The organism is Caproiciproducens faecalis, assembly GCF_019448085.1.
Classification (GTDB): domain Bacteria; phylum Bacillota; class Clostridia; order Oscillospirales; family Acutalibacteraceae; genus Caproiciproducens; species Caproiciproducens faecalis.
Genome location: NZ_JAGFNZ010000004.1, coordinates 115,344 through 173,014, shown reverse-complemented (window position 1 = coordinate 173,014; position 57,671 = coordinate 115,344). Strand labels below are relative to the sequence as shown.

The following is a 57,671-nucleotide window of genomic DNA, read 5'->3' as shown; positions in this document are numbered from 1 at the left end:
GATCTTTTTTTTTCTTTCCTTTTTCACTTATACCACGTACCCTTCTAAAGTGCTTTTCTGGAGTGCTTTTCGCTACAACTCAAGCACGAAAAGTAACGCATTCTCACACACGACCACAATCAAAGAATGCTTTCCCCTGCTATGTATATCGACAGTGTTCCGCAAAATTTAATCATTTTAGACAAATATTTTCACTAAAGATATTATTTATTTAATCTTTGGATAATCAATCTGGCAATAGAAGAACACGGCACCTGTTTTTCAACCGCGCCGATTTCAAACGCCACCATTGGCATTCCGTAGACAACAGAGGACTGTTTGTCCTGCCCAATGGTAAAAGCGCCCTTTTGCCGCAGTTCCAAAAGTCCGTTGGCTCCGTCCCTGCCCATACCGGTCAGAATAATTCCCATGGCGTCTTTGCCGGCCGTCCTTGCCACGGAACGGAACAAAACATCCACCGACGGACAATGCCCACTGACCTTTTCTCCGGCGGCACATTTCACATAATATCCCTTAAAATCCTTTTCAAGGGTCATATGTTTGTCCCCGGCGGCAACCAACGCCTGTCCCTGCACCACACGGTCACCGTCCGCGGCCTCCTGAACCGTGAATTTGCAGATTTTATTGAGCCTGTCCGCATACATTTTCGTGAAACCCGCGGGCATATGCTGTACCACCAGGATGCCAGGAATGTCGGCGGGAAGCTGCTGCAAAATTTCGGCAGTCGCCTCTGTGCCGCCCGTAGAAGCGCCAATAGCGATAATATGCTCGGACGATTCCTTCCCCGACAGAACAAGCGGAAGGGAGGCAATTGCGGCAATGGACGGCTTGTTTTTTTTCACTTTTGCAGAAGAAGCAATCTTGATCTTCACACACAATTCCTGACAGAAAATTGAAAAATCGTTGCTGTCACGCAGATTCGGCTTCAGTACAAAGTCAACCGCGCCAGCGCTTAAAGCTTCAAAAATCCCAATATTCAGCGAGCTGACCAGAACCACCGGCACCGGGTAGTCCGGAATCAGCTTTTTTAAAAAGTCTGTCCCCCGCATACCCGGCATTTCCACGTCCATGGTAACCACGTCCGGGGACAACTCTTTTATTTTTTTCTCTGCATCGATCACATTGGCCGCGCTTCCGACAATTTCGATTGTCGCGTCGCTCAGGAGTGCTTTTTGCAGCGCTGTTCTGAAAAAGAGAGAATCATCCACAATGAGAACCCTGATTCTGTGATTCATCGGCATATCATGATAATCCTTTCTGATAGACTGACGGTTCAACATATAAGAATTTTGAGGTATCTCTCTGTACTGTTTCGGAATGTCCAATAAACAGATAACCGCCCGGCTTCAACACCTCATAAAACTTGTTTATCAGCGCGTTTTTAGTCGGCTGGTCAAAGTAAATCATGACATTTCTGCAAAAAATCAAGTCAAACTGCTGCCGAAAGGAGAACGGTTCCATAAGGTTCAGCCGCTTAAAAAAGACTTGATTCCTGACTTCTTCCTTTAATTCAAAAAGGTTTTCTCCCCTATTGATAAAATACCTTTGTTCCCATACCTTTGGAATATCCTTAAGAGATTCCGCGCCGTACAGTCCGTGCGTAGCCGCTTCCATGGCCTTCAGCGAAATATCCGTCGCAAGAATTCTAAAATCCCAGCTTGTCCTTTTCAGTCCGAAGTAGTCCATCATGGTCATGATGGCGGTATAAGCTTCTTCTCCGGAAGAACACCCTGCGCTCCAGATGCGGATGTCCCTGCGGCTGTTAATCTTTTCCTGTCTGGGCAGTATCGTGTTTTTCAGGAACTCAAAATGTGCGGGTTCCCTATAAAAATAAGTGTGATTTGTTGTCAGCTTATTGAGCATTGCAGTAATTTCATCGGATTTGTTTTGTTTGACAAGCTCGAAATAATCCGTAAAACTCTTGAATCCTTTTTCAACTAAAACGGTCTGCATTCTGGACTCAATCAGCTGTCTTTTATTTGTAAGATTAATACCGTAATTACTCTTTATGTAGGTTACGATATCCATGAATTCTTTATCGGTCAAACGTATCATCGTTTTCCTCCGCGAATTTTGTATCTGCTGCGTCAGTTATTGTTGTAGAGGTTGAGAATATCCAGAATCAGACTGATGCTGCCGTCACCCAGAATGGCACAGCCGGTGATTCCGGTTTCCTTTACGTTGTATTGGTTGAGATACATTGGAAGCGATTTTACAACCACCTGCTGTTCACCCAGAAGCGCGTCCGCAAAAAGGCAGTATGCCTTTTCGTGAGTCTCCACCAAAATCACGATTCCGGCGCTGATGTCAGTCGTTTCGGTCTCTATTCCAAAAATCTTGTGCAGCCGGAGAACCGGATAATACTGGTTCCGGACCATAATGATCTCATTCATATCGGTGTCGAAGTGAATACTGGACTGGTCTACCTTGAAAGACTGACGGATATTGTTGATCGGAATGGTAAAAACCGTTTCGCCGACAGAGATTTTCATTCCGTTGACAATCGCGAGTGTCAGTGGAATTTTGAAGAGGATCTTTGTGCCTTTGCCAACTTCACTGATTAAGGAAACGTCGCCGCCGACCTTCTCCACATTCTTTTTCACGACATCCATCCCAACACCTCTGCCGGAAAATTCCGTTACGACCTCATTTGTAGAAAATCCGGGCATCAGAAGGAAATTATAGATTTCTCTTGTTGAATACTCGTTTTCCGGCTTCTTTAAAAGGCCCTGTCTTTTCGCCTTCTGCAGCACGGATTGTTTGTCGATTCCCTTGCCGTCGTCCTGTACCGAAATCAGAATCTCTCCGCCGGTATTCTGTGCGGAAAGCGTAATCGTACCTCTCGGTGATTTGCTTGTTTGCTCGCGTTCCTCTTTGGTTTCGATTCCATGATCCATCGCATTGCGGACCAGATGCATGATCGGGTCGCCGATATTGTCGATAATGGTCTTGTCCACTTCGGTCTCCTCGCCGACCATGACCAGCTGAACGTCCTTATCGAGCTTTTTGCTCATATCGCGCACAATGCGGTTCATTTTCTGGAATACACCGGAAATCGGAACCATTCGGATGGACATGACAATTTCCTGCAGTTCGTCCGTCAGTTTGCGCAGCTGGCGGGAAGCCTTGGTGAAATTGCTGTCCACTCCCGCGCTGCTCTGTGCGGAAGGCACCGTAGTCACCATGGATTCTGTAATAACGATTTCGCCCATCAGATCCATCAGGTTGTCCAGTTTGGAAAGATTGACGTTGATTAGATTTTGCTTCACCGCGCCGTGATTGGCACCCGGAGTTTCCTGTCCGGGACGCGGACTCTCGCCGGCAGAGGTTTTTTCAGCAGATTCTGCTTTAGCCGCATTTTCCGCTTGGTCTAAAACAGTATAATTTTTGGTGTAAACAAAATTTTCAATCACCTTCAGCACACTCGCCAAGCCCTGCTGCTCTTTAAAGGAAATAAGAAAGCCATTTTTGATAATCTCTTCCGCGCTGCCGGGATTGGTGTCAATGTCCTTTGGCAGATAGCGAATGTCCTGATAAATGTCTCTAACGGCGTTGACCAGCATGACAGCGCGAAGATTTTCCATTTCCGTATCTTCGTCAAAAAACACCTTTACCGAATAAGGATAGTCGGGGTCTGCCTTGGCGGAAACGGCAGACGACTGTACCATCTTTGTGAGTTTCTCCGCGGGGACAGGTTGGGTCGGAGCCGCAGGGGTTTGTTCAGCAGTCTGAACGGGAGCCTGGGCCTGTGGCGGAACGTCGCTCTGCTCCGATTCTTTTGACGAAATCTTTTTAAGAAAATCATTAATTTCCTGCTCAAAAGTGCCGATATCTGTTGTGAGCGGTTCGTTATTTTCCACTTTGGATATTTCGTCCTTAATGAAGTCGCTGGAACGGAACATCAGTTCAAAAAGTTCCGCATTGTACTTTTCATCAATTCCGTTTTCGCGTACATAGTAGAACAAATCCTCTGCCTTATGCGAAATCGTCATAAGGCTGTTAAACTGCATCATAGCAGAAGAGCCTTTAATGGTATGCATGATTCTGAAAATTTCATTAATGCTGTCCGTATCGAAAGCATTCGCTTTTTCACAGTTAATCAGAATTTCATCAAGATGCTCAAGCAGGTCGTTTGCTTCAAATAAATAAACTTCCAGCATGGATTCCATATTGTTGTCCATTAATATTTCACCGCCTAATAATACTTTGTATTATATATATCGTAACAAATTTTATAAAATTAACGTCAATTTATATTTTCGAGGTGATTTTATGCCCGATAACCTGAGAATTACGACACCAGTTCCAACAAACGAAAGTATCCCAAAAATTTCTTCACCAAAACATCCGGAATCCATGATTCCGATCGACCCCACCAAGGTGCTTCAGCCGAACACCGACAAGCAGGGAAACCAGAATAGCAATTTTGATCTGCTTCTGAATCGGAATTCCGTTTTCAGCAAATTTCTGGAGCAACTGGGCGGAACCCCCGCACTCTCTCAAACCCTGCAGAAAATTGTATTTGAAACCTTCAGCCGCTCGGAAAATATTCACGATAACAGACCTCTCTCTATGCTGATGAAGCAGTTCTCCGCCGCGATGAAAATGGAGCCGGCGGATATCTTAAAGAATCTCATGTTTCAGGGCAGCAACCACACGAAATTTTCCGGCCCCGTTTTCGATGTTCTGAGGAATCTGATAAATGAATATCCGGACAAAAATCTGGAAAAGCCTCTGGCTGATTTTTTGAAAGCATATGACGGATATTTTTCAACTGCGGAAACCACGTCGGCAATAGCCAAAAACCTGAACACCCTCATTCACCAAATTCCCGGTTCCTTCGGCAGGCAGCTGCAGGCGCTGGCGGATGAACTGATGAGCAGCCAGCCTGTCATCAATCTGGACAGCAACCTCATCCTGCTGAAGGAGAAAATTATTCCTCTGTTAAGCAAATATGTAGCATCCACCAACGATTTTGGCACGGCAAGGGATACCATCACCCTGCTGGTTCATAATATTGCCCGCCTGAACACCAGCTCGCATCAGGAGGTGGTGGACAAACTGACTTCGCTTCTCGACTACTGCAAATACGAATTGAACCTTCCCAATGACAAGATGGATCAGATCAGGGCGATGTTCCTGAAAACCGTCACGGCCGCCGCCCAAAAACCCGAAAACCAGCTTTACGATTCCATGATGAAGGTACTTTCCGAAAATCTGAACCAGTCATCTTCCGGGGTAACCCAGTCACTTTATAAGGATACGGTTCTGTCGCTGCTTCTGGACAACAGTGTCTATATGCCTTTTACCCATCTGCTGCTTCCGGTCAATTTTAACGGCCAGTTCCTGTTCTCTGAAATCTGGATAGAAAAAGACGAGGAAAATGAAAAGCACTCCGCAAAAAGAAGCGCTGTAAGCGGACCGAAACCAGTCCGCCTGTACCTGTCTTTCGATATTAAGGCACTGGGAAATTTTGAAGCGTCCATTGTTTTGACTGAGGGACGGGCCGATGTTCAGATGAGCTGTCCCCCTTCCCTGATGAAAAACAGCCGGGAAATCGGCAGCTGCATTTCCGAAATATTTTCCAGAAACGGCCTGAACATACAGAATCTTGAATTTTTACCGGAAAACAGTCCGGGCATAACAAAACAGATTTTAAGCAGAATCTACGAAAGGAAGAATGTTATCGATGTCTCAGTATGACCGGCCAAACCAAGCCGCAGCCTTACGGTATTCGCAGGACTCCGCCCACAGCGCGCCGGTTGTCGTCGCTTCCGGCTCCGGTTATGTGGCGGAAAAAATCATAGACATTGCTCAGGAAACCGGGGTGCCGGTTTACCATGACGATTCCCTCGCGTCCCTGCTGTCACAGCTGGAAGCGGGAACCGAAGTTCCGCCGGAGCTTTATCAGGCAATTGTAGACATTTATGTATATTTTTTAAACTATGCCGCGGAAAAGAACCCAAAGGAAGCTTCCGCCGTGCAGAACGCTCCCGTATCCCCAGCACAGAAAAGCTGAGAAAAACATATATTTTCTTGTCCGTGATACTAATTATTTTAAAATTAAGCCGATATATATTTATAGGTTTTATTATGTGACTTGATTATTCTGTGCTGACAAAATAATGCCGGAATTGGCAGCACAAAACTATCTTACCGAAACGGCAGCGGTAGAAATGGTGAAATAGTATGGCAGAACAAACAGCATTAAAAAACAGCACATCGGCCAGTGAAAACGATACAACGGAAAAATATCTGACCTTTTTTATTGAAGGGCAGCTGTTCGCAATCCCGAGCAGCCAGGTGGTTGAAATCATCCGTATGCAGCCCATTACTTTTATTCCCAAATTGCCGCCTTATGTCATTGGCGTGATTAATTTGAGAGGGAAAATAGTTCCGTTGTTGGATATAAGGCTGAAATTTAACAAAGACCCGAAGGAATATGACGACCACACCAGCATTATTGTGGCGGAAACCGGTGACTTAAGCATCGGATTTATCGTTGACAGCGTAAATGACGTTACCAATGTTTCTAAAAATCAAATCAGTGACACTCCCAGATTTGCCAGAGACACAACAAATCATTATGTTAAAGGAATTGCCACACTGAACGAGAATGCGGTAATGCTTCTGGATATTGCAAAAATCCTTTCCGAGGGAGAAGAAGTCCAACTCCCCGTTAAGTAATTTTGCCCAATATCTTTTGTTTGGAGGTACTTCCCATGTATCCGCTTTCTGAACATTATCTGCAGTCGCCCTGCGAAGTGAAAACCCTGACAAACGAACTGCTCACAACCGGTGCCATCAGTGAGGTTCTTCAGGCATCTGTAAAAATTCACAACAACTTTGACATCCTACCGATTTTACACTGCAATATGCAGGTGAAACTCAATATTTACAACGAAACCTCAGGCTTTAAAGTGCTGATCGGGAAAGTTTTTCTTTCCACCCCGGAAATGATGCAGATTACAGATTTGCAGGCTCTGGCTGAATTTGAAAAAAGAAGCTTTTTCCGTCTGAAGGTCTCTATCCACACACAGGCGTCTCTGCTTCAGGAGGATTCTGTGTCTGAGGAAGAAGAGCAGCGCTCGTTTGACATTACTGTAACGGATCTGAGCTTGAACGGTTTGTTTATCAGAACAACAGAATATCTGGATCTCGGTCAGTCCTTTATCATTATGCTGAATCTATATGATATGGATATCCCATTTTGCTGTCAGGTACAGCGAGTAAATACGGTCGATGATTTTTATAACGGGTATGGCTGTTCCTTTCTTGACAATTCAACCCGTCAGTTTGATCTGCTGAGTAAATTTATTTTCGAAAAACAGAGGGAACAAATTAAAAACTCTCGTGAGGAAAAAAGCGGGCAGTAGCAGAATTTTACTATATTTTGATAATAGGGTGATAAAAATGGAGAATGAAAAAAATCTGGTATTAACGGACGAAGAAATTGACACTAACGAAATGAAGGGAAAGTATCTGACTTTCTGGACGGATCATCAGCTGTTCGGCGTTCCGATTTCAGACGTCGTTCAGATCATCGGCAAACAGGAAATCACCCCGATTCCCGATTCCCCCAGCTATGCCAAGGGAGTGATTAATCTTCGCGGTGACATCATCCCCGTGATTGATGTCCGCCTGAGATTTAAAAAAGAAGAAGTGGAATACGACGAGCACACCTGCATCATCGTAACAAAAATTGAAGATAACCATATTGGTTTCATCGTGGATTCCGTTGATGAAGTCACAAACATCAACGATGAGAATATTTCACCCGCCCCAAGGATGTCCAAGGACCGTGCCACTGCGTATCTGACCGGGATCGGCAAGGTGGAAAATAAGGTTGTCATGCTCCTGGACACCAGCAAGATCCTGAATGAAGAGGAAATTGAAATTGTAAGCAATGCTGCTAAAGCATAAAAATCAATAAAGGAGAACCATTAAAAAATGCAATTGGACAACATAAAAATTTCTAAGAAACTGATGTTTTCGTTCATTGCGGTAACCGTGCTTTCCGTTGTCTGCAGCGGAGCCGCGGTTTATCTGTACTTAAAATCCACCACTCTTTTCCCCGTGGCAATCGTATTGCTTTTGGTGGCCGTTTTCACATCAATCCTTGTCGGGAAACTCACTTCAGCCAGGATTCGCCGCCCGCTTTTGGAAATAACGCAGGTTGCGGAGCAGATGGCTCAGGGCAATCTGAATGTAGATATTCAGTATGAATCCAAAAATGAAATCGGAAAGCTTGCAAAGGCCTTTTCCGATACCATCTCGGAACTGAAGCAATACATCAGTGAAATTACGGGCGTTTTGGACGAAATGGCAGACGGCAATTTCGACACCCAGATCTCCCATGATTTTCAGGGCGATTTTGCGGAAATTAGAACGGCGCTTGAGAACATTTCCTCCAAACTGAACACCTATATGGTTCAGATTGACCGTTCTGCCGATCAGGTTACCGGCGGTTCCGTACAGGTTGCCAGCGCGGCACAGGCTTTGGCACAGGGCGCTACCGAGCAGGCCAGCTCCATCCAGGAGCTTTCGGCCTCTATCACTGAGATTTCTGAGCAGGTAAATCAGAACGCCGCCAACGCGGCCGAAGCGAACCGGGCCTCTGCCGAAGCGGAAAATAAGATTCAGGGCGTTTCCGATGAAATGAACCGGATGCTGCAGGCAATGAGCGAAATCAGCGAGTCCTCCACCAAAATCAGCAACATCATTAAAACGATTGACGATATTGCACGCCAGACCAACATTCTAGCCTTAAACGCCGCCGTAGAAGCGGCACGCGCGGGTGCTGCCGGAAAAGGCTTCGCGGTTGTTGCCGACGAAGTCAGAAATCTGGCCAGCAAAAGTGCGGACGCTGCCAAAGACACCACGGCTTTGATTGAAAATTCTCTGCTGGCCGTGGAAAAAGGCAAAAAGATTACGGATGCTACCGCCGCAACTCTGAATGATGTTATTCAGGCAACGCTGAAATCAACCAATCTGATTACCAGCATTTCAGAAGCTTCCAACGCACAGGCAACCGCAATCAGCCAGGTTACTCTGGGTGTCGATCAGATTTCCGCCGTTGTTCAGACCAATTCAGCTACCGCGGAACAGAGCGCGGCTGCAAGTGAGGAAATGTCCAGCCACGCAAAGAATCTGAAAAAACTGGTTCATCAGTTCCACGTTAAAAGCGATACAGACAGCGAAGTTCCGGAAACAGACGACGAAGAACCGGTCATGGGTATTGCTGTCGGGCAGGACTTCTCCGCGTCCAAATATTAAGCGTTAAAATTGCTAATGACCAGGGAGGGCATAAGACCTAAGTCTTATGCCCTCCCTTACTTTTCTATTCAATATTAATGATTTTCCACCGTCTTAACATCGCAGATATTTTCAATTACAATATTCTGTACGTCACGCTGCATGCACAGATCCAACAGTACGTCCGGCTGATTGAAAAGACGGATCACCGGTCTGGACGGATTATAGTCGTTCTGTTTGACAATAATGGCAAGCTCACCGTTGCTCAGCCTGACACATGACCCGATCGGATAAGGGGCTACTTTGTTCAGGAACGCCCGGACAATGGCAATATCAAACGAAATACCGCTGGACCCCATAATATATTCAATCGCTTCCGCCGGGGTGGATGGTTTTCTGTATGGCCTGATTGAAGTTAATGCATCGTATACGTCGGCCACGGAAATAATCCTTCCGAATAAAGGAATATCGTCACCGGAAAGTCCGTTGGGGTAACCGGTTCCATCGTACTTTTCATGGTGTGTCAGCACACCGCCGCAAATGGCATTATTAGCCAGATTGTGCTTTAAAAAGAATTCCGCTCCCTTAACGGGATGCTGTTTGACAATACTGAATTCCTCTAAAGTCAGCTTGGCTGGTTTGGCAATAATGGAGATGGGGACCGCCATTTTACCAATATCGTGCAGCAGGGCACAGAGCCCCAAATCATACAAGTCCTGCGTCTTCAATCCTAACTCCAATCCAATGGCAATGGAGAGGATGGAAACGCCAAGAGAATGGTTATATGTATAATCGTCATACATTTTCAGGTTGGCAATACTGATTTTTGCTTCTATGTTGCATCTCAGTGAATTGACCAGCTTTTTGGAAATGTTCATTGTCTGATTGATGCTGCTGACATTGATTTTCTGAGCCACCTGATTGAACATATTATATACCTGATGAATACTGGTAAGAGCTTCCTGCCGCAGTTCCCGCTTCACCGGCTGCCGAAAATGCGTTTGTGTAGCCGAGATTGTTTTTTCTTTTTCCTGATTCGTATGAATATATGCGCCTAGGATATCAAACTCATGCAGCTTCTCAATATATGCCTGTGTTAAAATCTGTCCGCACCGCAACATAATAATTTTCGAAGTGATGCTGTTAAACAGATAAATATCTCTGTCCAAGACCATTCCTGCTTTTAGTTTGTCAATCGGAACAAAAGTCATATTACATATCATCCCCTTTGCATCTGCAAATTCATATCAATTTGCATTATTGTCCTTATAATACCATATTACAATATATATCGTCAAAAGGAATCAGATCATTAAAGATATTTTTTGTTCTTTTGCTAATTTTTTATGCTTTTAATACGATATATAAGACAAAGACGTTGACTAAGAAAGCATTTTCTGTCAGGAGGTAAATTATGATTAGCACAACATCATCCAGTCTTGCATCTTCATTAAATGCAACTTCATCTTCATCGAAACGCCTGAGCGGTCTGGTTTCCGGTCTGGATACGGACACGCTTGTTAAGCAGCTGACCTCAGGCACACAAAGTAAAATTGACAAACAGGGACAGTTAAAGCAAATTGCCCTTTGGAGACAGCAGTCATACCGTGAAGCTACCAAAGCCCTGCAGGAATTTCAGTCAAAATATTTTTCATCGGCTACAAGCAGCTCCAGTATTTTGAATGCGAGTTTCTTTAACTCAACGTCTATCAACAATTCCTCCTCTTTTCTGAATGTAAGCGGAAGTGCAAGTGCCGCTAAAAATATGGTCGTCACCGGTATTTCTCAACTCGCGCAGCAAGCCGGTTTTTCTTCAAAGTACAGAGTATCCAACGATATTATTTCCGGCGCCGTTCAAGAAGTCTGGAGCCCGAGCAATGTGGCCGGAAACAATATTACCGTCAATTATGATGGCAAAGATTATGAAATTGACCTTGCCGGCGATTTCACTTTTCCGGAAAGTACAGACCCTGACGAAAGTCCGGAGGAGTTGAATAAAAGACTTGTCACCAGTGTTACAGATGCTTTAAACTCCAAAATTACTAAGACGGACGGACTTGCAGGCAATGTGATATTTGACGTAACCAGCGATGGAAAAGTCACTTTGACAAAAACGGGTTCTGCAACAGCAGATATTAAAATTACAAGCGGCAGTGACAGTCTTCTCAAAGGTCTCGGTTTAGCGAAAGATACTTCCGGTAGTACCGTAATAAACGGCGGCGACACCAACACCGACAGCTTCTTTAAAAATACGCTGACATCCGGTTCCACTTTGGACGTTACCATTGATGGCAACGCTTATACGCTCAGCATTCCGGCTGATACGGCTATTTCTTCTGATATTACGCTTGGTACAAAAAGCGTACAGACGGTATTGGAGGAAGCAATCCGTTCCAATAGCGATTTAAAGGACAAGCTGAAAGTGACAGTCGGCACCGACGGCGCCGTATCCTTTACCAAAGCGGACGGTACCACGGATGGCTTAAGCATCACCGGAGGAAGCCAGAATCTGCTGCAGGGGCTTGGCCTGAAACAGGGGGACGGTTCCATTACCACCTCCGGTACCTACAGCCGCGAAAAGCTGGTCAGCAGCTATCTGGGAGATTCTCTTTCCGGCTCTACTCTGACCGTCAGTCTGGACGGCGTCGACAAATATATCACCTTTAAGGAAAGCGAAAAAGCGGATTATTCTACTCCTGCCGATTTAGCTACCTATATTCAAAAGGCATTAACGGCATCTTACGGTAAAGTTACTTCCGGAAAAGACGTTAACGGGAATGACATCACCGGTCAGGACAAATTCCAAGTGAAATTTGAAAACGGCCAGCTTTCCTTTAGTACACCCGTTCCTACCTCCGTAATTGCAATTGAATCCAGCGACGCCTCCGGGGTTTTAGGCAAAAACGGTGCATTGGGTATCTACGCCGGTGAAACAAACCGTATCAATACCAACAAATCTCTTGAAGACGTACAGGAAAACCTGAACAGTACAACTCCGCTGGCAGCGTCTTCTGACGGAACCTATGGGATTACGATTAACGACAAAACTTTTACTTTCAAAAACACAGATACGATTGATACAATTCTCAAAACAATCAATAACGACTCACAGGCCAACGTAACCATTTCTTATTCCAATATTAACAACACGTTCAGCGTGACCGCCAAGAACGGCGGCAGCGGCAGCCGTGTGGACATTGCAAATGTCGACGGCGGCAACCTTGCCACTGTGCTTTTTGGAACCGTTCCGCAAAAAGACGGAAATGGGAACTATATTGAAAACGCCAGTGCGTATAGTCTTCAAAAGCCGCAGGATGCAAAAATGACCATCAGCTTTGACGGCAATGCGGCAAACGCCATTGAAATTACCAGAACAGAAAACAAATTCACTCTGGACGGCGTTGACTTCGAACTTCTGTCCAAGACGGACACCACGGTCTCAAGCAGTACCCCGATCAAGTTCTCAGTAAATAACAAAACGGATGACCTGTACACCAAAATCAAGGGCTTTGTCGACGATTACAATGCGATTATTAAATTGGCCAACGATAAGGTCAGTGAGCGCAAAGACACCGATGAAACCTACGATCCCTTAACAGACGCTCAAAGAGAGGAAATGAGCGAGAGTGAAATTACAAACTGGGAAACAAAAGCAAAAAAAGGGTTGTTACAGGGAGACTCCATTCTCAACAACCTGAGTCTGGATTTGCGCGCTTCCATGACGGATCAGGTCGCATCCATGAAAACGGCTCTTTATGAGATTGGTATTGCGACAAAGGCCAATGATTACTCCGCAAACGGGCAGCTGACCATTGATGAAGACAAACTGAAAGCCGCCCTGAACAACGATCCCGATAAAGTTGCTGCGCTGTTTACAAGTGAAGACGGAATTGCGTACCGGATGCAGGACGTTATTAATAAAAATATCAAAACAACCGGCGGAGACGGTATTTTAATCGCAAAGGCCGGTCTTGAAAACAGCACAAAGGTAGATAACAGCACACTGACACAGGCGGTAACCGATTACAATACAAAAATCAAGGAACTGAAAACACTTCTTGCAACACAGCAGGAACAGTATTATGCTAAATTCACCCGCATGGAACAGTACCTCAGCAACATGAATTCTCAAGCCGCCCTGTTCCAAACCAACACTTCGAGCTGACAGATCACAGAAATCTAACCCGCAGGAGGATGAAAAATCATGCCAACCAATCCGATTATGCAGTATAAAGAACAGTCCATCAACACCATGTCCAGAGGCGAACAGCTGGTCACCCTGCTGAATGAAGCGTTAAAGAATCTGCACTATGGTTCGCTGATGCTTAAAGATAAAAACTACGCAACGGCGGAAAAATGCACGGATAAATGCAAAAAGATATTCAGCTATCTTTCCTCCGTATTGGACTGGAATTACGAAATCACCCATGATTTGTATCAGTTATACTACTTCTTTAATCAGGAGATCATCAAGGCGGAAGTCAAGCGTGACGCCGCCGTTCTGGATGAACTGGTTCCTGTGGTGGAACAGATGCGCGACACTTGGGAAGAAGCGGAAAAACTGAGCCATATGAGCAAATAGAAGGCCGGGTTCAGCACCCAGCCCACGCGGAGGACATATGTCTATTGAAACCATCCTTGCCTGCCTGGATCAAAAAGTGATTTTACTTACTCAGATATGGGATTTGACCAAACAAATTGAAATACGCTGCATGCAGGACGATATACAGCTGGACGACTTTTTGGAGCAGCGCGGCATTTTCATTGCACGCGTCAACAAGTGCAACGACCTGATTGACCGTCTAACCAAAGAGCTGCCCGCGGAACAGCAGGAACGCATAACTCAGCTTCTGCAAAGAAAACTGGAAGATGATGACTGCAAAAATAAAGAAGAGCAGCGTATTCTGATGCTTTCCAAAGAATGCAGGGCCATTTTACAGAAAGCATCCGTACTGGATCACTCCGCACGCGCGAAAATCCGGAAGCAATGTGACGATCTTCGGGAAAAAATCAATCAGGAACGCCGAACGGAAGATCACGACGGCATGTTTCAAAATATTAAATAACTTTCGTATAAAAACAAATGCATTCTTTCAAAAATTTGAAAGAATGCATTTGTTTTTCCGCACTCTAGTAAGTTTTGATTCCATTCGAAAATGATTTTACCACCATTCTGCCATCTTCTGTATAGAAATAAACCGTCCGGCCGTAATTCAATCCGGTATCTTCCGCACAGAGTCTAATCTGCAGCCTGTTCAGCGTATTTTTCACTTCTGCAACATTGCGTTGACCGATATTGCCGAAACTGGAATCATCCGCTACTTCGAACATCTTTGCTCCGCCCGCAATTTTGGCTGTGATCCGCCGGCGGTTGCAGCCCAGTTTTTCCATTTGCGAAAGCATCTCAGGGATGCAGGTATCTGCGAAGCGCATAAGATTTTCCTTTGGATTGTTGACCGGGTAGATTGGCAGCATGATATGTCCCAACCCCCCTATTTTCATTACCGGATCATATAAACAGATTCCTACACAGGAACCTAACGCATAAGTCACAAGCGAGTCCGTACTTTTGACAACCTTCATATCCGATATCCCAATGGTAAACGTTTCACTCATAGTTGAATACCCAATTTCTCCATTAATCTGTTCAGGGACTCAATTGAAGGCACCAGCAGCATATTGGCGGTAACGTCGTCTTTTCCGCTTAAAAAATCATCTTCAATAAAAATAATCTTATCGGATACGGAGCCCATTTCAATCGCGGGAACGCTTAGGATGGCACCGACCATATCCACCGTAATGGCAGGCACCGTCGTTTTCAGGTTCATCCCCGAAAGCGTACCAATGGAACCCGTATAGGCTGCTATCATGATATTTCCGATCTCCGAAATAGCTGAAAGCTCCATATCGGTTAGCCGGTCGCAGCTGACCTCTTGAACGCCCAGCAGAGACGTGAGCACGGATTTGGCAAATTCCTGCTCAATAATGAACATCATGATTCCTTCGATGTCTCCGCCGAGCTTTGACAGAATGCCGATAACAACATTTTCCGGGCCGCCAAGCAGATTAGCGGCATCGGTAATATCTAAAATTTTTACAACCGGCGTCGTCATATTTACTTCCGTGTCCAGCATCTTTGACAGGGACGTGGCAGCATTTCCGGCTCCGATATTGCCGATTTCCTTTAAAACATCAATATGCATTTCATTCAGTTGTTCCAGTCTTTGAATAGACATCATAAACTCCCTACCGCCGCACTTCGGCTGTATTCAAAATAAGCATCCAGTATGCGGTTATATTTGGAAGCTTACAAGGAAATCTGTAACAAATCAGGGCAGGTCGGAAGGAAGAACCGGCGCGGAAACGATTCCATCCGGACCTGCGTGGAATTTTGTATTGCTGTAGTCGTTGTTAATATTCATGGTAAATGGGCCGATAACAATTTTGGTTCCGGTATAAATAATACTGGACCCCACAATTTTATAATCGAAAAGCTGGCTTTGCGTTTCCTTTGTTTTCTGAATGTTTGCTTCTATGGCTTTTACCGCTTCATTCAGCTGAATTTTCTTCATAAGCGCAGCCTTCATCATTAAATTCTCTCTTCCGGAATCACTGTGTCCAATCAGATTTGCCTGTGCGGTGATTTCCGTAAACTTCTTCTGAAAAGCTTCCAGCTCATTCTGCGCCTGAATTCGTTTCTGCTCCAGTTTTTCAACGCTGTTTTCATCTTTGCCGACCGTGAGTACGTCGCTGAGCTGTTTGGACTGCAGCGAAACCGATGTGGTTGTGTAAGACGGAGCACCGATATTTTTTACCACGATTCTCTGCCCGGCCTGATAACTGCCGCCAATCAGTGAAGCTTTGCGCCCTTTTAAAACAATGGAACCCCCTGCGGTTGCCGTGCAGTTCATAAGAATATCGGCGTAAATATCATTCTCAGAAATCAGAATGACATTTTCAAAATATTTGCCTATAATGTTGCCGCCCGCTTTTAACGTTCCTTTTCCCATTCCATTCATCCCGTTTGAAATGGAAATATTCCCCTCGGCTTCAATCAGAGCTCCCTCAGCCATTCCGCGAATGGAAATATCTTTTCCCGCCTTAACGGAAAAACCTTCTCTGACGTCCCCCTGAACGACAACAGAGCCAATCGCGTTGATATTTCCGGACGCGCTGTCCACATCACCGCGGACGTAGAAAACTTCGCTTACACTGACCGTCGATTTCGTGTGCTCTATACAGCCGTCCACCCCGGCAGTCAATACAAGGCCGTCCTCTGAAACTACGGTATTGCTTCCCGTCGGCATCGTTGGGAAACGTCCAGCCATAAAGGGTACCACGTTACCAAAAACATCCGTCCCGTCCGTCCCATCCTGCGGCGGCGTAATTTTACAAAGCACATCGTCTTTTTTAACGTTTTTTACAATGCCAAGATCACGAAAATCAACAGTACCGTCGTCTCTTTCTTTTGGCTTAAATTCTACGTTCCTGTCAAAAAAATACTCTAAAAAACCGTCTGTGCCGTCAACAGGGCGTATTCCCTTTGCACAGATCATTTCCGAATAAAATTTTCCTTCACGGCAGAAAAGACTTATTTGTTCTTCACAGATGCCGTATGTAATTCCCTGCTGTGTCAAAGCAGCGCTGACGTCGTCATAGGTGATTTTCTGGCCGGAATATGCCGGCTTGATCCGCAAATATGCCGCCATATTATCTGTGGATACTCTAACATCGAACTGGGGCGGCTGTTCCTCTGGAACCTGGTTCTCCACTAATTGACCTGCTTCGTTCGTACTCCCCGAATTAACTTTCATTCCGTTATAATCAGTCACTGTACTCATTGAATGATCCTCCCCCCAGATTTTGTGTAGGCAACCTACCTCAAAGAATTCACCGTCTGCATAATTTCATCTGAAACCTGTACCATTTTGGAATTAAACTGAAACGCTCTCTGCAGCTCAATCACAGAGGTCATCTGATCGGCAACATCTACCGCAGAGTCCTCCAAATAGCTTTTTTTGATTTCCGGATCGGTTACCGCCGTAGCCGGACCGGAAAGGTCGCTCAACTGAAAGCAGGTGTTCCCCGTTCGAACCAGTCCGTCTTCATTCTTAACGGAGAAGACACCGATAGCCGGAGTATCCTCTTCGCTCTCCATGGCAATCCGGTTTCCCTGAGCGTCCAACACATAGCCGCCGTCCGAAGAAGCCAGATAGCTCCCGTCGTCCTCCACCGAAAGGTGAAAACTGCCGTTGCGCGTATATTTCACTTCACCGTTGGACCGTACCGCAAAATAATTATTGGGATTTACCAAAGCATAGTCAAGGTTACGCCCTGTCTGCTTCGGGCTGCCCTGCGTAAATAAGGTGTCCGTCTTTTCCACCTTGGTGCCGTGCCCGCTTTTCAGCTGGCTGTTCTCGCCCGCCGCCGCGTGAATATTGGTATAAATCAAATCCGCAAAGGAGGCGCTGGAAGGCTTGTAGCCCACCGTAGACACATTGGCAATATTGTTTGCCGTAACGTCAAAGCCGGACTGCAGGTTAATGGCACCTGTTGCCGAAGTATAAAAAGAACTAATCATCGTTCATCAACCCTTTCTATGGCAAATTATATTTTGGCGATATTGGTAACGGCATCTGATAAAACCTGATCGTACATCTTGATTGCCTGTGAACAGTTCTGCAGGTTGCGCTGAGCGGAAAGTGCGTCCGTCATTTCCTCGGCAGCGTTCACATTGGAGCCTTCTATCGTTTTCCACATGATATTCGGATTCTGGACCAATGCCGCGTTATTTCCAGTAAACATACCGTTAGGGGCAATCTGCAGGTTATTGTAATCGTTAAAATTATAAACCGCGATTTTTCCCGCAATGTTCCCGTTCACAGTCAGGTTGCCCTGCGCATCTGCTGTAAACTGATCGGTACCGACCTGAATAGGGCCGTTCTGGCCCAGTACGCGCCCAACATTATCCAGTACCAGGTATCCTTCAGCGTCAACATTAAAGCTGCCGTTACGGGTATAGACGGTGCCGTTAGCCCCCTGCACCGCGAAGAAACCTTCCCCCTGAATGGCGAAATCCAGAGGGCGCTCCGTATTTTTAAGGGTACCCTCGGAATGAATGACATTTGTTTTGTCCGCCGTCGTAATCAGGCTCATAGTGCCGATGGGTGTTTTCTGCGAATCAACCCGGTTAATCACCATACTGCCGAATGTGGAGGCGGTGATTTCTTTTCTCTTATATCCCGGTGTTTCAATGTTGGCTAAATTGTTACTGACGCCGGTCAGGATTCTGCTCTGTGTCAGCATCCCGGACCCTAATGCGTAAAATCCTCTGACCATGGTGCTTTCCCCCTACATTCTATTGATTCAGGTATTCCGCAAGAGATTTTTTCAGCTTTCTCAAAGCGCTTGAGTGAATCTGAGACACTCTGGAATCGCTGATTCCCATCACGCTGGAAATTTCCTTAATTTTCAGCTGCTCCTTATAATACAGAGAAATGACTACCTGCTCTTTTTCATTCAGCAATTCTATATCCTTTGCCAGTACGGCCTGTAACTCCTTTTCCGCCACGACCTGCTCCGGCCCATGAATGGAGTCCCCCGCCTGACTGATCTGAATATTTTCCACGCCCTTTTCATAAATCATTTCTTCAAAGGACATCATGTTGAGCACACAGGTTTCCGTCTGCATTTTTTCATACTCCGGAAGGCCGATTTGCAGATAATCCGCAATTTCCTGATCTGTTGGATTACGTCCCAGTCGGTGACTAAGCGTATTTTCCGCCTCGCTGATATTTTTTGCTATGCGTTTGAGCCTTCTGGGAAAACAATCCTGTTTGCGTATGTAATCAATCATGGCGCCGCGTACTTTAATGGAAGCGTAAGTTTCAAACTTTACCTTTTTCCCTACATCAAACTTCTCTACCGCATCCAGAAGAGCGATCAGCCCTTCATTGACAATATCATCCATATAGTTGAAATACTGGTAGCGACCGACTGTTTTCAACGCTATGCACTTTACGATGTAGCTGTACTGAACAACAAGCCTGTTTCGTACTTCCAAGTTTTTGGTCTGATGGTATTTTGTCCATAATTCCACCGCGCCGATTTGCTCAGGTTCTGTATTTTTCACTGCAGCCGCCCCTCCTTTCAAGCTTGAAATTTACTGAAAACTCTTATTCCAGCGTCACATTGGCAACAGCCTGAATCTGAACATTGGAATTCAGTTCGTTAAACGAAAGAACCACCGCGTTGGGATAAAACTGCTCCAGCATTTTACTGAAATAAATTCTGACCAACGGGGACGTAAGCACAATCGGGATATTGATTGCGTCCTTGACCTTCGTGATACAATCCATCAGCTTGGATACAATTTTCTGTGTGGACTGAGGGTCAAGCGAAAGATAAGTACCCTGATCGTTCTTGCTGATAGAATTGATAATCAGCCTTTCGACCTCGCTGTCCAGCGTAATCACACGGATCTGGCCGCCGTCTGACCATTTGCGGGTTATTGTACGCTTCAGCGCCTGCCGCACATATTCGGTCAAAACCTCAAGGTCACGGACGGTCGAAGCATTGTCCGAAATCGTTTCAAGAATGGTTTCCATGTCCCTGATGGGAACGCCCTCCTTCAGCAGGTTACACAAAACCTTTTGAAGGCCGCCAAAAGAGATTTGGTTTGGAATAACGTCGTCCACAAGGGTGGAACCGGTTTTCTTGATGGTTTCCAGAAGCTGGTTCAGATCCTGTCTGGAGAACAGCTCGTGCGCGTATTTCTTAACGGTTTCGGAAAGGTGCGTTACCACGACGGAAAGTGGGTCAATGACGGTATAGCCGTAAATTTCGGCCATCTCTTTTTTATCTTTCGTAATCCATTTGCTCGGAATCCCATAGGCCGGTTCAATGGTTTCAATTCCGTCAATGGTTCCGGTAAGGTTACCCGGGTCCAGAGCAAGGTAATAATCCACCAGAATTTCGCCGCAGCTGACTTCCTCACCTTTGATCTTAATGACGTACTGATTGGGGTTCAGCATGCCGTTGTCCCTTAAGCGTACGGCCGGAATGACGATTCCCATTTCCATGGCGAATTGTTTGCGAAAGGTGACCAGCCGCTCAATAAAGCTGCTGCCGCTGTTCTCATCGACCAGCGGAATCAGGCTGTAACCGAATTCCATTTCAATCACATCGATTTTCAGCAGGTCGTAGATATTGTCAATATTTTTGAAGTAATCTGTTTCATCCGGCTGCCCCGCTGCTGCGTGAGCCGCTTCGGTTTTCACAGCAACTGCTGCAGCAAGCTCGTTTTTCTTGCGGAGATTGAACCCGGCAAACAGCATCCCGGCCGCAACGATCAGAATCTGCGGAATAGGCATACCGGGAATGAAGCAAAGGCTCACCAGTGTAAAGCCGCTGATAATCATAACGATAGGGTGGGAAAAGAACTGGCGGGATACATCCATGCTCAGGCTGGAATCGGACGCGGCGCGGGTGACAATCATACCGGTTGCGGTGGAAATCAGCAGCGCGGGAAGCTGTGATACAAGGCCGTCACCGACGGTTGCAATGGAATAAATGTTTAGAACATCCTGAAAAGTGCTGCCGCCCTGAACCATACCGATCACGGTACCGGCAATAAAATTGATAAACGTGATAATGATGGAGGCAATCGCGTCGCCCTTAACAAACTTAGTGGCACCATCCATGGCTCCATAAAATTCCGCCTCGCGCTGAATATCCTGCCGGCGCTGCCGCGCTGTGGACTCATCAATCAGCCCGCCACTCAAATCCGCGTCAATGGCCATTTGCTTGCCCGGCATTGCGTCCAGTTTGAACCTTGCGGAAACCTCGGAAACACGCTCTGCGCCTTTGGTAATAACCAGAAAGTTAACAATGACAATGATGAGGAAAATAATGAAACCGACAATGACATTTCCTCTTAATACGAAACTGCCGAAGGTTTCAATCACCTGCCCGGCTTTTCCGGACTGGGTTAAAATCAGCCTGGTCGAAGAAATATTCAGCGCCAGGCGGAACAGTGTGGTAATCAGCAGCATGGACGGAAAGATGGAAAACTGAAGGGCATCTTTCACATACATGGTCATCAGCAAAATCATAACGGAGATAGTTATGTTTATGATAAACATCATATCCAGTAAAAAAGGAGGCAATGGAATGATGATAAATCCGACTATGAGGATGACAAAAATTGCTACGATATTATTCAGGATTCTCAATATCACCTAATCTCCTTTTTCATCGAATATACCCATGCCATAATCTCAGCTAGAATCACATAATATTCCTCCGGTATTTCCCGGTTGACGTCGACTGCTTTATACAAAGCTCTTGCAAGCTGTACGTTTTCCGTCATCGGGATATGGTTTTGTTCTGCAATCTCTATGATTTTCAGCGCAACGTAATCCTGCCCTTTGGCAACTACAATCGGGGCGCTGTTTTTTTCGATATCATATTTAAGCGCAACGGCAAAATGGGTCGGGTTTCTGACAATGACATCCGCTGTCGGCACCTGCTGCATCATTCGCTGCATGGACATTTTGCGCTGCCGCTCTTTGATCTGTCCCTTGATCTGGGGATCGCCTTCCATCTGCTTGTACTCTTCCTTAATTTCCTGCTTGGACATTTTAATATTCCGTTCGTATTCCCACCACTGATACAGATAGTCAAGCGCGGCAATAAAAATGAAAGCAATGGAAAGCTGAATGACGATGTCCATAATGGAATTCAAAATAAACAGTACGGCACTGAAAATATCCTCATACATCAGCTGCGTAAAGTACTTTGCAATCTTCATAAAGGATGCGTACAGGATATAAAAGACAATGGAAATCTTGAGCATGGCCTTGACCAGTTCGGTGATGGAGCGGATGGAAAACATCCGTTTGATTCCCCGAAGAGGGCTCAGCCTGGAAAATTTCATTTTCAGGTTTTCTTTGGATACTTTAAATCTGGTCTGTGCCCCGGTGGCAATCACTCCGACCGCTATGGAGGTAAGCATTATTGGACCCGCCAGCAGAAAAAGAGCAATCATCGTATCTTTTGCAACATCCATTGCAAATTCGGACGATAGTACCGGAACTGTCTTCGTATAGGCTATGTATTTGGAAAGGTAATTGGAAAGGTAATGATACATAAAAGGAAGCACCGTCTTCAACACCATAAAAAGAGACAAGATTGACAATGCGCTGATAACGTCGCTGCTCTGAAAAATATTTCCCTTTTTTCGTTCGTCTTCCCTTTTTTTCGGGGTCGCTTTTTCGGTTTTGCTGCTGTCCGCCATATCATCCCCCCTAAAAACAGATTCGAAGGAAACCGGAAGCTATAATAATGTCTGAAACACCTGATTAATATTATCAAACATCAGCAAAATCAGTTTTTCAAGAAAGGATGCCAGTGGCGGCGCCATCAAAATGATAATCACGAAACCGAGAATTACTTTCAGCTGGATATTAATGACAAACACATCGATCTGAGGGACGGCCCGCATCACCAGACCCACTCCGATTTCGGCAATCAGCTCCGCCGCAAGGACGGGCATCGACATTTTCACCGCGTAAACCAAAATGAGGGAAAACATGCCAGCCAGTTCCCGAAACATTGCCGGTTCAAAAGTGAGGGAACCGTAGGGCACCATTACGCACAGCTTTACGAAAATCTGTATCAGGGTCAAATGGCCGTTGACCGCGAAAAAAATGAGTATAAACATGGTATTGATAAACGATGCGGAAAGCGGCATGGACACATTGCTCTGAGGGTCATAGATCTTCGACATGGAAATACCAATTTGCATGTCCATATTTTCGCCGCTAATCAGCATGATTGACAGAAACAGCTGGATGACATATCCTACCGCATAACCGATCAGCAATTCTTTGAGCAAACTGAAAGACAGAACCAGAAAGGAACTCACCTCTAAAGTCTGCTCCGGTACCAGATGGTACGAAAAAATCGAAAGCATCAGGGTCAATCCGACTTTCAGGATCACCGGAAGATTTTTTCGGCCCAAAATGGGGTTAAACAGAATACAGCCGGACATACGCATGAAAACAAACAGCAGAAGAGTAAAATCATAATTCAATTCCATTTTCCGTTTATGACCACACCTTTCCGCCGTTCTGGAAAAAGAGGCTGCTTAGTTTAACTTTGTTATCATGCTGAATATGTAAACTGTAAAATCATTCATGGTTTCCATCATCCACGGCCCCAGGATCACCAGAATCAAGGCGATGGCCACCAGCTTTGGAACAAAGGTAAGGGTCTGCTCGTGGATCTGCGTAGCTGCCTGAAAAATGGAAACCACCAATCCCAGCGCAACACTGACAATCAGAATGGGCGCCGACAGTTTGAGTGCGGCTACCATTGCGGCCTGTAAAACTTCCGTGACTTGCGATGTTGACATGCCTGCATCCTCCAAAGTTTTATTTAGGCAAGCTACATATTGAAACTGGCCGCCAGCGTCTTGAACAGGAGTCCCCATCCGTCCACAAGTACAAACAGCAACAGCTTAAATGGCAGTGAAATCATTGCCGGAGGAAGCATAATCATGCCCATTGACATCAGCGTACTGGCTACAATCATATCGATAATTAAAAAGGGAATAAAAATCAGGAAGCCGATGGTGAACGCCCGTTTCAGTTCACTGGTCATAAACGCCGGAATGACCACCGTAATGGACAGCTCGTCTACGGACTTGACCCCCTTTGCTTTTGAGAGGTTGATAAACAGGTTTAAATCATCTTTTTTAGTTTGCTTGAGCATAAATTTTTTCATTGGCACGGCGGCCTGATGAAGAAACTGCTCCTGCGTAATCTTTTTTTCTTTATAAGGCTGATACGCCTGCGTATTCACTTCATTTAAAACGGGATTCATAATAAACAGCGACAGAAACAGCGCGATACCGATCAGCACCTGATTGGGCGGAGTTTGCTGCAATCCCAGTGCATTGCGCAGAAAAGACAGCACAATAATAATTCTGGTAAAGCAGGTCGTCATAATCAGGATGGAAGGCGCCAGCGCAAGGATGGTAAACATCTCGATGATTTCAAGAGTGTCCACCCCTTTGCCGTTCACATCAACATTGACGGAAGCGGCGGAAGCCCCGATGGGAAGCAGAAAAATCAGTGCCAGAGAGATTGTAATCACAATTAGAGCCTTTTTCCCGACTTTACTTTTTTTCTTCTCTTTTATCTTCGGCATCTCCAGTTTTGTCGGCTCTTCTGAAAATTGCATCACTCATTTTCACATCCCATCTGCTTTTCAGCGTTGAATTCAGAACATCAAAAAAAGTATCCTTTTGCAGAGAGCCGGAGATGTTCAAATCCGCTTCATCCAGTTCTTTCAGTATCTCAATATTGTTGCTTGCAAACCCTACCAGATAGTACCGCTTACAGACCTCAATGATGACAAGTCCCTTGTCCTGAGTCAAGGCCACCCGTTCCACAATTTTGATATTTCCCGACCGTGAAGCGTTGTTGACCCGATTTGCCATAAATTTGCTGAATACATAACAAAGATAGAGCACAAACACAATCGCAATCAGTGAAAAGAAAAGCGGCAGAATGTCTGAGAAAAAACTAAGCAGCGGTAAAGTGCCGAAAGCAAATTTCAACGCGGTTCCCCCTTTAATCAGCCGTTCCCGGGATTACCCTAAAATACCGTTTACGGTCTTCATAATGCGGTCAGGTTTGAAGGGCTTTACAATAAAGTCTTTTGCGCCCAGCTTTAAAGCTTCGACCACCATTGCTTCCTGCCCCATGGCAGAGCACATAACCACTTTGACGCTGCTGTCAATGTCCTTCAGGTTCTTTAAGGCTTCCAGACCGTCCATAACAGGCATTGTGATATCCATAAGAATCAGATCCGGCTTTTCAGCAGCATACACGGCGAGTGCTTTTTCTCCGTTCTCGGCTTCCACAATCTCTGTATAGCCGTTCTGCTGCAGGGTGTTCTTAATCATCATTCTCATAAAAGCTGCATCGTCCACTAACATAATTTTCTTACTCATTAATGTTCCTCCTAAAATACACCGTACGGCGTTTTGTTTTATCGTATATTTTCTTAATTTTAAATGAGTTTCATGATTTCGTTATTGCTTAAAACTTCTGTTATTCTGACACCATAAAAATCGTCTACAACGACAACATCCCCCTTGGCAATCGGCTTGCCGTTTACAAAGATATCCACCTGAGAGCCGGCCTGCTTGTCAAGCTCTACAATCGTTCCCGCAGAAAAATCGAGGATATCTTTAATGGGTTTCTTGACGCGCCCGATTTCAACAGTAATTTGAAGAGGGACGGACATAATCATGTTCAGGTTGCTGTTTTGGTCGTTGGTAAGGACAGGATCCGTATCATCAAAACTTTGGTAGGAAATTCTGCCGACATTGTAATTCTGCTGTGGCTCCTGCCGAATCACCTGTTCTGGCGCTGTCTGCGCCGGTTCCGGCCTTTTTGCCACAGGCTGGGGGGCTCTGGGGGGCTCTGGCTTCTGAACCGGTGCAGACGGCTGCTGAACAGGCTGTGCCGGCTTTATTTCAGGTGCCGGCGTATTAAAGCTAAAGGATGAGATCAGCTCTTTTGCCAAACTCACCGTCATCAGACTGATGAATTCACTGTTAACCAGATCGCCGATCATCAAATTAAATTTAACTGAAACGACCTTTTCGTCGCTGTTGAAGTACTTACTCTTAAACTGTTCGGAATTGTCAATCTGGAAGGAATTCGGCGGGGAAATGTTGATGGCCATATTGAGAAACTGAGAAAGCGCCGTAGCGGATGCACCCATCATCAGGTTCATTACTTCACAGATTGCACCAATGCTCATTTCGTCCATGACAAATTCCTGGTCGGAGTAATCGGTGTGAAGAAGTAAACCCACAATGACCTTCACATCCGATTCTTTCAGAATCAGAATATTTTTGCCGCTCAGCCCGCTTACATAATTGATCTCCACCGCAACAGCGGGCTCCATAGACTCAAAATGGATCGCACTGGAAGGCTGTATCTCAACATGCGGTGTTGTTATATTGACCCTCTGTTCCAGCATGTCGGAAACAGAAGTTGCGGACGAACCTAAACTGATATTCAGGATTTCCCCTATGGCATCAATATCCATAGGAGAAAAAAGTTCTTCATTGTTCGGCTCCATAGAAATCACCTTTCATCATTTATTGAAGAGATTTGTCTATTTTCACTGCGTATTTTTTCTTTTTGGTTCCTATAACGCCAGTAAACCAGGGCAAATTCTCCACTTCAAGGACAATGGAATCTTTATTTACCTGAGTGTTGAGAGGAATAATATCACCTGCCTGCAGATTCAGCAATTCTCTCAGGCTGATTTCTGTTTTGCCTAATACCGCGCCCACTGTCAGCGAAGAACTTTTCAGCCCATGCATAATGGAATTCTTACGCTGCTCCTCCACCAACGGATCATCTTTTTTAGGGAGCTTAACATACTTGGAATTGAAAAAACGAAATACTTCCTCCAGCGAGGAAGCAGGCAAACATATATTCATATTTCCCTTCAGGTTTTCAATTGTGATCTCGATTGCGATAATCGCAACCGCCTCATCCGGCTGAATCATCTGGATTAATCTGGAATTAGTCTCAATCATGTCCAAGGTGTGGCTCATCTCAATGTAATTGCTCCAGGCGTTATTTAAAAGAGGAGTAACCTGTTTAAACAGATATTCCAGCAGGGATAGTTCAATATCCGTATAATCTCTTTCAATATCGTAGCCCGAACCGTTTCCGCCCAGCATACGGTCCATAATCGAAAAGGATATGGTGCGGGATAATTCGATTAAGATCGGTTTATCGTCTATTTTATTTTCAGCATTGTGCATTCCAAAGATAGCAACCAATATGGAATCACCCAAAGCATTGTTGAATTCCCGGTACTCTTCCTCTTCGACCTGCAAAATTTCCATCTGACAAGCCGACCGGAGCATTCCTCCAAGCTGAAGACTGAACATCCTGGAAAAATTATCGTATACGTTATCCAGAAGCTTCAACTGTTCCCTGGTAAATTTCTTTGGGGACATGAAGTCGTATTCCTTTACCTTGGGAGCCGTTGACTGTTCTTCCATTTGATTAAAATCAACTTGACCGCTCTGCAAATTGCCCAATAGTTCGTCAATCTGCTTCTGTGACAATACTTCTGCCATAAAACCTCCCATTCCCCGCAAATCATGATATACGGAAAAATTAATACTGATATAATCCAATCATTTGCTGCTCACAGCGCTCTTGCTGTTTGACGATTCAATATCCTTATAAACCTGATCCAAAACCGAGCTTGTCTTACCCGATTTGGAAATATAGATTTCTACCCTTCGGTTTTTTGCTCTATTTGCCTCTGTACCGTCATGCGGCACAATCGGCCGATACTCTCCGTAACCCTCTGAAACCATTTTTGCGGGGTCGATTATATTTTTTAACTGAACATAAAGCAAAACATTTTTCGCTCTGTCCGACGACAAAGCACGGTCAAAAGCCTGCGCGGAAGCCGTTGTTGAGTTGCCCGCACGAGCCGTATGCCCGTAAAAACGAATTTCGCCGATCTGATCCGGAATATATTTGATTCCATCACAGACAAAGTTCAGAATTTTTTTCCCATCGTCACGCAAATCAGAACTGTCCCCATTAAAGAAGATACTGTTTTGAAATGTCAGAAAAGTGTAATTGTCACCTTTATGTACCTGAACGGAATCCTGAAGACCCTTTTCCTGAACATAATTATTTAAGTATTTATACAGACTGTCAAAGTCAGTAACTGTAGTGCTCGTGTTTGAATCAGCCGTACTGTCTGTCTCACTCGGAGATGTGCTGTTAGGACTGGTTCCAGCATCAAACATATCGCCGCTGTTTGGATTGGACGGATTTGTTTGTACCGCCTGTTCAATGTTTGCGGTAGCCTGCTTGTTCGTTGAAAAAGCTTTAACGAGTGTCTGCCATTTTGTTGCATCTACGGTAGACATGGCAAACAGTAATACAAAGAAAGTTAAAAGCAATGTGACCATATCTGCGTATGTATCCAGCCAGTTTGGACCGCCTCCGCCTGGATCGGATTTTTTTCTTGCCATTTTCTCACCCCTGCTGGTTTTTTATTCTTCAGATACCGGGCCGCGATCTGAAAACAAAAAATCACTTTTTCTTTCTCTTGGATTTTTTTTCTTCGGAAGCATCCTGAGCAGCGCCCTGACCTTTTCCTCCGGACTCAATTCTCTTGTTCTCACATACATATGCATTCAGTCGCTCTTCAATATGCTTTGGATTATCTCCCGCCTGAATTGCCATAACCCCTTCTACGACGATTTCCTTGCACACCATTTCTTCATCATGGCGCATATGCAGCTTGTGAGCAAGAGGAGTCAATACCAGGTTAGACAGCATAGAACCATAAAATGTGGTAATCAAAGCCGTCGCCATCCCTTGCGCCATTCTGGTTGCTCCGCCCTCGGCATTCATGTCCAGATTCGCCAACATATTGATTAAGCCAATCAGGGTACCGATCATACCGAACGCAGGGCCAAAAGTCGAGAATTTTTCATAGAACAGCCAGCCGTGTGAATGGCGGTCTTCCAACCCGTTCAGCTCATCGTCCAAAATCTCTCTTACTTTCGCAGGATCAATCGCATCTACAATCAGCATGATACTGTTTCTAAGAAACGGATCCTGTTCCTGGTTTGCTTTGTCTTCCAGAGAAAGCAAACCCTTTCTTCTGGCTTCCTGAGCAAAATCCACAATGGTATCAATATACTTTTGTGGATTATACTTATTTCTCTGAACAATGATTTTCATATGTTTTGGGATGTCTTTGAAATAGGTTATCGGAAATGCAATAACAGTGGCGGAAATTGCACCGCCGAAAGTAATCGCCATACTGGGAACATCGATAAAATTTTTGATAGTAGCCCAAACAACACCTGAAGAGGGATCAAAAACAATACCGAAAATAACCAGCCCCAGACCGGCTATTAACCCTACAATACTTGTAAAATCCACATAAACACTTCCTTGCGATAAAATTACGGAGAAAAGAATCTATATGTTAAGCTAATCCGTTAGCTTAATTGCATTTTGATAGATTGAACGATTGTATTGAATGATCTTACTGATGACATCCTCTCTGTACTCAGAGACCAAAAAATATTTCCCGGTAGTTAAAGTGATCTTTGTTTCCGGAATATTTTCAATGGTTTCAATCAAATTTGGGTTTAAAGCAAAAGATACGCCATTTAAGTTGGTAAGATTTATCATTTGTAAATCCCCTTTTTGAACTAACTGACCGTTCATGAAGCCTGTTTACGGCTTCATGAACGGCAGAATGTAAATTTATCGTTTCAGATTAACTAAGTCTTCGAGCATTTCGTCACTTACCGTAATGATTTTTGAGTTTGCCTGAAAGCCTCTTTCCGTAACAATCATCTGTGAAAATTCGTTGGCCAGGTCCACATTGGAGGATTCCAGCGCGCCGGTGACCAATCCGCCAGTAGTCCCGCTGCCCGCAGCATAATACTTAATCGGATAGGTAGTGTTTGCAACGTTGCTGACGGCTTTATAATAGGAACCGCCCTCCTGCGTAAGGCCGGCTGGATTTGGAATGCTAGCTAAGGCAACGGTGCCCAACGTTTCTACAGTCCCATTTTTTTCGCCGGTAATTTTCCCATCGCTGCCAATCGTAATATTTTTATAATCACCATAATCAGCAACTTTAATTGCTTTTAAATCAGCAGTTTTCACACCATCAGTCGGTGGTGTAACGCCTTTATTCCAGCCACAGACGATCTTTTTGTTGCCGTCAACCAAATTTCCGTCTCCGTCGAAACTCAATTGTCCCACGCGGGTATAGAGAAAATCCGTGCCGTCTTGTACAACAAAATAGCCCTCGCCATTGATATAACAGTCACTGGGGTTTCCTGTTGTCGCCATACCGGAACGGGCGGTGTTCACATTCACTGAGGCGGCGGTAGATCCATAACCGATTTGAGTAGGATTTCCTCCTCCTGCGCTGTTTGTCGTACTCGAAGCAGACGATCCAGCAATTGTCTGATAGTAAACATCGCGGTAAATCGTACTGGAGGATTTGAAACCGTATGTGTTAACGTTTGCAATATTATTACCGATGACGTCCATACCGGTCTGGTATGCTTTTAATCCGGCCACCCCGGAAAACAATGATCTCATCATAAGTTTGATCTCTCTCTTTCTGTTGAAACCGCATGAGCTTCTCTGTCAGTCAAAGCTCAATAACTTCCTCAAGAGGTCCAGTTATATAATTACGGCTCCGTCAATATTTGTAAATACGTTTTCGGTCATTTCCCTGCCGCTCATGGTGGTTACCACCGTACTGCTGGGAACATTCACAATAAATGCAGTCTGCCCGTTTAAGATCAAGGCATCTTTAATTCCTTTGGATTTCGCCTTTTCAACGGCACCGTTGATCTGTGAAACGAGCTGCGGGGAAACCGAAATATTTCTGGAATCCATGCGCTGCAAAGCGTGCTTGGAAAAAGTAAGCTGCTGCTGTTCCACAGTTTTGCGGAATAGCTGCCCGAATTCACTGCTGCCCGGATCAGTCGCGCTTGTTTTTGGTGTATTCGTGCTGACAGGGTTAACCGTGTAATTCGGATTGATAAATGAGGAATAGTTCTTTTTAAATTGAATGTCATCCATGACTGTGCTCCTAACTTGTTTTGCCTAACGAAAGGGCTTCAGGTGGATTCTCCGCCTGTTCCCGGAACTTCGGGTTCTGCGGGAGTATCCGGAGGCGTTACAGCACTGGGATTCGCGACTTCCATAACCGACGCTAGATTATATCCCTTGCCGTTAATTATAACTGTATACGGCGAGGACGCAAAATTGATACTGTCAATCACGCCAGTAACTTCCGAATATTTTCCGTTGCTGTCGTAGCTTGCGACCACTACTTTCTTGCCTACAAGGGACGCGCCGTACTGCGTCATACTAAGCTGAGTTAGATCCTGCATTGCCTGCAGAGAAGAAAACTGTGCCAACTGTGCAATGTACTCCGTATTATCCACAGGGTTCATCGGGTCCTGATTCGTAAACTGCGCGGCAAGCAACTGCATGAAATCAACCATGCCCAGAGAAGATCCCGTACTGACTTTTGCGTCTGAAGACTGGTCAGAAGCCGAGTTTGTCTTTGAGGTTTGCGTATCGCCTGTAGAAGCAAGTGCGTAAGAATTAATTTGATTGATAACCAATGACAGCCCTTCTTTCCAACAATTTTTTACATCCTATAAGCGTGTTGCTTTAGCTGCTGCATAACGGTAAGAAAATCGTCGGTGCTGGTATCGCTGTCCTGTAAGCCGACCCGGTGAAGCTGCTGATTGTGCTGCTGCTCTTCCTGTTGCTGTGCCTGATTTTGCTGGTTCTGCTGATTCTGCTGGTACCAGGCTTTTTCCTGCGCCGGTTCCGAAACCTGGATCGGCTGGTTAACGGTTGTTTGCAGAAGAGAGCGGATATCGGAGCTGTTTTCCATCAGCATGCTCTGAGTCTTGGGGTTCGATGCCTGAATAGAAACCGTCAGTACACCGCTTTGCATTGCCAGCTTAACGGATACTTTTCCTAAATCCTTCGGGTAAAGATCCATCTGAAACTCCGGTTTGCCTGCCTTATAGTTTACCAGTATCTGATCCGCAACCTGCTTAAAGGTGGTTTTTGGCGTATCTGACGGCGTATCGGAGATCTTGATAACGACGTTTCCCGTCCGATACAGGTCGGAAAATTGTGCCGTATCCTGACTTTGGGCAGCCGCATCCATATTCACGGTACTTTTCTCGTCGGACAGCGTGGCATCCTCCGGCTGAATCTGCAGTACGGAGGCAGAGGGAATCTTGTCCGTATCCGCAATGGTCAGTACAGGCGGGGCTGTCTGCGGAATATCTGGTTCTTTGGTCTGTACAGAAGTCTGAGCAGTAACCGGTGCTTCCCCCGTATTTGGAACCTGCGCGGGAGGATAAACACTTGAATAGCTGTTTGCTGCCAAAGGTACCGGTTCCGAGGGCTGGCCAACTGCCGTGGCGGTGGCGGGAGTGATTGGTGCTGCTTGTTCGGCTAAAACTTTCTGTGTACCGTCTGCACTCACGGACGAGGCGGCCGCATCTGCCGCAGGCTGTAAAAACGCGTTACCGGGTACAGGGGAAGCCGCTGCCGTTTGAGAAAGATTGTTCGCAGTCAAAAGAGGATTTGAAGTTTCTGCCTGCTGCTGTATTTGAGGTAGAATTGCGGAATCGACCGCAGGCTGTTGAACTAAGGGAACACCCGCAAGCAGATTTGCCGTCGAAACCGCCGTCTGCGCCTGCAAAAGCTCAGCTGCAGCGGACGGACTCTGCCCTGCCAGTAACTGGCTCAAAAGAGAAACGTCAACCAAGCCGAAAAACGGAGTGCTTTCCGTTAAGTCCTGCTTGTCATTCTCTTTTCCTTTACTTAACGGGGCTAAACCTGTTTGGTTCAGGCTCTTTGCGCTCTTTCCAAGGGTAACCGTCTGCAGAAACGTATCAAAGGCGTTCGCGGGATTCTTTGCGCTGGCTGTTTTGGAATTTTGCGGTGCTGAGGAACGTGTGATTTGCTGTATCATTCTTTCACCTCCTTATCAGGGTATTTTATAAATAAAATATTTATAAGCAGTTAAAATGCGGTGCCGCGCGCCTGCCCGACATATTCATCCATTGCGAGTTCTTGGCTTTTCTGTATCTGCTTTAAGTACTCCGTCAACTGCTTGTCCCGCAGCTTTTCCAGCCCGGAAATCTCACTGTTGACGGCTACGATGTCGGCTTTTTTCAGGACAATCATATCCAAAAGCTGTTTTCTCTGATCGATTAACCGCAGAATTTTCTGATTCAAAGTATTGAAATACGTTTTATAAATAAGGATATCCCCGGCATTCAGCCCTTTTTGCAACTCCTCAACCATTTTTCGGTTGGTCGCGGCGAACTGATTGTTCAGTGCATCAATTTCTTTTTCAAATTCAATCAGCTTCATCTGAAGCAAAGCAAGCTCATTCTTCTTGACATCAAGCGTCTGCTGTTTAAAACTAAGTACTTTTTCAAGAGAAAACGTAAACTTTTTCATATTTTACAACTCTTTCATTCTATTCAGGGTTTCTTCAAACGAAAAGCTTTCGTCGGTTCTCTGGCACAAAAAAGCATTGATCGTATCGATTTTTTTAACCGCTTCGTCCAGCTTCGGGTTCATTCCCGGTTTATAAGCGCCGATGGAAATCAGGTCGTAATTCTGATAGTACACGGAAAGAAGATTTCGGATTTTCGCGGCGGCCTGTTTGTGTTCCTCGGTCACGATATCATTCATCAGTCTGGACACGCTTGCGTTTACGTCAATGGCGGGATAATGGTTCTTGTGGGCAAGAGAGCGGGTAAGAACGATGTGTCCGTCGATGATACCCCGGACTGTATCGGAAATCGGTTCATTAGTATCGTCCCCTTCCACCAGAACCGTATAGATTCCGGTAATGGAGCCTTCTTTAAAGTTTCCGCTTCGCTCCAGAAGCTTGGGAAGCTCGGCGTAGATAGAAGGCGTATAGCCCCGGGCAATCGGAGGTTCTCCGGCCGCCAAACCGATTTCTCTTTGCGCCATTGCAAAGCGGGTAAGGGAATCCATCATCAATAAAACATCCTTGCCCTGGTCTTTGAAATACTCCGCGATTGCGGTGGCTACGGTTGCGCATTTTACGCGGTACATGGCCGGCTGGTCTGAAGTGGCAACCACCAGAACGGAACGGGCGAGACCTTCTTTTCCCAAATCCTTCTCAATGAATTCGGTTACTTCCCTTCCCCTTTCTCCGACAAGAGCAATCACATTAACATCTGCTTTGACATTTTTCGCAATCATGCCCATCAAAGTACTCTTACCGACGCCGCTCCCGGCGAAAATTCCCATTCTCTGTCCCTTGCCAATCGTCAGCATCCCGTCGATCGTTTTGATGCCAAAAGTAAGCTGTGTGCTGATCCTGGGCCTTTCCAGAGGGTTGGTGTAAGTGGAATCCACATCGTAATACTGATGAATATCAAATTCGCCCAGACCATCAATCGGTCTGCCGGCCGCGTCAATGGTTCTGCCGATCAGAAAATCCCCGACGGGTACGCGGAGCTTGTTCCCGGTGGAACGAACCAGGCTGCCCGGACCGATGCCCTTGATATCGCCGTATGCCATCAGGAGAATGTTGCTGTTTTTAAACCCGATCACTTCGGCCATGACCGTTTTATCATCATTGGAATTGTTAATGATACAGATGTCACCTACATTTGCTTTCAAGCCGGTGGTTTCTATCATCATCCCGACAATATTTTTGACCTTGCCCATATAGGTAAGCGGATTCAATTTCTGCAAAACATCGTAGGCGTCCTGAAAATCCAACATTTCACGCTCCATTTTTTAGGATTGATCCCGGCGTTTATATTTGAAGTGCCTGTTTAATATTGTTCATCTGCGTATTCATTCCGGCATCAATCTTCCGGTCGGGCATTTCAATAATGCAGTCTCCGTCATTCATATCGGGGGAAACCTCAATTTTGATACTGTCAGAGACATCGCTGAGCGCCTGCACAATGGTTTTGTCCACGTTTTGAAGGAGTGCTTTGGTATTGGGAGAAACGAAAATTCTTACCCATTCCTGATTGCGGTACGCATCCACAGCATTCGTAATAATGGACTGCATCGCCTTTTCATTCATGCTCAGTTCCCGGCGGATCACTTTTTCCGCAATGGAAACGGCCAGTTTTTTGATATCCGCTTCATATTTTCTCAGGATCTCGGCTTTCATAGTCTCTACTGTGTTCAGCATCTGGGAAAGTTCTGCCGCGACAGCCTGATTTTCCTCTTCGGCTTTCTGCAGTCCGGATTGACGGCCTTCCTCATAGCCTTCTTGGTAGCCGAGCTCTTTTCCTTCCCGTTTCCCATCCGCAAAGCCCCTGCCGTAGCCTTCCTCACGGCTTTGCACCAGAACCTGTGCGGCTTCCTGATTCATTTGCTGTGTGGATTCCCGTACCTTGTTCATACTGAAAGTCTGTGCCGCTTCTATAATTTGCTGAGCCTTCTGAAAGGCCTCATTTACGATCTGTCTGTGTTGATCCTCCTGCAGAGATGAATCGGGCGTTTGCGGAATCCCTCCGTTGTTTGCGGGAAAGACACTTCCGTTTTTCACAGCGACATACTGGGAAGCTTTGATAACGTTAGGCAATAACCTCATCCTTTCCGCCCTTGCTGATGACTAACTCGCCTTCGCTTTCAAGACGCCTGATGACACCAACAATACGCTGCTGCGCTTCTTCGACATCTCTGAGTCTGACGTTGTGCGTAAATTCCAGATCGGACTTGATGGTTTCTGTCGTACGGTTGGACATATTCTTGAAGATAACGTCGGAAACTTCCTGATTGGCTCCCTTGAGAGCGAACACCAAATCTTTGGAATCCACTTCGCGCAGAAAACGCTGAATGGACATATCATCCAGAACGGTAATGTCTTCAAAGACGAACATTCTTTTCTTGATTTCTTCACAGAGCTGCGCATCTTTGCGCGCCAATTCATCAAATATATATTTTTCATTGGCACGATCCATATTGTTCATAATATCAGCGATATAATTGACACCGCCAAATTCCATGAAGTCCAGAGACATCAGCGAGGAGAATTTCTTCTCAAGATTATTTTCAACAATCCTTATAATTTCAGGGGAAGTTCGATCCATGGTCGCAATCCGTTCAACGACATCCAGCCGTTTGTCTTTCGACAGATCCGCAATAATCATCGCCGCCTGATCGGCTCTGGCATAGGAAAGAATCAAAGCGATGGTCTGAGGATGCTCGTTCTGAATCATTGCCATCAGATTTTTATAATCTGTTTTACGGATAAATTCAAACGCTTTGGTCCTCAGCGACTTGGTAACGCGTTCCAGAAGGGAGGTCGCTGTCTGAGCGCCGTATGCCTTTTCAAGAACGTTTTTTGCGTACTCCATGCCGCCTTCGGTAATGACCTTCTGTGTCAGACAAACCTGATAAAAATTCTCAAGGATATCTTCAATCTGCTCAGAAGACATATGGGACATTCTTGCAATCTCATAGGTCAGCTGTTCCACTTCGTCTTCTTTAAGATATTTATAGACTTTGGAAGCATTTTCTGCACCCAGGGAGATGATAACAGCGGCGGCTTTCTGCTGTCCATTCATCTGTTGATTAGCCATTCCCTTCGTCCCCTCTCAGCCATGATCGGATCAGCTGGGCAGCGATTTCAGGATTCTGTGAGGAGAAGTCCTGAATTTCTTTGGTTAATGCCTGTTCCTTGGACGCCTTTTCAGCCCGAGCGTCTTCAATCGCCTGCAGTGCAATCTCTGCTGCGTTATTCTTCGGTTGGTCTGTATTATCCAGCCGATCCTTCAGCTCAGAGCTTTCCTCCGGATTCTCTTCCCCTTCCAACTGCGCAAGTTCCAGCATTCTCTTTTTCTTACGCCTGCGTGCCACGACCACAATGATGACGATAACAATCAGCAGAGTAAGCAGCGCCGCTCCTCCAAGAATTAAAATCTGATTGAGCGGAGGCATGGTGGACACGGGGCCGCTGGTCGGCTGATCCCCGCCATTCGGGAAAACACTGTTATACACAGCCACCTTATCGGGTTGGATTGCGGCGGCATAGGCTGCAAGTTTTGCAATGTCCTGCTTCTGGGCGTCACCCATGGTTTCCTTGTTAACGGCAATAGAAATGGTCATATCCTTGACGCTTGCGGCATCCCCTTGGATTTGCTGTTTTACCTGACTAACCAGATATTTATAACTTTCGCTGTCTTTGGTATAAATCGTATCACCGTTCACGGTCACACCCGGATAAGTGGTGGTCTCCGTATTGGATTCGGTGCCTGTCGATCCGCCCGTTTTCTGACCGTTCGATTCCTGTTCCTTTTGTACATTGGATTCATTAATTACGCCCTTATTATCCTGAGATGGATTATAAGTGACAATCTCCTGTACCTTTTTGTCAACATCCATAACGCTTTTTGCAGTTACTTTCACGTTATTTTGACCGAAAACCGGCGTTAAAACTTTCAGAACGTTTTTTTCAATATCGTTTTCAAATTCCTTCTCTATCTGAAGTTTAAACTGTGAGATGTTGACCTGACTGCCTTCGTCCGAACCATTTAATTCGTTGCCGGTTGCTGTATCGATTACCGCAACGTCATCCGTCTTTAAATTTGGTACGCTTTTTGCAACCAGCTGTTTAATGCCGTTTACCTGAGAAGCTTCCAGTGTTTTGCCCGTTGCCAGAGTAACTGTTACGGAAGCGGTGGTCGCCTCTGCATTTTCATCCCACGCATAACCGCTGCTTTCCGGTATACTGATGGTAACATTCGCATTCTTAATGCTATCCAGCGTTTTAATGACTGATTCCAATCGTTGATTCAGCTGGTATTTCTCGATCGTCTTCTTTTCAAAGTCAGTTGACATAATGTCAACATTGTTGGTAAAGAAGTCATAGTTTGGCGCCGTTTTCGGGTACCCCTCATTGGCCAGTTCCATTCTCAGCGCATTTTCTTTATCCTTAGGAACATAAACGGTACCGTTGTCCTCTTTATAACTGATGTTCCGGTCCCGAAGTTCGTTCATGACCTGAACGGCTTCTTCCTGTTCCATGCCCGGATAAAGCACTACATACGGCTGCATATTCAGCAGGATTCCCGCAATGACGGAAATCAGGATAATAGCACCTGCAACGATCAGCACGATTATTTTTTTCTTCTTGGTTAAATTGCCCCAGAATGCAACAATGGGGTCAATATATTTTTTAATCTGTATGTTCATTGTTTAATCCGCAGTCAACCTTTCCCAAATGCTTTGCGTCATACGCTTATTCTCATAATTTCATTGTATGCGTCCAGAGCCTTGTTGCGAAGTTGAACCAGCATCTGCACGGAAAGGGTTGCCTTTGTGGAAGCAATGGCAACATTATGTAAATCATCGGTCTGACCGGTAGTCAGTTTATACAGTTCCTGATTCAGGTCAGCATTGGTCGTTTTTACGTTTTGTACGGCGTCCTGAAAAAGATCCTGAAAAGGAACGCCCGCAGATGTTCCGGAAGAAGATACTTTGCCCGCACCGTCCAGACCGGCAATTGAATTTATTTTCTCAATCGGTGTAATCATCAATTTACGTTACCTCCCCAATTCCAAAGCCTTGACCGCCATCCCTTTTACTGCATTAAAAGCGGTCAGATTTGCGTCGTAAGCTCTGGTAACGGACATCATGTCAAGTGTTTCCTTAATCGGATCCACATTCGGCATCATCACATAGCCCTCTTCGTTGGCATCAGGATTGGTCGGGTCATAAACCGGGGTAAAATCAGTGGGGTCGTCAACAATTGCTGAGACTTTAACGCCCTTTTGTGTTTGATCCGATTCACCCTCATTCATTTTGCCGGCTAGAATCCGGCTAAACGAATTTTGCTCGATTGGTTCGTATTGGACTATCTTTCTGCGGTAGGGTCCCCCGTTTTCCGTTTTTGTCGTAGAAGCGTTTGCAATATTTTCGGAAATAACATCCATGCGAAGCCTGCTCGCAGTTAAAGCAGAACCGCTGATATCCAGCGAATTCAGAAATGCCATATCAATTCCTCCCAATATTTAATTCACTGAATCCGACTTAAGCTTTACCATCCGTAATCGCATATCTCAGACGTGAAAAATAATCTGAAAGCTCACGAAGAGAATAATTGTAGTTGATCTGTGTCCTTGCAAGTTCTATATTCTCTTTTTCCGCATCCACATTATTTCCATCCAGCCGCATTGACTCGTCGTTGGAAACAGTGATTTGCGGAGCGGCATCCCTGATCTGTTCAATCAGAGCGGTACTGTCAGTATTGTCAACCGACATCAGCTGTTTCAGCTGATCTTCAAAGCTGACAGATCTGCTTTTGTACCCCGGAGTTTCAATGTTGGATATATTGTCGGATATCTCACGCTGCCTCATCCACAGGCCATCCAGATCCTTGTTTAATAAGGTTGCCGACACGCTGTTGAACCAATCCAAAAGGCTTCCCTTCTTTCAAAAAGAATATTAGTCACAAAATTAACGGAAAAATGTGCAAAACAAATTTACGATTAAAAATTTGTGACCATCCATACAAACAATATAATTGTTTTAATATCATATATTTTACCTAATTATATATGAAAATTATGACAAAAGTCAACTGAAAATCGCTTAATTCGAAATATTTCGGAGGTACTGTCAAATTTTATTATTATATAAAGCAAACATATAGTTAAGTTATTTACAAATTGGATTAATTGCAGCTAAATATTTGAAAAGAAATGCCGATAATTTGATCTGAGGTGAGTATGATGATTATAAATAATGCTGACCAGAAGTTTGGTTATATATCCGGCCAATATTCTGCCAAACCGCTGAGCAAAGCCGATTTCGACTGCACTGCAGCCGGGCCCGTATTTTCTGATGGCCTGAATAAGGCACTGAGTGCCTCCAAAGTGGATAAAATTGAAATTTCACATGACGCATCGCGTGTTTCAAATAACAGCCAGGTAATTTCAGATACCAAAGAGAAAATTCTGAATGAAATCAATCAGGATAAAGACCAGGAATACATCGACAGGATTAAGCAGCAGCTGAGCGTGAAAAAATACGCCGTCAATCCTGTGGAAATTGCCAAGGCCCTGCTGAAGGAAAGCAACGATTGAACAAAGGACGGGGGATGATTGAATGATTGACAGAAAGCTCGCTGAAAAGCTTCTGCAATTTCTCAGCGAATACCTTGATTTTTATAAAAACTTTCTTCAGATTGAGACTGAAAAATATGACGATCTGTCAAACAGCAAAGTAGAAACAATAGACGCTCACGTTAAGACAGAAGAAGCCTTTATGCTAAAATCCAGAGGTCTGGAAGCGGAAAGAGAAAAACTGGTTTCGCAAACCGGCAATCCGAAAGCTACTTTCCGGCAGCTGATCGACCTGTTCGAACCTTCCCTCCGGCCGAAGGCAAAAGAAATTTTCGACGAGCTGTCCCAGGTGATGCTGAATCTGAAGGAAATCAATCTGCGCTGCAACAATCTGACGGAATTGAAGCTGCACAGAATTCAAACGGATTTGAACAGACTGACCAATCATCCGGAGCTTCAGAAGGTGTATGCATCCAAGCTGGGAGAGGGAGCGGTTCCCCCAAGTATTTTATCTAAAAAGGTTTAAGGAGGCACTCACATGTCGTCAACATTTTCCGGGTTTTATGTTGCCAAAAGCGGTATTCAGGCTGCCCGGGCCAACCTGCAGGTAACCGGTCAGAACATGACGAACGTTAACACCACGGGTTATACAAGACAGCGGGTGGATTCCTACTCGATTGCTCCGGTCGGCAGCGGCATGCGTTACGCATCCGCTGATCTGGAGATCGGCGGGGGAGTAAACTGCAGTGGCGTCAGCCAGATCAGAGACCCCTATCTGGATATACGGTACCGTTCGGAACACGCCAAAACCGGGAAGACCGGCACACAGCTGGATACCCTCAGCGATATTGAAGATATTTTTGATGAATCGACCAAAGACGGGCTCAGCGCCCAGTTTTCAGATTTGGTAACACAGCTGAATTCTCTGGCTTCTTCCCCTTCCGATTTCAATCTTGAGAATATAGTCAAGAACTCGTCTCTGCTTTTGACAAAGGCCTTTAACAACGCTTCTCAGCAGTTGTCAAAGATACGCAGTCAGCAGACCAAGTCTCTTCAGAACGATGCCATTACAAAAGCAAACAATCTTCTGAAAAATATTGCACATCTCAATGAGGAAATTAAAAGCTCCGAGATTTCAGGCACCTCCGCACTGGAACTGACCGATCAGCGCAACACCATGATCGATGAGCTTTCCCAATACGCAAACATCGAAGTTTCTTCCAAAAGTGTGGATGTCGGTTCCGGGCGTTCGGTTTCAGAGCTGCAAATCGACCTTGTATCCGGCGATCAAAAATTCAGCCTTGTATCGAACAATCAGTACAGCCAGTTCAGCATGACAGCGGACGAAGATACCGGTTATGTCACTATGGCTCTGAACGACGGGGACGGAAATGCCGTACAGGCAATGGACGCTGACGGACACGCCGTCACGGATATTGACGGCAACCCGGTTACCCTGACAAACGCGGATCTGACGGAGGGAATGTTCGGCGGATATCTTTCCATGCTCAATGAAAAAGGGGAATTCGATTCCGCCACAGCGGAACGCGGCATCGGTTATTATGAAACCGTTCTGGACAAGCTGGCAAATGATTTTGCAAACACAATGAATACCATCAACAGCACAAACGCAGGCGGTGACAACAAACCCCTGTTCACCACTGCAGACGGCGAAACAACCGGAATCACCGCCGGAAACATCAGCATTGCGGACGCGTGGAATTCAGCCACCAGTTCCTACATAACCGCTACAAAGCAGACATCGACTGGTGTGGACACTTCCAAGCTGGGGGACAATGTCCTGTATATGGTAACCCAGCTTGCCAAAGATAAAACATATACAACGAATGATGACAATGTGGGCGGTACAACGTTGTTTACCACTTCGATAGAATCCTTTGTCTCAGATGTTTCTGTTTCTGTCCTTGCCCTTCAGGTAAAGGATATCACCAGGCAGGACAGCACCTATAATTCCACGCTGAATGAAATCGATACGCAGAGAACGTCCATCTCTGCGGTAGACGTCAACGAAGAGGGAATCAACCTGATTATGTACAATCAGGCACTAACCGCCTCTTCCCGGTTTATGACCACGCTGGACGAAGCGCTGGATACCATCATCAATAAAATGGGCATCGTCGGCAGATAAGCCGCACGCTCTAAAAGGAGGACAGCACCTATGAGAATTACCATGGGCATGGTTATGAAGCAATATAATAACAATCTGAATAATTCCCTCAACGCGCTGAATGAGGCAAGCCTTCGGGAGACGACACTGCGGAAATTCAACAAGGCGTCGGAAGACCCGTTTTCCGCTTCCAAAGCCTTTCTTCTCAGGCGGGAATATCTTAAGAACGACAGTTACCAGAGTGAGCTTTCAGACACTTCCGACCAGCTGTTGACCGCACAGAGCGCGATGACTTCCATCCATAATGTTATAAAGGAAGCGTCTTCCGGCGACTGTATTCAGGCAATTAACGGGACCATGTCGGCTTCCGACCGGACGACCATTGCCACCAAACTCCGCGCGCTTCAGCAAACCATTCTTTCCCCGGCAAACACGCAGTTCGGCGACAAATATGTCTTTAGCGGATCCGCCACCAGCGAACCGCCCTTTACCGTTGGCGCAGACGGCAATCTGCTGTACCGGGGAATCGACGTCAACACCGGAAAAATTGAGGCCGGCTCCACACTGAGCTATAACGGCGCTCAGATCACGCTGGGGGACGCACAGTTCAACGGCTATAAGATTCAGGTAAATACAGCAGATGGCGCTACGCCCTCTGTTTCTGCAGACACCTCTTCGAAAACGCTGACTGTTAATCTGCCAACCGGGGCGAAAAACAGCGACATACTGACGGCGCTGAAGACCGCTCCGAGTTTAACGGCTTCGAATGATTCCACCGTTACCTTTGATCTGTCAAAAGCCGCGATCTCCGGCGACTTGAACTGCCCTGTGGACACAAGCGTTCAGACCGCTACGGCAACGGATACCATTGGGGCGGAGGGTTTAAAGCAGCTTGCTAATGAACAGTCTTATGTCAATATCGGTCTTGGTCTCAGCACGGAAAACGGCAGCACTGACATTAACAGCCAGAGTGTTTTCAATTCCGCCATTCCCGGGATCTCTTTTCTGGGCTATGGTACGGTGGATGGCACCGAAAACGGTGTTTCCAATAACCTTTACACACTTCTGGGCCAGATTGCGGATAAACTGGAGGGCAAAGACGGCTCTACCTTTTCTATGGATGAAATCAAACCGTATCTGGACAATCTCAGCAAACAGGGAGACGCTCTGCTTTCCAAAATAACGGAGAGCGGTACAAAATCCAATTTCCTTACAACCACCCTTACCAATCTTGAATCCATGGGCGATAAGGTAATGGATAAAATTGACAAGACTGAATATGTAGATTTTGAGGATGCCGTTATGGATCAAATCTACCAGCAGTACGCTTACAGTGCGGCTTTGAAAGTGGGCGCTCAGATTCTTCAGCCGACATTCCTTGATTTCATGAAATAGTCAAACGAGCAGTAATCGAGGTGAGTTACAATGGAACAGCTTTTAGATATTGTTAATGTTCCCATTTCCTTTGAAGTAAAAATTCACAATGCCAAGTTGGAAATAGCTAACGACGGTATTTCCCAGCAGGGAATTGTGGATTTTACCGACTTAACCCCTTACACATCAAAGCTGTATTTTGACACACATGAATTCAGAAACAAAGTAAGATCTACCGCTATGAAAAATCACACGGAACTAAGTGCGTACGAAGAGCGGGTACTTGCCGCAATGAGCGGCACCGCAGATCTTGCAAAAAAAGGAAAATCGCTTATGAATGCACAAAACGATACCGGTTCGCTGGGCGCTCTTGCTTTTCAGCATATTCAGCCCACCATACAAAGCACCATTGGAATTCCGTCCAGCCCTGCCGACATAAACTGGGATCCGCAGCAGTTTTCCACGCAGTATGAAACGGACAGGAAAAATTACGACTGGCTGACGAAGAACAAGCCAAAGCTAAAATTCACCCCCGCCAAGGTTGAATTTTTGGTGAAGGAATACGCGCATGTGGAATTCAAATATCTGGGAAAGCCCCAGTACGTTCCGCCGTCGGCAAGCCCGGACTATCAACCGCCGGAGATGGACGTGACCGCATAATTAAAAATTGGAACAGCCCCCTTTGGGAGGCTGTTTTTGCTAACAGATAACTGACAGTACAGGGAGGTTAATTATGGATACGAATCACTCAGAATTGCAGAATACGGAAACAGGCGTTCAGAATATCATTCATTTTGAAGAGGGAATTTTAGGTTTTGAAGACATACGGGAATATCTTCTGTACCATGAGGATGAGAGTGGAATTATTTGGAACCTGCAGGCAGCCCATTGCGACGTTCCATCCTTTGTAGTAGTGGATCCCTACCCCATTGTCAATGATTATCACCCCGTTTTCCCGGAGTCGGAACTTGCCTATTTCGGTGAAGCGGATGCGGAAAACCTCTGTGTTCTGGTCGTGGCGGTCATCAAACCGAATCTGAACGAATCCGTTATAAACCTGAAAGCGCCGATCGTCATCGATGTAAACACCAAAAAAGCAAAGCAGATCATTCTGGACAATACGGAATATCCGATTCGCTACAAACTATTCCGTGACAATAGATAGGAGGAATCTTCTGTGCTTGTAATCAGCCGAAAGGTCTCCGAATCCATTATTATCGGGGACAATATTGAAATTATTATATCAGAAATCAGCGGCGACCGCGCCAAAATCTGCATCAACGCACCAAAGGAAATTCCGATTATCCGCAAAGAGCTTTGGGAAACCCGCGCCATGAACGAAGAAGCCAGTGTGGCACCCCAAAAACAGGCTCTTGACCAGCTGAAAAAACTTTTAAAGTAGAGTTTGGTATATTCCTAAAAAATAAATATAATTTTTTTCGAAAAAGGGCGAAAAATGCTAAACTTTTTCCATTTTATACCGAAATATCAGTTGTAAGCAAAAACTTATAACAGCATATTTTCTTTCTGCTGAGACAGGGCCCGTCAAGGCAGAATCCACTGCACAGCAAAGAACAAGGACGTTCTTTCAAAAAGGCGCGACCGGCATTTTGCCGCGCGTACTAAAACAAAATTCAGGAGGAAAAAATTATGCGTATTCAACACAATATTGCCGCGTTAAACGCGAACAGAATGTTGGCCAATAACAACAATTCCGTTAGCAAGAACCTTGAAAAACTGTCTTCTGGCTACAAAATCAACCGTGCCGGTGACGACGCTGCCGGTCTTGCCATTTCCGAGAAAATGCGCGGCCAGATCCGCGGACTTGACCAGGCTACCAACAACGCCAACGACGGTATCTCTCTTGTACAGACCGCTGAAGGCGCTCTGAACGAGACCGCTTCCATTCTGCAGAGAATGAAAGAGCTGGCAACCCAGTCCTCTAACGGTACTTACCAGAACGACGTTGACCGTGAGAACATCCAGAAGGAAGTTGACTCTCTGAAGAGCGAAATCGACAGAATCGCTACTTCCACTAACTTTAACAAGATCAACCTGTTGGATGGCTCTTTGGATGTCAAAGCCAGCGCTACCGGCACAAATGTTGCTGGTACTAATTTAGAAGCAAATACCGCAGGTGCAGCAAACGGCACAATTGATGTAACCGGTCTTGAAAAGGGTTCCACCGTAAAATTTGTATTTGCAGACGCTACAACAACTGATGCAAAGAATTCTACCGATGGTGCAACTTGGGACGCTAATACAAAAACACTTACCTTTACACTGACACAAAACGACAATGGTGGTACCGTTGGAACGGTCAGATATACCGCTGCTGATTTAAATGACATGATTGCTAAGGCAGGCGGCCCGAAGGATGCTGAAATAGCATTTACTTCCACCGACAAATACATTGAAGCTACCGCAGAGGGTACCGCAGACACTGTGGATGCCGCAATCAGCGACATTATCGTACAGGGCCCAACAAAAGCTACTGTTAGTGGTGCTTTTGGAAATGGCTTCTCCGTTGATGTCAGTGCGGGCTCATTGGGAATTACGAAGCTGACGTTTGCAAGCGGCGCAAACCCGAGCTTTACGGGTGGAGCTACTCCGACATTGACACTCTCCACCTCTAAGGATTACACTGCTTCCGATATTAACGCTCTCTTAAAGGAAAATGGCGTGAAAGGCGTTACCGTTGATTTTGACGGTTCTCAGTCGGCGGCAAATGTCGTAACAGGTCTGGGCGCAGCTGGTGGAATTACCTTAACTGGCGGCACCGGCGGAATCGGCGGTTCTGAACTCGCTCTGCAGATTGGTGCAAGTGCAGCTTCCGACCAGCAGGTTAAGCTCAGCGTTGGCAATATGAGTACTGAAGGTCTTGGGCTTACAACTATCTCTGTGGCCACACAGGATGATGCAAAAGCTGCTATCGAGACGATTTCTGATGCTATCAATCAGGTTTCCGGCACAAGAGCCGACCTTGGCGCACTGCAGAACAGACTTGAGCACACCGTTACTAACCTCGGCGTAACAAGCGAGAACTTAACTTCCGCTGAAAGCCGTATCCGTGACGTTGACATGGCTAAGGAAATGATGGAAATGACCAAGAACAACGTTCTTGCTCAGGCCGCTCAGTCCATGCTTGCTCAGGCAAATACACAGCCACAGAACGTTCTGAAACTCTTACAGTAATTTTTTCCAGCATATTACTTCATTTACAAAGCGCCCACGGACATTGTCCGCGGGCGCTTTTTTGCGTTAATTCTCTTTCCGTTACCCCCGTCAATGAAAAACACAACGATATCGAATCGCATAAAGGTGTTTTGGGGATACTTGGGAGTGCAGGGGGATTTTATGGAGCTTTCCCCGCCGGGAATTCAAAATCCCCCTGCGCGTCCTTTGCCTACTTTCGGACAAGATCGAAAGTAGGGGCCTGCCCGGCCTGAGGGCAAAGCAATGTCTGATAGCAGGCTACCAAAAAGCAAAGAAAAGCCCCCTCTGTGAGGGGGCTGGCAGGCAAGGCTTGACTGGGGGAATCGATTCCCCGCTTCTCAGCTCAGTCCGGCCGCCGCGTTGGGATAGGTGTAATTGTACCGGTTGAACTTCACTGCTTCATAGTCGCCGTAATTGTAAACATTCGCTTCGCCAAGCCGTCTGTAGAACAGTCCGGTGTAGAATTTTCCGCCCGCCTGATTCCAGCGGATGAGGTCCGATCCGAACGCGGAGGCGTTGGTGTAATTGAGGTCATGGGTCAGGGAATCGGAGTTTGATAGATTGATGTAACCGGAATTGACCCAGCCGGTGCTGCCGTCTGAAAGCTGCACTCTGTACCAGCCGTCTTTTGTATTTGCAAAGTTGCACTCCGTAACGAGGAGCGAAGTGCCTGAGATTACGCTGCAGACCTCTCCGCCGCCGATGCTGGGCTGATCCCTGACGATGGTGTCCTTTGTGACGGTTGCGGCAAGCGTTTCACCGGAGAAAAGCGCCGGCGGAACCACCGCATTTTTCATAATCCTTCTGAAATCCATTTCCGCAGTACTGTTGAAATAGCCCGCGCCGACATTATAGGCAAAGCTGATTAAGCAGTCCGCCTGATTCTGATTCATCAGGAAATGATTGTTCTGAATCATCTTGTTCAGTTCGGATGTATAGGAAGAATTATTGATCTTATTGACCAGAAGCGACCAGGCTTCCGTTTCCGTCATATTGTTGTAGAAGACTGCGTTAGCCCCGAAGGTGCAGCCGTAACCGATGGTAGGTACCTGATTGGACGTAAGCTGGTCGGCGTACACCGTTGAGCTGTACCCCTCCCATTTCGCAATCAGAGAAATCATTTGGTCGCTGGCTCTGCGTTCTTCACTTGATGAGGTGATAAAATCCTGCTGATTGGAAACATACGCGTTAGTCGTGTAGCCCGTGGAGCTCATGCTTCCGTTCAGCGACGAATAAGCGGTGAAGGAGTAAGTACCGGCTGTGCTGAATGTTGTTGTGGCAGTCCATTTTTTTGTATATGTATTCTGCTTGGACTCTTCAACAAAGGAATCGGCGTTCAGTGCCTTTTGGCTGCCGTCCGGCATGGTAATGACAAACTGCACGCCATCGCGTGTCGTATCGGTTACCGCGGTCAGCGTGACCGTCGCGCCCGTACTTGCAATATTCGGAGAGGCAAAAGCGGTTTTCACCGGTTCGGCGTTGGTTACGGTCACATTGCAAGTCGCCGTGTAGGTTCCCGACTTGGCCGTAATCAGCGCGGTGCCGTTGGAAACGGCATAGACATATCCATTGGATACCGTAGCAACATTCGGATTGCTGCTTGTCCAGTTAATATAGGTTCCGCTCGGGGAAATATTCGCCTGAATATACAGCGTCTTCCCCACCGGGATACTCTGGGAAGTGGTGGAGAGCGAAAGCGCAGTCGTGTTTGTTGTATCGTCGGAGTAATGAATCTGGATATATTCCGAACTGACGTAGCCCGCTACTCCGCTTGCGGTCTGTACCTTTGTCCAGGCCGAATTGGAAGTGTCCAGCACCGTCAGGCTTGTCCCTTTCGGCAGGTTTGCAAGGATTTTGCCGCTTGTATCCGGCGATTCCCTCAGCCGCAGCATATCCGCCGTTACGCTTGCACCCGTAATGGTGTGGGAATCAGAGCCCGTGTCGCCTGTATCGGCATTATCATCGGAACCGGTTCCCGTTCCGGGGTCTGTGTTGGGTTCCGTTCCGTTATTGGAACCCGTGTTATCCTGCCCGAGCGTAATATTCAGGAATTCCTTGCTGCAATAACCTTCTTTCCCGTCGGAGGTCTTGATTTTTGCCCAAGACGCATTGGAATTGTCCGTTACCGTCAAGGTAACGCCCTTTGCGAGCGTAACAATCACACTGTAATTGGTGCCCGCACCGCTGCGTACATTCAGGGAGGCGGTCGTCACCGCCGTACCGGTCGTTGTTCCCGTACCGGTGGCGGGCGGATTATTGGTCGTCGTACCGCCGGACATACTGATATTCAAATACTGTTTGCTGCAATAGCCTTCTTTTCCGTCCGACGTTTTGATCTTCGTCCAGACAGAATTGGAATTATCCGTTACGGTAACGGTGACCCCTTTGGCCAGCGTAGCGACAATCCCGTAAGTGGTACCCGCACCGCTTCTCATATTCAGTGAAGAGGTCGTCACCGCCGTCCCGGTCGTTGTTCCCGTACCGGTTGCAGGCGGATTATTGGTCGTCGTACCGCCGGAAGTGCTGATGTTCAGATACTGCTTGCTGCAGTATCCTTGCTTGCCGCTGCTGGTCTGAACCTTTGCCCACTGGGCGTTGGAGTTGTCCAGTACCTTCACCGTTGTGCCCTTGCTGATGGTCAAAATCACTTTGTAATTGGAACCCGCACCCTCGCGCAGATTCAAATAATCCGTTGTAAGAGCAGAAACCGTCGTCGTGGAACCGGTATTTGTAGAACCGGTATTGGAGGTATTACCCGAACCCGACGAAGAAGTCACACTTAAAAATTCTTTACTGCAGTAACCTTGTTTTCCGTCCGCCGTCTGAACCTTCAGCCAAGAGGAATTGGAACTGTCGATTACCTTAACGGAAGTTCCTTTTGAAAGAGTAACAATAATCTTATTGGAGGTACCGGCGCCCTCCCGCATATTTAAAGACGCCGTAGTGACGGCTGTCGTTCCCGTAGCAGCGGAGCCGGTATTTCCGGCGGAAGTACCGGAAATACTGAGATACTGCTTGCTGCAATACCCCTGTTTCCCGCCAGAGGTCTGAATCTTTGCCCACGTTGCGTTGGACGAGTCAAGAACCGTGACGGTAACCCCTTTGCTCAGCGTTAAAATGACTTTTTTATCCAGACCCGCGCCTTCGCGCAGGTTCAAATAATCCGTTGTTTGTGCGGTAGCCGCCGCCGCTACTGAAACAGCAGGCGGCAGGGTTACCATAACCCCCGCTGCACAAACAAGCGAAATTGCCCCTGTAACAATTCGCTTCTTCAGGTTTTTCAATTCATTCACTCCAATTATGTAGTATTTATTCAATACAGATTGACAGCCGTGCCGAAAAGCGGATAATTTTGTTCCCGTTCCATAAAATAAACACGTCGCCAAACGATTTCGTCTATCCTGTTCATTTGATAACATTACTGGTTCGATTATAACCTAAAAAGTGGCAATTATCAAGCAAATATACCAAATGTTAACATTTTCCACTCCTGATGCAGAGTGCATTTTTACGTCTGATACCCAAAATAATTTTTCTCTCATTTTTTATAAAAACCAAAATAAAATAAATGACACCAATTGACAATTTCAGTGAATTGTGTTATTTTATATTAAAAGTTAGCTCTTGCTAACCTTCACAAAAAATGCCATAAGGAGGGCAATGTGTATGTCTGATTATCGTATTAAAAATATTATTGCAAGAGAAATACTGGATTCCAGAGGCAATCCAACAGTAGAGGCGGTAGTAACACTGAACGACGGGACTGTGGGAATGGGTTCCGTACCGAGCGGAGCTTCCACCGGATCGTTCGAAGCGTTGGAACTGCGTGACGGAGATTCTTCCCGTTTCGGCGGAAAAGGCGTATCCAAGGCGGTCAATAACATCAACACGGTCATTAACAATGCCCTCGTCGGATGGGACAGCACCCGCACCGCGGCGATTGACCGGAAGCTGATTGAGCTGGACGGCACAAAGGACAAATCCAAACTGGGGGCGAACGCCATTCTGGCCGTTTCGCTTGCGGCGGCAAGGGCAGGAGCAAACGCACTTCATCTTCCACTTTACCGGTTTATCGGCGGGGTAAATGCAGACACGCTTCCTGTCCCTATGATGAACATATTAAATGGCGGAGCACACGCGGCAAACAATGTGGATATTCAGGAATTCATGATTATGCCGGTCGGAGCGCCGTCTTTCCATGAAGGTCTGCGCTGGTGCGCGGAAGTCTTTCATCAGCTTGCCTCCATTTTGAAAGAGCGGGGGCTGTCTACTTCGGTGGGTGATGAGGGCGGTTACGCCCCCAATCTTGACAGTGACGAGGAGGCAATCGAACTGATTCTGGAGGCCGTTAAAGCAGCCGGCTATCAGCCTCAAAAGGATTTTGTCCTGGCTATTGACGCCGCTTCCAGCGAATGGAAGTCCGGCAGCGGTTATCTGCTTCCAAAACACCGTACCTCCTATACGGCGGACCAGCTGATTGCATACTGGAAGAATCTGAGTCAGAAATATCCGATTCGCTCCATTGAAGATCCGCTGAGCGAAGACGATTGGCAGGGTTGGGAAAAGCTGACGAGAGAGCTTGGTGATACGGTGCAGCTGGTCGGCGACGACCTCTTTGTTACCAATACGGAAAGGCTGAAAAAAGGAATCAGCCTGCACTGCGCAAATTCCATTTTGATTAAGCTCAACCAGATCGGTTCCCTGACGGAGACGATCGACGCCGTAAAGATGGCTCATAAAGCCGGGTACACAGCGATCATTTCTCACCGCTCAGGTGAAACGGAAGATACTACCATTGCCGATCTTGCGGTCGCTCTCAACGCCGGACAAATTAAAACGGGAGCCCCCAGCCGCAGCGAACGGGTTTCAAAATACAATCAGCTTCTACGCATCGAGTCCGATCTTGGAGACAGCGCCGGCTTTCCCGGTGTCAACTGCTTTCGTTAACCGGCGTTAATTTTCATAGCTGATCTCCAGAAGGATGCACGAGGCAAACGGATAAAAGCTGTTCCAGTAAGTTTGTCCGATGGAATTTACCTCATATCCTAGGCTTCTCAGAAAATTCGCGGCTTTGTATCCCACTTTTTTATCAAAGAATCTGATGATAACCGTTTGCATGTAATCACCTCAATCTGAAAAATGGACTCATATCACAATATTCCGTAAGCCGTGGTCTGTTTCCTATCTTTCCTATTTTCCCATCCAACCACTTAAATATCAGTAAAGCAGGCAGAGTAAACTACTCTGCCTGCTTCCTTTTTAAAAACACTTTCAGTACTGTCAGAAAATCGCCTTACATTGATAATGGTATTCCGTGCAGCTGCTTCTTAGCACAGATTTCTTCTTTGCAAAAAACTTATCTGGTTTTCCCGCATCCGAAAAACAGAGTAACGTCAACTGTTCAGCTTTTTCAGATGAAATCTACCGACAAGGGACCGCATAACCTGCACCTGAGTGGAAAGCTCCTGGCTTGCGGCGGCATTTTCTTCCGCCGTTGCTGAGTTGGTCTGCACCACCGCGGCAATCTGGTCGGCGCCCTGTGTTACCTGACTGATGGATTCTGCCTGCCGGCCTGACGCTTTTGTAATTTCATTCACGGCATTCGAAACAGATTCCACGCTTTCTACCACCTGATGGAGCGCTTTTGCTGTCTCGTCCGCAATTTTTGTGCCGTTTTCTACCTGCTTGGTGGAGTTTTCAATCAAAGAGGTGGTATTTTCCGCCGCCTGAGCACTTTTGCTTGCCAGATTGCGAACCTCGTCCGCCACAACGGCAAACCCTTTGCCCGCAGCTCCGGCTCTGGCTGCTTCTACGGCCGCATTCAGAGCAAGAATATTTGTCTGGAAGGCAATATCCTGAATAGTTTTGATAATTTTTCCGATTTCCCCGGAGGATTCATTGATCTGCGCCATTGCAGATACCATTTCCTCCATGTGTCGGTTGCTGGCTTCTATCTCTTCGCGTACCAGACTAACATTTTTATTGGCCTGTGAAGCATGCTCCGCGTTTTGCTTCACATGGTTGGAAATCTCGGTAACAGTAGCCGCCAGTTCCTGCACGGAGCTGGCCTGCTCCGTTGCTCCCTGCGCCAGCGCCTGCGCTCCATTGGCAATCTGTGCTGAGCTGGAGTTCACCTGTGCGGCCGATTGACTGATTTCCGTCAGTGTACCATTCAAAGAATCCGTAATTTTGCGAATGGATGCTTTGATGGAAACGAAATCACCCAAAAATTCCTGCTTGAGTTCGAAATCAAGCCGTCCGTTCGCAATACTTCCCAGCGCGGTGTCAATTTCCGCAATATAATTCTTCATATTATCGACTGTATAAAACAGGGAATCAGCCAGCATTCCGACGTCATCCTTTGTCTTCACGGAAGGGACTTCGGAATGAAGGTCTCCATGGGAAAGCAGCTCCAACCGCTGGCTGAGCTTTTTCAGCGGGATCTGAATGGAGTCTGTAAATTTCCACACGGCAGCCAAGCCGATCAGCAGGGTCAAAAAAGCAATCAGAAGCACCGCCGAAGAAACGCTAAAGGTCGCTGTGTCAATTTCTTTCTGGGGAATCATTGCAAGGACTTTCCAGCCCGTATTGGGAGAGGTATAAACATTGGTAAGGAATTTCTGCCCTCCCATAGAGGTGTTTTTTACACCATCGGTTATTTTTGCAATATTCTCCATACCGCTGATTTTCAGCTCGTCTATTTTTTTAAGATTATGCTTCTGATCCATGGAATCGGAAATAATGGTTCCGTTCTGATGGACTAGGAGCAGATACCCGCTCTTTCCGATTTTTACCTGATTGAGCATTTCCGTCATGGAATTCAAATTGACGTCAATGCCGGAAACGCCAAGCAGATTGTTGCGTTCATACACGGCCTTTACCAGTCCGAGAATGATGTTCCCATCGTTTTCGTACGGCTCTGTATATACATATTTTCCTTTGCCAGCGGTTGCGGTTGTGTAAAACAGCCGCTGGGTCGGGTCATAGTTTGGCACCACCGCCCCGCCTTCCGGGCTCTGCATATACTCCTTGCTTTCCAGTCCGTAATAAACATAGGTGACGTAGGGGTGAGCCTGACGAAAAGAATCAAACGACTGGAAAATTTGCTGCTCCATTCCCCCCGCCTGAGAAGACCGGATGACCCTGTCGTCAGTTTCCCCTTTGTTCACATAGCTGGTCAAATGCCCCTTCGAAGTTTTCATCAGACTGGCGGGCGCCATATAATCCAGATTGTATTGAATCTCCGAAAAGAAGGTATTCATGTTTTTATCAGCCAGTTTCAGCTGTTGGCTGCTGGACTCGACGTACTGTGACTGAATCTGGTTGGGCAGTATGAACAGGGACATCACTGCAAAAGGAACTGCAATCACAATGGCAAAAATGATGCTGAGCTTTTTCTTCAAACTGGATTTTTTAATGGACTTGTGAGAAACTTCCCGAATTGTTGCGGAACGTTTAAAGAAATGAAACATTCTACTTTTCAACCTTTCATCAATATATTTTCCGGAAAAGAGCTTTCAGGAAAAAAATACCAAATCGGGAATGCATAAAAAAAGAGGCGGTTTATCGCCGCCTCAATCATCATTTCCGTTTTGCATTCCTCAACTGTTGGCCAAAGCCTTTATAAATGAAAATTGCCGCGTTCCTGCTGTGTGCCTGTCCTCTTCTCCGGACTCTTTTAGACCGCTGTCATATTCCAAGTCATTGGTGTAATGGAAATGGCTTTGTCTATATAAACGGCATAAATATCACTGTCCGGCTCCAGAGTATCCATATCGACGGACAGCTGGGATTTCAGTTCAAATTTTTTTGAAAAATCACGTTTTTCCGGCCGGATAAAACAGAAATAATTTTGATGGCTCTGCCGCGTAATATGATAATGATCCACATCCCGTAATTGATCCGGGACGTTGATATTCAGCACGGTTGCGCCGTCGGGCATCCCGTCTTTGAGTACGGCCTGCGCCGCCCTTCTGGTTATTTCCGCCGCGGCGTTCCAGTCCGCCGGACTGTAATCCGTTTTTCTCTGCAGATGCAGCGGGATTTGCAGGGAAGCCGCTATCGCGGGAATTTCATGGGAATTCGCTTCAAACGCGGCGCCCAAAGTTCCGCTGCAGGTAACGACGGTACCCAGGTTTTCCCCGTAATTGATGCCGCTGACACACAAATCCGGCTTACGGTCCGCAAGCTCCAGCACGGCGTGTGCCACCGCATAAGCTGGGGATCCGTGTACCGCGTAGGCTTTGGTGGGCACCCCGTTAATCGTCAGAAAGGTTGTTTCTATAATGCCCAGATCATTCGTACGAGGAAAGGCACGTCCCATGCTGGTCTGCTGACAGTGCGGAGCAACGATCAGCAGTTCGCCCAAATCGGCAACCGCTTCTGCCGCCGCGCGCAGACCCGGGGAATGAATTCCGTCGTCATTGGTTATTAAGATTAAAGGTTTCGATTTCATATCGCTCCCCCGCGCTCAACCGAAAAATGGGCAGAAATACTGCAGTCGCTCTGCAGCATTTCTGCGATGTCTATTAAAATGAGTTAACTGAAAATTTCATAGGAACGCTTCAGAAGATCATCCGTGCATTTCGTAATGTCACGGTAGACTGCGTTCATCCTTGCGTATTTCTCGGTATTTTGCAGATTCGGCTGGAAAGTGTCACGCATGTGAACCATGTGAGCGACAGCTTCGTCGAAAGTTTTGTAAGCCCCTACCGCAACCGCCGCACAAATTGCCGAACCGACCGCCGCAGAACCGTTCACGACGTTGCGTGAAGAGGGAATCCCGAAAACATCGGAGAAAATCTGCATAAACAGATCGCTGTTCGAACCGCCGCCGGAAATGATGATATTGTCCAGCTTCACATCAAGCTCTTCACACATCTCGTCCACACGGCTCTTCATGGTCATAGCAATCCCTTCCAGAATGGAACGGTACATATGTGCGCGGGTATGACGGCCGTCAAAGCCGATCATGGTGCCCTTTTTGAACGGCTGATCCGCGGGAGCCAGGAAGTCCAGAACGGTCATCAGGCCATCACTCCCAACGGGAACCTTCTCCGCCTCTTTGCTGAGAAGCTCTTCTGCGGACATCCCCATGGATTTGGCTTTGTCTGCGTAGCTGTCACCCAGCACATTTTTGAACCAGCTGACCGTCCACATACCGCGGCGGATGCCGTTGCTCTCATATAGATACTGGTTGGGGACGGAAGCAAAATTGCTCCAGAAATTTACGGTATTCTTTGGGTTGTCGTGTCCCTGAGCCATGGCGGCAATGTAGGTACCAAGGGAGATCAACGCCGTCTTTTCGCCGGTGCAGCCCGCGCCCAGCGCCTCAACCGCCTTGTCGTTTGAGGTAGCTACAACCGGAAGTCCTTCCGGAATACCGGTTGCCTCTGAGGCTTCCTTTGTCACATAGCCAAGAATGGTCCCGGGCATCTGCAAATGGAACAGCATATCGCGGGTAAGGTTGTATTCGGCGATCTTCTTGTCGTCCTCGTACCACTGCCATGTGTCTGTATCCATCGGCCATACGCCCTGATAGTTTGCGGCTGTATCGTTAAAATTGCCGGTAAAGCGATGAGTGATATAACCGGATGAAGTAGTAACATAAGCGATGTCGTCGCTGACCTGCTCATGCACGCGGGAAACGCGCTGATCCATCCAACTCATAACCGGGGAATACAGGGAACCGTCCTTCTTCAGGAGCGCCCGGCAGAACCGGATGGTGCAAAGCCCGACCGCCATAATGTCCTTAACGTCGCCGTTAAATTTTGCCAGCGTCTTTTTGCTTGCCACCGCAATGGAATCCCACAGATCGTCATCGGGATGTTCTACGACTCCCGGCGACGGAAGATTCACCGGCCTGAGGTTTTCTTTCTCTTCGCAGACAATATTTCCTTCCAGATCAAAGATTACGATTTTTGAACTCTGAGAACCGCCGTCAACGGCCAAAATGTATTTTTTACTCATTCCAAACCTCTTCTGCCTTTCGGATAGTGTTGGGGCGGAGAGAAATCACTCTCCCCGCCGCGCTATAAAAAATCAGCGAACCAGGTAGCCGCCGTCAACGACAACCAGTGTGCCGGTGACATAGTCGGAAGCGTGGCTGGCAAGGAACACAACGGTTCCCATCAGATCCTGTCTTTCACCCCAGCGGTTGGCCGGAATATGGTCAAGCACTCTCTGGTTGGTAACGGGGTTGCTGCGGGTTTCTACTGTGATGTTGGTAGCGTAGTAGCCGGGAGCAATGCCGGTAACCTGAATGTTGTATTTGCCAAGCTCGTCCGCATAGGCTTTGGTGAGGCCCGCAATACCGTGCTTCATAGCGGCATATGCCGGGGAACCCAGTCCGCCCAGATAGGAGAACAGCGAGCAGATGTTGATGATTTTACCGCTTCTCTGCGGAATCATGTATTTGGCAGCCTCATGGCTCAGTTCAAAAGCTGCGGTAAGGCCGGTCGCAATCATTGGATCCCAGTCGGCACGGTCGAAGTCCAGAACATCGTTCAGTTTGCAGATACCGGCGCAGTTAATCAGAATATCGATGCTGCCAAACTGGTTGACACAAGCCTCAACTACTTTCCCAGGTACGCCTTTTTCAGTAAGATCACATTTCATAAAGCCCATCTTGCTGCCGGCTTCCTCGATCAGCTTCTGTGTTGTTCCGTCGTCCTCAACAAAACTGGCAACAAATACGTTTGCGCCGGCTTTTGCCAATGCCAGTGAAAAGCACTGTCCCAGACCGCTGTTACCGCCGGTTACAACCGCGTTTTTGCCTTTCAGGCTGAAAAAGTCCAAAGAAAAATCATTGATATCGAAGCTCATAATGTTTACCTCCATAAGTTATGTATTGTGTTTGTAAGACAAAGAGCCGCACCATCAAACAGTATCTGCACACTATACTGTTCCCGACACTTATTTTTGTACGCACGAAAACATAAAAAGAGTTTTCATGCAACAAAAAAAGTAGCTTCAAGA

59 protein-coding genes (1 of these 59 only partly in view) are annotated in these 57,671 nt (G+C 46.4%); 18 read left to right on the top strand and 41 right to left on the bottom strand.

All coding sequences use genetic code 11. The annotated features are described in order from the left end of the window. The 4 genes from J5W02_RS11265 to J5W02_RS11250 form a co-directional block, all read right to left on the bottom strand. On the bottom strand, positions 1-27 hold the start of the coding sequence (locus tag J5W02_RS11265) for a methyl-accepting chemotaxis protein (RefSeq protein ID WP_219965789.1). Its footprint begins 2,103 nt before the window's first position; only the first 27 of its 2,130 coding nucleotides appear in the window; it begins with the start codon at positions 25-27; its stop codon lies off the left edge, out of view. Positions 28-203: 176 nt separating this feature from the next. Then, positions 204-1,280, bottom strand: coding sequence for a protein-glutamate methylesterase/protein-glutamine glutaminase (locus J5W02_RS11260; protein ID WP_255575707.1), 1,077 nt, complete (start codon positions 1,278-1,280; stop codon positions 204-206). Further along, positions 1,243-2,055 (bottom strand): CheR family methyltransferase, encoded by an 813-nt coding sequence (locus tag J5W02_RS11255; protein ID WP_219965788.1) that lies wholly within the window; start codon positions 2,053-2,055, stop codon positions 1,243-1,245. Before J5W02_RS11255 ends, J5W02_RS11260 begins: the two co-directional genes overlap by 38 nt. A 32-nt stretch (positions 2,056-2,087) precedes the next feature. Continuing rightward, positions 2,088-4,181, bottom strand: a complete 2,094-nt coding sequence (locus tag J5W02_RS11250; RefSeq protein ID WP_219965787.1) for a chemotaxis protein CheA — start codon at positions 4,179-4,181, stop codon at positions 2,088-2,090. Positions 4,182-4,272: 91 nt separating this feature from the next. On the opposite strand from J5W02_RS11250, the gene J5W02_RS11245 reads away from it, so the two are divergent. From J5W02_RS11245 to J5W02_RS11220, 6 genes are all read left to right on the top strand, one after another. Next, positions 4,273-5,703, top strand: coding sequence for a hypothetical protein (locus tag J5W02_RS11245; RefSeq protein WP_219965786.1), 1,431 nt, complete (start codon positions 4,273-4,275; stop codon positions 5,701-5,703). Next, entirely contained in the window at positions 5,690-6,019 is a 330-nt protein-coding gene (locus tag J5W02_RS11240; protein ID WP_219965785.1) for an EscU/YscU/HrcU family type III secretion system export apparatus switch protein, read from the top strand. The genes J5W02_RS11245 and J5W02_RS11240 overlap by 14 nt, the downstream gene beginning before the upstream one ends. Positions 6,020-6,189: 170 nt before the next feature. Continuing rightward, positions 6,190-6,687: a chemotaxis protein CheW gene (locus tag J5W02_RS11235; RefSeq protein ID WP_219965784.1), complete on the top strand. Its 498-nt coding sequence runs from the start codon at positions 6,190-6,192 to the stop codon at positions 6,685-6,687. A 35-nt stretch (positions 6,688-6,722) separates the two neighbouring features. After that, positions 6,723-7,376 (top strand): PilZ domain-containing protein, encoded by a 654-nt coding sequence (locus tag J5W02_RS11230; RefSeq protein ID WP_219965783.1) that lies wholly within the window; start codon positions 6,723-6,725, stop codon positions 7,374-7,376. Between the two features lie 37 nt (positions 7,377-7,413). Continuing rightward, entirely contained in the window at positions 7,414-7,923 is a 510-nt protein-coding gene (locus tag J5W02_RS11225) for a chemotaxis protein CheW (protein WP_219965782.1), read from the top strand. Between the two features lie 27 nt (positions 7,924-7,950). Next, positions 7,951-9,276 (top strand): methyl-accepting chemotaxis protein, encoded by a 1,326-nt coding sequence (locus J5W02_RS11220; protein WP_219965781.1) that lies wholly within the window; start codon positions 7,951-7,953, stop codon positions 9,274-9,276. A 74-nt stretch (positions 9,277-9,350) separates the two neighbouring features. On the opposite strand, the gene J5W02_RS11215 is transcribed toward J5W02_RS11220, so the two are convergent. Then, on the bottom strand, positions 9,351-10,466 hold the full coding sequence (locus J5W02_RS11215) for an HD-GYP domain-containing protein (RefSeq protein ID WP_219965780.1): 1,116 nt from the start codon (positions 10,464-10,466) through the stop codon (positions 9,351-9,353). A gap of 203 nt (positions 10,467-10,669) precedes the next feature. Here J5W02_RS11215 and fliD point away from each other — a divergent pair, with 203 nt between their 5' ends. The 3 genes from fliD to J5W02_RS11200 are packed head-to-tail and all read left to right on the top strand — an operon-like array spanning position 10,670 to position 14,321. Further along, positions 10,670-13,420 (top strand): flagellar filament capping protein FliD, encoded by a 2,751-nt coding sequence (gene fliD, locus J5W02_RS11210; protein ID WP_219965779.1) that lies wholly within the window; start codon positions 10,670-10,672, stop codon positions 13,418-13,420. Positions 13,421-13,459: 39 nt separating this feature from the next. Beyond that, on the top strand, positions 13,460-13,837 hold the full coding sequence (locus tag J5W02_RS11205; RefSeq protein ID WP_219965778.1) for a flagellar export chaperone FliS: 378 nt from the start codon (positions 13,460-13,462) through the stop codon (positions 13,835-13,837). A gap of 37 nt (positions 13,838-13,874) precedes the next feature. Continuing rightward, positions 13,875-14,321 carry a hypothetical protein gene (locus tag J5W02_RS11200; protein WP_219965777.1) on the top strand — a complete coding sequence of 149 codons (447 nt, stop codon included), beginning with the start codon at positions 13,875-13,877 and terminating at the stop codon, positions 14,319-14,321. A gap of 64 nt (positions 14,322-14,385) precedes the next feature. On the opposite strand, the gene J5W02_RS11195 is transcribed toward J5W02_RS11200, so the two are convergent. The 30 genes from J5W02_RS11195 to flgB form a co-directional block, all read right to left on the bottom strand. Then, positions 14,386-14,730, bottom strand: a complete 345-nt coding sequence (locus tag J5W02_RS11195; RefSeq protein WP_255575706.1) for a chemotaxis protein CheD — start codon at positions 14,728-14,730, stop codon at positions 14,386-14,388. Positions 14,731-14,867: 137 nt separating this feature from the next. Then, positions 14,868-15,494: a chemotaxis protein CheC gene (locus J5W02_RS11190; protein WP_219965775.1), complete on the bottom strand. Its 627-nt coding sequence runs from the start codon at positions 15,492-15,494 to the stop codon at positions 14,868-14,870. Between the two features lie 90 nt (positions 15,495-15,584). Next, positions 15,585-17,096, bottom strand: a complete 1,512-nt coding sequence (locus J5W02_RS11185) for a FapA family protein (RefSeq protein WP_219965774.1) — start codon at positions 17,094-17,096, stop codon at positions 15,585-15,587. Between the two features lie 35 nt (positions 17,097-17,131). Next, entirely contained in the window at positions 17,132-17,836 is a 705-nt protein-coding gene (locus J5W02_RS11180) for a flagellar hook-basal body protein (RefSeq protein WP_219965773.1), read from the bottom strand. A gap of 26 nt (positions 17,837-17,862) precedes the next feature. After that, positions 17,863-18,594, bottom strand: coding sequence for a flagellar hook-basal body protein (locus J5W02_RS11175; RefSeq protein WP_219965772.1), 732 nt, complete (start codon positions 18,592-18,594; stop codon positions 17,863-17,865). A 19-nt stretch (positions 18,595-18,613) separates the two neighbouring features. Further along, positions 18,614-19,387, bottom strand: coding sequence for a sigma-70 family RNA polymerase sigma factor (locus J5W02_RS11170; RefSeq protein WP_219965771.1), 774 nt, complete (start codon positions 19,385-19,387; stop codon positions 18,614-18,616). A 43-nt stretch (positions 19,388-19,430) separates the two neighbouring features. Continuing rightward, positions 19,431-21,488 carry a flagellar biosynthesis protein FlhA gene (gene flhA / locus J5W02_RS11165; protein ID WP_219965770.1) on the bottom strand — a complete coding sequence of 686 codons (2,058 nt, stop codon included), beginning with the start codon at positions 21,486-21,488 and terminating at the stop codon, positions 19,431-19,433. Positions 21,489-21,490: 2 nt separating this feature from the next. Then, the gene (gene flhB, locus J5W02_RS11160) at positions 21,491-22,552 is read right to left on the bottom strand and encodes a flagellar biosynthesis protein FlhB (RefSeq protein ID WP_219965769.1); all 1,062 of its coding nucleotides are present in this window, start codon (positions 22,550-22,552) and stop codon (positions 21,491-21,493) included. 39 nt (positions 22,553-22,591) lie between these two features. Further along, positions 22,592-23,356: a flagellar biosynthetic protein FliR gene (locus J5W02_RS11155; protein ID WP_219965768.1), complete on the bottom strand. Its 765-nt coding sequence runs from the start codon at positions 23,354-23,356 to the stop codon at positions 22,592-22,594. A 48-nt stretch (positions 23,357-23,404) separates the two neighbouring features. After that, on the bottom strand, positions 23,405-23,671 hold the full coding sequence (gene fliQ, locus J5W02_RS11150) for a flagellar biosynthesis protein FliQ (RefSeq protein ID WP_219965767.1): 267 nt from the start codon (positions 23,669-23,671) through the stop codon (positions 23,405-23,407). 32 nt (positions 23,672-23,703) lie between these two features. After that, entirely contained in the window at positions 23,704-24,468 is a 765-nt protein-coding gene (gene fliP, locus J5W02_RS11145) for a flagellar type III secretion system pore protein FliP (protein ID WP_219965910.1), read from the bottom strand. Then, positions 24,437-24,880, bottom strand: a complete 444-nt coding sequence (locus J5W02_RS11140; protein WP_219965766.1) for a FliO/MopB family protein — start codon at positions 24,878-24,880, stop codon at positions 24,437-24,439. The genes fliP and J5W02_RS11140 overlap by 32 nt, the downstream gene beginning before the upstream one ends. A 33-nt stretch (positions 24,881-24,913) precedes the next feature. Then, positions 24,914-25,276, bottom strand: a complete 363-nt coding sequence (locus J5W02_RS11135) for a response regulator (protein WP_219965765.1) — start codon at positions 25,274-25,276, stop codon at positions 24,914-24,916. A 59-nt stretch (positions 25,277-25,335) separates the two neighbouring features. Further along, positions 25,336-26,418: a flagellar motor switch phosphatase FliY gene (gene fliY / locus J5W02_RS11130; protein ID WP_219965764.1), complete on the bottom strand. Its 1,083-nt coding sequence runs from the start codon at positions 26,416-26,418 to the stop codon at positions 25,336-25,338. A gap of 19 nt (positions 26,419-26,437) precedes the next feature. Beyond that, a complete protein-coding gene (gene fliM, locus J5W02_RS11125; protein ID WP_219965763.1) occupies positions 26,438-27,436 on the bottom strand; it encodes a flagellar motor switch protein FliM in 999 nt (332 codons plus the stop codon). Between the two features lie 60 nt (positions 27,437-27,496). Continuing rightward, positions 27,497-28,354: an OmpA/MotB family protein gene (locus J5W02_RS11120; protein ID WP_219965762.1), complete on the bottom strand. Its 858-nt coding sequence runs from the start codon at positions 28,352-28,354 to the stop codon at positions 27,497-27,499. A 61-nt stretch (positions 28,355-28,415) separates the two neighbouring features. Next, a complete protein-coding gene (locus J5W02_RS11115; RefSeq protein WP_330659750.1) occupies positions 28,416-29,276 on the bottom strand; it encodes a motility protein A in 861 nt (286 codons plus the stop codon). A 51-nt stretch (positions 29,277-29,327) separates the two neighbouring features. After that, positions 29,328-29,531: a flagellar FlbD family protein gene (locus tag J5W02_RS11110; protein ID WP_219965761.1), complete on the bottom strand. Its 204-nt coding sequence runs from the start codon at positions 29,529-29,531 to the stop codon at positions 29,328-29,330. A gap of 75 nt (positions 29,532-29,606) precedes the next feature. Beyond that, on the bottom strand, positions 29,607-30,461 hold the full coding sequence (locus J5W02_RS11105) for a flagellar hook-basal body complex protein (RefSeq protein WP_219965760.1): 855 nt from the start codon (positions 30,459-30,461) through the stop codon (positions 29,607-29,609). A gap of 81 nt (positions 30,462-30,542) precedes the next feature. Beyond that, on the bottom strand, positions 30,543-30,947 hold the full coding sequence (locus J5W02_RS11100; protein ID WP_219965759.1) for a TIGR02530 family flagellar biosynthesis protein: 405 nt from the start codon (positions 30,945-30,947) through the stop codon (positions 30,543-30,545). Between the two features lie 38 nt (positions 30,948-30,985). Then, a complete protein-coding gene (locus tag J5W02_RS11095) occupies positions 30,986-31,498 on the bottom strand; it encodes a flagellar hook assembly protein FlgD (protein WP_219965758.1) in 513 nt (170 codons plus the stop codon). Positions 31,499-31,524: 26 nt separating this feature from the next. Beyond that, the gene (locus tag J5W02_RS11090) at positions 31,525-32,874 is read right to left on the bottom strand and encodes a flagellar hook-length control protein FliK (protein ID WP_219965757.1); all 1,350 of its coding nucleotides are present in this window, start codon (positions 32,872-32,874) and stop codon (positions 31,525-31,527) included. A gap of 50 nt (positions 32,875-32,924) precedes the next feature. Continuing rightward, entirely contained in the window at positions 32,925-33,368 is a 444-nt protein-coding gene (locus J5W02_RS11085; RefSeq protein WP_219965756.1) for a flagellar export protein FliJ, read from the bottom strand. A gap of 3 nt (positions 33,369-33,371) precedes the next feature. Then, the gene (gene fliI / locus J5W02_RS11080) at positions 33,372-34,673 is read right to left on the bottom strand and encodes a flagellar protein export ATPase FliI (RefSeq protein ID WP_255575704.1); all 1,302 of its coding nucleotides are present in this window, start codon (positions 34,671-34,673) and stop codon (positions 33,372-33,374) included. Between the two features lie 34 nt (positions 34,674-34,707). Continuing rightward, positions 34,708-35,493, bottom strand: a complete 786-nt coding sequence (locus J5W02_RS11075) for a FliH/SctL family protein (protein WP_219965754.1) — start codon at positions 35,491-35,493, stop codon at positions 34,708-34,710. Continuing rightward, on the bottom strand, positions 35,486-36,493 hold the full coding sequence (gene fliG / locus J5W02_RS11070; protein ID WP_219965753.1) for a flagellar motor switch protein FliG: 1,008 nt from the start codon (positions 36,491-36,493) through the stop codon (positions 35,486-35,488). Before fliG ends, J5W02_RS11075 begins: the two co-directional genes overlap by 8 nt. Continuing rightward, complete coding sequence (gene fliF / locus J5W02_RS11065; protein ID WP_219965752.1) at positions 36,486-38,105, bottom strand: flagellar basal-body MS-ring/collar protein FliF; 1,620 nt, start codon at positions 38,103-38,105, stop codon at positions 36,486-36,488. The genes fliG and fliF overlap by 8 nt, the downstream gene beginning before the upstream one ends. A 38-nt stretch (positions 38,106-38,143) precedes the next feature. Next, entirely contained in the window at positions 38,144-38,446 is a 303-nt protein-coding gene (gene fliE, locus J5W02_RS11060) for a flagellar hook-basal body complex protein FliE (protein WP_219965909.1), read from the bottom strand. A gap of 9 nt (positions 38,447-38,455) precedes the next feature. After that, complete coding sequence (flgC, locus tag J5W02_RS11055) at positions 38,456-38,905, bottom strand: flagellar basal body rod protein FlgC (protein WP_219965751.1); 450 nt, start codon at positions 38,903-38,905, stop codon at positions 38,456-38,458. A 37-nt stretch (positions 38,906-38,942) separates the two neighbouring features. Beyond that, complete coding sequence (flgB, locus tag J5W02_RS11050) at positions 38,943-39,329, bottom strand: flagellar basal body rod protein FlgB (RefSeq protein ID WP_219965750.1); 387 nt, start codon at positions 39,327-39,329, stop codon at positions 38,943-38,945. Positions 39,330-39,640: 311 nt separating this feature from the next. On the opposite strand from flgB, the gene J5W02_RS11045 reads away from it, so the two are divergent. The 8 genes from J5W02_RS11045 to J5W02_RS11010 all read left to right on the top strand — a co-directional run bounded on the left by J5W02_RS11045 (position 39,641) and on the right by J5W02_RS11010 (position 46,673). Continuing rightward, on the top strand, positions 39,641-39,997 hold the full coding sequence (locus tag J5W02_RS11045; protein ID WP_219965749.1) for a flagellar biosynthesis anti-sigma factor FlgM: 357 nt from the start codon (positions 39,641-39,643) through the stop codon (positions 39,995-39,997). Positions 39,998-40,019: 22 nt separating this feature from the next. Then, a complete protein-coding gene (locus tag J5W02_RS11040; RefSeq protein WP_219965748.1) occupies positions 40,020-40,502 on the top strand; it encodes a flagellar protein FlgN in 483 nt (160 codons plus the stop codon). Between the two features lie 12 nt (positions 40,503-40,514). Beyond that, complete coding sequence (gene flgK / locus J5W02_RS11035) at positions 40,515-42,125, top strand: flagellar hook-associated protein FlgK (RefSeq protein ID WP_219965747.1); 1,611 nt, start codon at positions 40,515-40,517, stop codon at positions 42,123-42,125. Between the two features lie 30 nt (positions 42,126-42,155). Next, positions 42,156-43,499 (top strand): flagellar hook-associated protein FlgL, encoded by a 1,344-nt coding sequence (gene flgL, locus J5W02_RS11030; protein ID WP_219965746.1) that lies wholly within the window; start codon positions 42,156-42,158, stop codon positions 43,497-43,499. A 30-nt stretch (positions 43,500-43,529) separates the two neighbouring features. Then, the gene (locus J5W02_RS11025; protein ID WP_219965745.1) at positions 43,530-44,138 is read left to right on the top strand and encodes a DUF6470 family protein; all 609 of its coding nucleotides are present in this window, start codon (positions 43,530-43,532) and stop codon (positions 44,136-44,138) included. 73 nt (positions 44,139-44,211) lie between these two features. Then, the gene (gene fliW, locus J5W02_RS11020; RefSeq protein ID WP_219965744.1) at positions 44,212-44,643 is read left to right on the top strand and encodes a flagellar assembly protein FliW; all 432 of its coding nucleotides are present in this window, start codon (positions 44,212-44,214) and stop codon (positions 44,641-44,643) included. Between the two features lie 12 nt (positions 44,644-44,655). After that, a complete protein-coding gene (locus tag J5W02_RS11015; protein WP_219965743.1) occupies positions 44,656-44,880 on the top strand; it encodes a carbon storage regulator in 225 nt (74 codons plus the stop codon). A gap of 248 nt (positions 44,881-45,128) precedes the next feature. Next, positions 45,129-46,673, top strand: coding sequence for a flagellin N-terminal helical domain-containing protein (locus tag J5W02_RS11010; protein WP_219965742.1), 1,545 nt, complete (start codon positions 45,129-45,131; stop codon positions 46,671-46,673). Positions 46,674-47,032: 359 nt separating this feature from the next. On the opposite strand, the gene J5W02_RS11005 is transcribed toward J5W02_RS11010, so the two are convergent. Then, positions 47,033-49,978 (bottom strand): SH3 domain-containing protein, encoded by a 2,946-nt coding sequence (locus tag J5W02_RS11005; RefSeq protein ID WP_219965741.1) that lies wholly within the window; start codon positions 49,976-49,978, stop codon positions 47,033-47,035. Between the two features lie 382 nt (positions 49,979-50,360). Here J5W02_RS11005 and eno point away from each other — a divergent pair, with 382 nt between their 5' ends. Next, positions 50,361-51,641, top strand: a complete 1,281-nt coding sequence (gene eno / locus J5W02_RS11000; RefSeq protein ID WP_219965740.1) for a phosphopyruvate hydratase — start codon at positions 50,361-50,363, stop codon at positions 51,639-51,641. A 6-nt stretch (positions 51,642-51,647) separates the two neighbouring features. Here the strand turns inward: eno and J5W02_RS10995 are convergent, their stop codons facing one another. The 5 genes from J5W02_RS10995 to J5W02_RS10975 all read right to left on the bottom strand — a co-directional run bounded on the left by J5W02_RS10995 (position 51,648) and on the right by J5W02_RS10975 (position 57,518). After that, a complete protein-coding gene (locus J5W02_RS10995; RefSeq protein ID WP_219965739.1) occupies positions 51,648-51,812 on the bottom strand; it encodes a hypothetical protein in 165 nt (54 codons plus the stop codon). A gap of 275 nt (positions 51,813-52,087) precedes the next feature. Beyond that, positions 52,088-54,097, bottom strand: a complete 2,010-nt coding sequence (locus J5W02_RS10990) for a methyl-accepting chemotaxis protein (protein ID WP_219965738.1) — start codon at positions 54,095-54,097, stop codon at positions 52,088-52,090. Between the two features lie 275 nt (positions 54,098-54,372). Then, the gene (gene surE, locus J5W02_RS10985) at positions 54,373-55,149 is read right to left on the bottom strand and encodes a 5'/3'-nucleotidase SurE (protein ID WP_219965737.1); all 777 of its coding nucleotides are present in this window, start codon (positions 55,147-55,149) and stop codon (positions 54,373-54,375) included. Positions 55,150-55,232: 83 nt separating this feature from the next. Next, complete coding sequence (locus J5W02_RS10980; RefSeq protein WP_219965736.1) at positions 55,233-56,663, bottom strand: FGGY-family carbohydrate kinase; 1,431 nt, start codon at positions 56,661-56,663, stop codon at positions 55,233-55,235. A gap of 72 nt (positions 56,664-56,735) precedes the next feature. Next, positions 56,736-57,518: an SDR family oxidoreductase gene (locus J5W02_RS10975; RefSeq protein WP_219965735.1), complete on the bottom strand. Its 783-nt coding sequence runs from the start codon at positions 57,516-57,518 to the stop codon at positions 56,736-56,738. Positions 57,519-57,671 lie beyond the last annotated feature (153 nt).

Bases quoted from the DNA above. Each gene is read 5' to 3' on its own strand.
- fliE (WP_219965909.1), bottom strand. From the start codon at position 38,446: ATGATTACACCGATTGAGAAAATAAATTCAATTGCCGGTCTGGACGGT.
- J5W02_RS11225 (WP_219965782.1), top strand. From the start codon at position 7,414: ATGGAGAATGAAAAAAATCTGGTATTAACGGACGAAGAAATTGACACT.
- fliP (WP_219965910.1), bottom strand. From the start codon at position 24,468: ATGCCGAAGATAAAAGAGAAGAAAAAAAGTAAAGTCGGGAAAAAGGCT.
- fliG (WP_219965753.1), bottom strand. From the start codon at position 36,493: ATGGCTAATCAACAGATGAATGGACAGCAGAAAGCCGCCGCTGTTATC.
- J5W02_RS11200 (WP_219965777.1), top strand. From the start codon at position 13,875: ATGTCTATTGAAACCATCCTTGCCTGCCTGGATCAAAAAGTGATTTTA.
- J5W02_RS11105 (WP_219965760.1), bottom strand. From the start codon at position 30,461: ATGATGAGATCATTGTTTTCCGGGGTGGCCGGATTAAAAGCATACCAG.
- J5W02_RS11255 (WP_219965788.1), bottom strand. From the start codon at position 2,055: ATGATACGTTTGACCGATAAAGAATTCATGGATATCGTAACCTACATA.
- J5W02_RS11040 (WP_219965748.1), top strand. From the start codon at position 40,020: ATGATTGACAGAAAGCTCGCTGAAAAGCTTCTGCAATTTCTCAGCGAA.
- fliQ (WP_219965767.1), bottom strand. From the start codon at position 23,671: ATGTCAACATCGCAAGTCACGGAAGTTTTACAGGCCGCAATGGTAGCC.
- fliD (WP_219965779.1), top strand. From the start codon at position 10,670: ATGATTAGCACAACATCATCCAGTCTTGCATCTTCATTAAATGCAACT.
- J5W02_RS11240 (WP_219965785.1), top strand. From the start codon at position 5,690: ATGTCTCAGTATGACCGGCCAAACCAAGCCGCAGCCTTACGGTATTCG.
- J5W02_RS11010 (WP_219965742.1), top strand. From the start codon at position 45,129: ATGCGTATTCAACACAATATTGCCGCGTTAAACGCGAACAGAATGTTG.
- J5W02_RS11155 (WP_219965768.1), bottom strand. From the start codon at position 23,356: ATGGAATTGAATTATGATTTTACTCTTCTGCTGTTTGTTTTCATGCGT.
- J5W02_RS11120 (WP_219965762.1), bottom strand. From the start codon at position 28,354: ATGGCAAGAAAAAAATCCGATCCAGGCGGAGGCGGTCCAAACTGGCTG.
- J5W02_RS11250 (WP_219965787.1), bottom strand. From the start codon at position 4,181: ATGGACAACAATATGGAATCCATGCTGGAAGTTTATTTATTTGAAGCA.
- fliY (WP_219965764.1), bottom strand. From the start codon at position 26,418: ATGGAGCCGAACAATGAAGAACTTTTTTCTCCTATGGATATTGATGCC.
- J5W02_RS11230 (WP_219965783.1), top strand. From the start codon at position 6,723: ATGTATCCGCTTTCTGAACATTATCTGCAGTCGCCCTGCGAAGTGAAA.
- J5W02_RS11110 (WP_219965761.1), bottom strand. From the start codon at position 29,531: ATGATAAATCTTACCAACTTAAATGGCGTATCTTTTGCTTTAAACCCA.
- flhB (WP_219965769.1), bottom strand. From the start codon at position 22,552: ATGGCGGACAGCAGCAAAACCGAAAAAGCGACCCCGAAAAAAAGGGAA.
- flgK (WP_219965747.1), top strand. From the start codon at position 40,515: ATGTCGTCAACATTTTCCGGGTTTTATGTTGCCAAAAGCGGTATTCAG.
- J5W02_RS11205 (WP_219965778.1), top strand. From the start codon at position 13,460: ATGCCAACCAATCCGATTATGCAGTATAAAGAACAGTCCATCAACACC.
- J5W02_RS11025 (WP_219965745.1), top strand. From the start codon at position 43,530: ATGGAACAGCTTTTAGATATTGTTAATGTTCCCATTTCCTTTGAAGTA.
- J5W02_RS10995 (WP_219965739.1), bottom strand. From the start codon at position 51,812: ATGCAAACGGTTATCATCAGATTCTTTGATAAAAAAGTGGGATACAAA.
- J5W02_RS11195 (WP_255575706.1), bottom strand. From the start codon at position 14,730: ATGCTGCCAATCTACCCGGTCAACAATCCAAAGGAAAATCTTATGCGC.
- flgL (WP_219965746.1), top strand. From the start codon at position 42,156: ATGAGAATTACCATGGGCATGGTTATGAAGCAATATAATAACAATCTG.
- J5W02_RS10975 (WP_219965735.1), bottom strand. From the start codon at position 57,518: ATGAGCTTCGATATCAATGATTTTTCTTTGGACTTTTTCAGCCTGAAA.
- J5W02_RS11245 (WP_219965786.1), top strand. From the start codon at position 4,273: ATGCCCGATAACCTGAGAATTACGACACCAGTTCCAACAAACGAAAGT.
- J5W02_RS10980 (WP_219965736.1), bottom strand. From the start codon at position 56,663: ATGAGTAAAAAATACATTTTGGCCGTTGACGGCGGTTCTCAGAGTTCA.
- J5W02_RS11045 (WP_219965749.1), top strand. From the start codon at position 39,641: ATGATGATTATAAATAATGCTGACCAGAAGTTTGGTTATATATCCGGC.
- flgC (WP_219965751.1), bottom strand. From the start codon at position 38,905: ATGGCATTTCTGAATTCGCTGGATATCAGCGGTTCTGCTTTAACTGCG.
- J5W02_RS11185 (WP_219965774.1), bottom strand. From the start codon at position 17,096: ATGAGTACAGTGACTGATTATAACGGAATGAAAGTTAATTCGGGGAGT.
- J5W02_RS11175 (WP_219965772.1), bottom strand. From the start codon at position 18,594: ATGGTCAGAGGATTTTACGCATTAGGGTCCGGGATGCTGACACAGAGC.
- fliI (WP_255575704.1), bottom strand. From the start codon at position 34,673: ATGTTGGATTTTCAGGACGCCTACGATGTTTTGCAGAAATTGAATCCG.
- J5W02_RS11190 (WP_219965775.1), bottom strand. From the start codon at position 15,494: ATGATGTCTATTCAAAGACTGGAACAACTGAATGAAATGCATATTGAT.
- J5W02_RS11260 (WP_255575707.1), bottom strand. From the start codon at position 1,280: ATGTTGAACCGTCAGTCTATCAGAAAGGATTATCATGATATGCCGATG.
- J5W02_RS11085 (WP_219965756.1), bottom strand. From the start codon at position 33,368: ATGAAAAAGTTTACGTTTTCTCTTGAAAAAGTACTTAGTTTTAAACAG.
- fliW (WP_219965744.1), top strand. From the start codon at position 44,212: ATGGATACGAATCACTCAGAATTGCAGAATACGGAAACAGGCGTTCAG.
- J5W02_RS11090 (WP_219965757.1), bottom strand. From the start codon at position 32,874: ATGATACAGCAAATCACACGTTCCTCAGCACCGCAAAATTCCAAAACA.
- J5W02_RS11215 (WP_219965780.1), bottom strand. From the start codon at position 10,466: ATGACTTTTGTTCCGATTGACAAACTAAAAGCAGGAATGGTCTTGGAC.
- J5W02_RS11135 (WP_219965765.1), bottom strand. From the start codon at position 25,276: ATGAGTAAGAAAATTATGTTAGTGGACGATGCAGCTTTTATGAGAATG.
- surE (WP_219965737.1), bottom strand. From the start codon at position 55,149: ATGAAATCGAAACCTTTAATCTTAATAACCAATGACGACGGAATTCAT.
- fliF (WP_219965752.1), bottom strand. From the start codon at position 38,105: ATGAACATACAGATTAAAAAATATATTGACCCCATTGTTGCATTCTGG.
- eno (WP_219965740.1), top strand. From the start codon at position 50,361: ATGTCTGATTATCGTATTAAAAATATTATTGCAAGAGAAATACTGGAT.
- J5W02_RS11220 (WP_219965781.1), top strand. From the start codon at position 7,951: ATGCAATTGGACAACATAAAAATTTCTAAGAAACTGATGTTTTCGTTC.
- J5W02_RS11235 (WP_219965784.1), top strand. From the start codon at position 6,190: ATGGCAGAACAAACAGCATTAAAAAACAGCACATCGGCCAGTGAAAAC.
- fliM (WP_219965763.1), bottom strand. From the start codon at position 27,436: ATGGCAGAAGTATTGTCACAGAAGCAGATTGACGAACTATTGGGCAAT.
- J5W02_RS11180 (WP_219965773.1), bottom strand. From the start codon at position 17,836: ATGATTAGTTCTTTTTATACTTCGGCAACAGGTGCCATTAACCTGCAG.
- J5W02_RS11100 (WP_219965759.1), bottom strand. From the start codon at position 30,947: ATGGATGACATTCAATTTAAAAAGAACTATTCCTCATTTATCAATCCG.